At 40.6% G+C, this 45522-nt stretch carries 47 protein-coding genes and 1 pseudogene; 39 read left to right on the plus strand and 9 right to left on the minus strand.

Annotated features, from left to right (window positions below; translation table 11 throughout):
- Positions 1–591 precede the first annotated feature (591 nt).
- The 8 genes from PBF_RS21405 (at position 592) to PBF_RS21440 (ending at position 8504) form a co-directional block, all read left to right on the plus strand.
- Positions 592–1032: a YaiI/YqxD family protein gene (locus PBF_RS21405; protein ID WP_235192306.1), complete on the plus strand. Its 441-nt coding sequence runs from the start codon at positions 592–594 to the stop codon at positions 1030–1032.
- 39 nt (positions 1033–1071) lie between these two features.
- Positions 1072–2889 carry a DNA primase gene (dnaG, locus tag PBF_RS21410; protein WP_035332681.1) on the plus strand — a complete coding sequence of 606 codons (1818 nt, stop codon included), beginning with the start codon at positions 1072–1074 and terminating at the stop codon, positions 2887–2889.
- A gap of 107 nt (positions 2890–2996) precedes the next feature.
- The gene (rpoD, locus tag PBF_RS21415) at positions 2997–4121 is read left to right on the plus strand and encodes an RNA polymerase sigma factor RpoD (RefSeq protein ID WP_035332682.1); all 1125 of its coding nucleotides are present in this window, start codon (positions 2997–2999) and stop codon (positions 4119–4121) included.
- Between the two features lie 63 nt (positions 4122–4184).
- On the plus strand, positions 4185–4721 hold the full coding sequence (locus PBF_RS21420; RefSeq protein ID WP_235192307.1) for a hypothetical protein: 537 nt from the start codon (positions 4185–4187) through the stop codon (positions 4719–4721).
- Positions 4722–4824: 103 nt separating this feature from the next.
- The gene (locus PBF_RS21425) at positions 4825–5964 is read left to right on the plus strand and encodes an acyl-CoA dehydrogenase (protein WP_035332685.1); all 1140 of its coding nucleotides are present in this window, start codon (positions 4825–4827) and stop codon (positions 5962–5964) included.
- A gap of 204 nt (positions 5965–6168) precedes the next feature.
- The gene (gene cccA / locus PBF_RS21430; RefSeq protein ID WP_026583849.1) at positions 6169–6534 is read left to right on the plus strand and encodes a cytochrome c550; all 366 of its coding nucleotides are present in this window, start codon (positions 6169–6171) and stop codon (positions 6532–6534) included.
- Positions 6535–6684: 150 nt separating this feature from the next.
- Positions 6685–7392, plus strand: a complete 708-nt coding sequence (locus tag PBF_RS21435) for a tRNA (adenine(22)-N(1))-methyltransferase (protein ID WP_035332686.1) — start codon at positions 6685–6687, stop codon at positions 7390–7392.
- A complete protein-coding gene (locus PBF_RS21440; protein WP_035332687.1) occupies positions 7389–8504 on the plus strand; it encodes a Nif3-like dinuclear metal center hexameric protein in 1116 nt (371 codons plus the stop codon). Before PBF_RS21435 ends, PBF_RS21440 begins: the two co-directional genes overlap by 4 nt.
- Positions 8505–8674: 170 nt before the next feature.
- On the opposite strand, the gene PBF_RS21445 is transcribed toward PBF_RS21440, so the two are convergent.
- On the minus strand, positions 8675–9625 hold the full coding sequence (locus tag PBF_RS21445; protein ID WP_035332688.1) for a 4-hydroxy-3-methylbut-2-enyl diphosphate reductase: 951 nt from the start codon (positions 9623–9625) through the stop codon (positions 8675–8677).
- Positions 9626–9792: 167 nt separating this feature from the next.
- The gene (locus tag PBF_RS21450) at positions 9793–10272 is read right to left on the minus strand and encodes a YqfQ family protein (RefSeq protein ID WP_235192308.1); all 480 of its coding nucleotides are present in this window, start codon (positions 10270–10272) and stop codon (positions 9793–9795) included.
- A gap of 400 nt (positions 10273–10672) precedes the next feature.
- Here PBF_RS21450 and PBF_RS21455 point away from each other — a divergent pair, with 400 nt between their 5' ends.
- Together PBF_RS21455 and PBF_RS21460 are read left to right on the plus strand one after the other, a co-directional pair.
- Positions 10673–11983, plus strand: coding sequence for a DEAD/DEAH box helicase (locus tag PBF_RS21455; protein WP_035332690.1), 1311 nt, complete (start codon positions 10673–10675; stop codon positions 11981–11983).
- A gap of 24 nt (positions 11984–12007) precedes the next feature.
- Entirely contained in the window at positions 12008–12901 is an 894-nt protein-coding gene (locus PBF_RS21460) for a deoxyribonuclease IV (RefSeq protein WP_035332691.1), read from the plus strand.
- Positions 12902–12968: 67 nt separating this feature from the next.
- On the opposite strand, the gene PBF_RS21465 is transcribed toward PBF_RS21460, so the two are convergent.
- A complete protein-coding gene (locus tag PBF_RS21465; protein WP_035332728.1) occupies positions 12969–13223 on the minus strand; it encodes a DUF2624 domain-containing protein in 255 nt (84 codons plus the stop codon).
- Positions 13224–13381: 158 nt separating this feature from the next.
- On the opposite strand from PBF_RS21465, the gene PBF_RS21470 reads away from it, so the two are divergent.
- The 3 genes from PBF_RS21470 to PBF_RS21480 are packed head-to-tail and all read left to right on the plus strand — an operon-like array spanning position 13382 to position 15481.
- Positions 13382–14179: a metal ABC transporter ATP-binding protein gene (locus PBF_RS21470; protein ID WP_035332692.1), complete on the plus strand. Its 798-nt coding sequence runs from the start codon at positions 13382–13384 to the stop codon at positions 14177–14179.
- Entirely contained in the window at positions 14176–15018 is an 843-nt protein-coding gene (locus tag PBF_RS21475) for a metal ABC transporter permease (RefSeq protein WP_035332693.1), read from the plus strand. The genes PBF_RS21470 and PBF_RS21475 overlap by 4 nt, the downstream gene beginning before the upstream one ends.
- Before the next feature lie 52 nt (positions 15019–15070).
- Positions 15071–15481, plus strand: coding sequence for a Fur family transcriptional regulator (locus tag PBF_RS21480; RefSeq protein ID WP_035332694.1), 411 nt, complete (start codon positions 15071–15073; stop codon positions 15479–15481).
- Positions 15482–15508: 27 nt separating this feature from the next.
- Here PBF_RS21480 and PBF_RS21485 read toward each other — a convergent pair whose 3' ends face one another.
- Positions 15509–16093, minus strand: a complete 585-nt coding sequence (locus PBF_RS21485; protein ID WP_035332695.1) for a nucleotidase — start codon at positions 16091–16093, stop codon at positions 15509–15511.
- A 185-nt stretch (positions 16094–16278) separates the two neighbouring features.
- Here PBF_RS21485 and PBF_RS21490 point away from each other — a divergent pair, with 185 nt between their 5' ends.
- Complete coding sequence (locus tag PBF_RS21490; RefSeq protein ID WP_035332696.1) at positions 16279–16743, plus strand: DUF4190 domain-containing protein; 465 nt, start codon at positions 16279–16281, stop codon at positions 16741–16743.
- A 76-nt stretch (positions 16744–16819) separates the two neighbouring features.
- On the opposite strand, the gene ispG is transcribed toward PBF_RS21490, so the two are convergent.
- The 3 genes from ispG to PBF_RS21505 all read right to left on the minus strand — a co-directional run bounded on the left by ispG (position 16820) and on the right by PBF_RS21505 (position 19298).
- Positions 16820–17932: a flavodoxin-dependent (E)-4-hydroxy-3-methylbut-2-enyl-diphosphate synthase gene (ispG, locus tag PBF_RS21495; RefSeq protein WP_197200753.1), complete on the minus strand. Its 1113-nt coding sequence runs from the start codon at positions 17930–17932 to the stop codon at positions 16820–16822.
- Positions 17933–18049: 117 nt separating this feature from the next.
- Positions 18050–18379, minus strand: a complete 330-nt coding sequence (locus PBF_RS21500; RefSeq protein ID WP_035332699.1) for a hypothetical protein — start codon at positions 18377–18379, stop codon at positions 18050–18052.
- A gap of 148 nt (positions 18380–18527) precedes the next feature.
- Entirely contained in the window at positions 18528–19298 is a 771-nt protein-coding gene (locus PBF_RS21505) for a DUF1189 domain-containing protein (protein WP_035332701.1), read from the minus strand.
- A 267-nt stretch (positions 19299–19565) separates the two neighbouring features.
- Here PBF_RS21505 and PBF_RS21510 point away from each other — a divergent pair, with 267 nt between their 5' ends.
- The 10 genes from PBF_RS21510 (at position 19566) to phoU (ending at position 30925) form a co-directional block, all read left to right on the plus strand.
- The gene (locus tag PBF_RS21510) at positions 19566–21173 is read left to right on the plus strand and encodes a Na/Pi cotransporter family protein (RefSeq protein ID WP_206762426.1); all 1608 of its coding nucleotides are present in this window, start codon (positions 19566–19568) and stop codon (positions 21171–21173) included.
- Between the two features lie 61 nt (positions 21174–21234).
- Positions 21235–21717 carry a DUF456 domain-containing protein gene (locus PBF_RS21515; RefSeq protein ID WP_035332704.1) on the plus strand — a complete coding sequence of 161 codons (483 nt, stop codon included), beginning with the start codon at positions 21235–21237 and terminating at the stop codon, positions 21715–21717.
- A gap of 187 nt (positions 21718–21904) precedes the next feature.
- Positions 21905–22513 carry a superoxide dismutase gene (locus tag PBF_RS21520; RefSeq protein WP_035332705.1) on the plus strand — a complete coding sequence of 203 codons (609 nt, stop codon included), beginning with the start codon at positions 21905–21907 and terminating at the stop codon, positions 22511–22513.
- A 148-nt stretch (positions 22514–22661) separates the two neighbouring features.
- The gene (locus PBF_RS21525) at positions 22662–23879 is read left to right on the plus strand and encodes an MFS transporter (protein ID WP_035332706.1); all 1218 of its coding nucleotides are present in this window, start codon (positions 22662–22664) and stop codon (positions 23877–23879) included.
- Between the two features lie 129 nt (positions 23880–24008).
- A complete protein-coding gene (locus PBF_RS21530) occupies positions 24009–26186 on the plus strand; it encodes a peptidoglycan D,D-transpeptidase FtsI family protein (RefSeq protein WP_035332707.1) in 2178 nt (725 codons plus the stop codon).
- 236 nt (positions 26187–26422) lie between these two features.
- Positions 26423–27391, plus strand: coding sequence for a PstS family phosphate ABC transporter substrate-binding protein (locus PBF_RS21535; protein WP_035332708.1), 969 nt, complete (start codon positions 26423–26425; stop codon positions 27389–27391).
- 126 nt (positions 27392–27517) lie between these two features.
- The gene (pstC, locus tag PBF_RS21540) at positions 27518–28474 is read left to right on the plus strand and encodes a phosphate ABC transporter permease subunit PstC (protein WP_035332709.1); all 957 of its coding nucleotides are present in this window, start codon (positions 27518–27520) and stop codon (positions 28472–28474) included.
- Position 28475: 1 nt separating this feature from the next.
- Positions 28476–29360 (plus strand): phosphate ABC transporter permease PstA, encoded by an 885-nt coding sequence (pstA, locus tag PBF_RS21545; protein WP_035332710.1) that lies wholly within the window; start codon positions 28476–28478, stop codon positions 29358–29360.
- 17 nt (positions 29361–29377) lie between these two features.
- Complete coding sequence (gene pstB, locus PBF_RS21550) at positions 29378–30205, plus strand: phosphate ABC transporter ATP-binding protein PstB (protein ID WP_035332711.1); 828 nt, start codon at positions 29378–29380, stop codon at positions 30203–30205.
- 60 nt (positions 30206–30265) lie between these two features.
- Positions 30266–30925 (plus strand): phosphate signaling complex protein PhoU, encoded by a 660-nt coding sequence (gene phoU / locus PBF_RS21555; protein ID WP_035332712.1) that lies wholly within the window; start codon positions 30266–30268, stop codon positions 30923–30925.
- A gap of 188 nt (positions 30926–31113) precedes the next feature.
- Here phoU and PBF_RS21560 read toward each other — a convergent pair whose 3' ends face one another.
- On the minus strand, positions 31114–31596 hold the full coding sequence (locus PBF_RS21560) for an endolytic transglycosylase MltG (RefSeq protein ID WP_035332713.1): 483 nt from the start codon (positions 31594–31596) through the stop codon (positions 31114–31116).
- Entirely contained in the window at positions 31589–31981 is a 393-nt protein-coding gene (locus PBF_RS21565; RefSeq protein WP_035332714.1) for a hypothetical protein, read from the minus strand. Before PBF_RS21565 ends, PBF_RS21560 begins: the two co-directional genes overlap by 8 nt.
- Before the next feature lie 316 nt (positions 31982–32297).
- Here PBF_RS21565 and PBF_RS21570 point away from each other — a divergent pair, with 316 nt between their 5' ends.
- The 15 genes and pseudogenes from PBF_RS21570 (at position 32298) to PBF_RS21635 (ending at position 45459) form a co-directional block, all read left to right on the plus strand.
- Complete coding sequence (locus tag PBF_RS21570) at positions 32298–32930, plus strand: DUF4912 domain-containing protein (RefSeq protein WP_235192309.1); 633 nt, start codon at positions 32298–32300, stop codon at positions 32928–32930.
- A complete protein-coding gene (locus PBF_RS21575) occupies positions 32927–34162 on the plus strand; it encodes a glycosyltransferase family 4 protein (RefSeq protein ID WP_035332715.1) in 1236 nt (411 codons plus the stop codon). The genes PBF_RS21570 and PBF_RS21575 overlap by 4 nt, the downstream gene beginning before the upstream one ends.
- Positions 34163–34225: 63 nt before the next feature.
- Positions 34226–34867 carry a hypothetical protein gene (locus tag PBF_RS21580; RefSeq protein WP_035332716.1) on the plus strand — a complete coding sequence of 214 codons (642 nt, stop codon included), beginning with the start codon at positions 34226–34228 and terminating at the stop codon, positions 34865–34867.
- A gap of 77 nt (positions 34868–34944) precedes the next feature.
- A complete protein-coding gene (gene rpmG, locus PBF_RS25595) occupies positions 34945–35094 on the plus strand; it encodes a 50S ribosomal protein L33 (protein ID WP_053434400.1) in 150 nt (49 codons plus the stop codon).
- A gap of 115 nt (positions 35095–35209) precedes the next feature.
- Complete coding sequence (locus tag PBF_RS21585) at positions 35210–35785, plus strand: 5-formyltetrahydrofolate cyclo-ligase (protein WP_035332717.1); 576 nt, start codon at positions 35210–35212, stop codon at positions 35783–35785.
- Positions 35778–36528 (plus strand): annotated as a pseudogene (locus PBF_RS21590) (DUF92 domain-containing protein). The gene PBF_RS21585 and the pseudogene PBF_RS21590 overlap by 8 nt, the downstream one beginning before the upstream one ends.
- Before the next feature lie 43 nt (positions 36529–36571).
- Positions 36572–37522 carry an L-lactate dehydrogenase gene (locus tag PBF_RS21595; protein ID WP_035332718.1) on the plus strand — a complete coding sequence of 317 codons (951 nt, stop codon included), beginning with the start codon at positions 36572–36574 and terminating at the stop codon, positions 37520–37522.
- A 91-nt stretch (positions 37523–37613) separates the two neighbouring features.
- Positions 37614–37817: a hypothetical protein gene (locus PBF_RS21600; RefSeq protein WP_035332719.1), complete on the plus strand. Its 204-nt coding sequence runs from the start codon at positions 37614–37616 to the stop codon at positions 37815–37817.
- A gap of 135 nt (positions 37818–37952) precedes the next feature.
- Entirely contained in the window at positions 37953–39473 is a 1521-nt protein-coding gene (locus PBF_RS21605; RefSeq protein ID WP_035332720.1) for a rhomboid family intramembrane serine protease, read from the plus strand.
- A 135-nt stretch (positions 39474–39608) separates the two neighbouring features.
- Positions 39609–41096, plus strand: coding sequence for a spore germination protein (locus PBF_RS21610; RefSeq protein WP_430515292.1), 1488 nt, complete (start codon positions 39609–39611; stop codon positions 41094–41096).
- Between the two features lie 126 nt (positions 41097–41222).
- The gene (locus tag PBF_RS21615) at positions 41223–41435 is read left to right on the plus strand and encodes a YqgQ family protein (RefSeq protein ID WP_035332721.1); all 213 of its coding nucleotides are present in this window, start codon (positions 41223–41225) and stop codon (positions 41433–41435) included.
- Between the two features lie 6 nt (positions 41436–41441).
- Complete coding sequence (locus tag PBF_RS21620; RefSeq protein ID WP_035332722.1) at positions 41442–42404, plus strand: ROK family glucokinase; 963 nt, start codon at positions 41442–41444, stop codon at positions 42402–42404.
- 163 nt (positions 42405–42567) lie between these two features.
- Positions 42568–43755 (plus strand): M14 family metallopeptidase, encoded by a 1188-nt coding sequence (locus PBF_RS21625; RefSeq protein WP_035332724.1) that lies wholly within the window; start codon positions 42568–42570, stop codon positions 43753–43755.
- A 216-nt stretch (positions 43756–43971) separates the two neighbouring features.
- The gene (locus PBF_RS21630) at positions 43972–45120 is read left to right on the plus strand and encodes a hypothetical protein (RefSeq protein WP_235192310.1); all 1149 of its coding nucleotides are present in this window, start codon (positions 43972–43974) and stop codon (positions 45118–45120) included.
- 24 nt (positions 45121–45144) lie between these two features.
- Positions 45145–45459, plus strand: a complete 315-nt coding sequence (locus tag PBF_RS21635) for an MTH1187 family thiamine-binding protein (protein WP_035332725.1) — start codon at positions 45145–45147, stop codon at positions 45457–45459.
- The last annotated feature ends 63 nt before the right edge of the window (positions 45460–45522 follow it).

Below are 45522 nucleotides of genomic sequence, written 5' to 3' on the forward strand. Positions count from 1 at the left end.
GATAGCGTAAGCTATCCCTTCGAAATCAGTTTCTTACTCTACTTAAACTTACAGTCAGACTTTTTTAGTCATTTACTTCAAAGTAAATTTTATTTGATGAGTTGATTGGAGCGGAGGGGACTTGATCCTCGAAAATGCTGCCGCATTTTCTTCGTGCGGTATAATTCGAGGGAGCTTATTCAATGTTCTGCGGGAGGAGCTCTGTTCCTCCCCACGGAAAGCAAGTACCCCGTACTAAGCGGGTATAATCTATATATAATGCAACTATCTATAAAACACCAATTATGAACCCGGAACTAAAGCTCATTCTAAAAATCGCTTTTATAATGGAAAACCTTTAAATTAAATTATATTCTTTCCAGATAAAATAATGGCAAAATAGAGATTAATGTACTATAATAAAAAATTGTGATAAAAATGTACCCGAATAGGTTTAGAGTTCATTGCCAAGGAATAAACTATTTATTGTGGCATGTCAAGCTTTCGGCCAAGAAAAAATTCGACATATCTCACTATGCAAAAGTTATTCATGTAAAGAAGGATTATGCGGAGTGATGTAGAATTATTAGAACATTAGGCAAACCAATCATTATGGTGGATGCTGATTCCTGTCCTGTAAAAGAAGAAATTGTCGAAATAGCCAATTCTTTTACTGTGGACGCAGTATTTGTTGCTTCCTATGCCCATATGCAAAATGACTTGAATGGGGCTGTCTGGAAATTTGTTGACAGCAGTAAGGAGGCTGCAGATTTATTCATAATGAATTATGTGAAATCAGGAGATGCTGTTGTAACTCAAGATATTGGATTGGCATCAACTCTTTTGTTAAAGGGTGTTTATGTCCTTTCTCCCAGGGGAATTTTATTTGAAGAAAGTGAAATTCGAACCGCTTTGGAAATGAGGCATCTTTCAGCGAAGGCGCGAAGAAGAGGGGTTTATGGGAAAGGTCCAAAACCATTTAGACAAGAGGACCGATCCAGGTTTGTGCAGCAATTGACAAAGATTTTGTCGAATTTTGAAGGGATTCAGTAATGTTTATCGAATACCTGAGTAAGTAATGGAGTTGTTCATATGGCAGAACGGATCGCCGAGGAGAAAGTAAATGAAATTCGGCAAGCTGTAGATATTGTTGATGTCATTGGCGACTATATTCAATTAAACAAGCAGGGACGCAACTACTTTGGGCTTTGTCCTTTTCATGGCGAAAATACTCCTTCCTTTTCTGTATCACCCGAAAAGCAAATCTACCATTGCTTTGGGTGCGGAGCAGGAGGCAATGCATTTTCTTTCTTAATGGATTTAGAAGGATATTCCTTTCAGGAAGCTGCACTAAAACTCGCTGAAAAGGGAAATGTCAAGCTTGAAATTGATGCGGCATCCGCAGCATCAGGAAAATCAATGCCTGTGGATTTACAGCAGATGATGGAAGCCCATGAGCTTCTGCGTAAATTTTATCACCATCTGCTTGTAAACACAAAAGATGGTCAGCATGCATTAGAATATCTGCTCAATAGAGGATTTACAATGGAATCGATCGAGAAATTTCAAATCGGTTATTCATTGAAGTCGTGGGATTTTGTCTTCAAGTTCCTAACTAAAAGAAAGTTCCCCGAAGATGTCATGGAAAGAGCAGGACTGATCATTAAAAGGGAGAAAGATGGGAACTATTTTGACCGCTTCAGAGATAGAATTATGTTCCCGATTTTCGACCGCAGCGGAAATACGATAGCTTTTTCAGGGAGATCACTGGGGGCCGATGAGCCCAAATATTTAAATAGTCCTGAAACAGCAATCTTCAATAAAAGCAAAACTTTATATAATTTTCATTTGGCGAGACCACAGATAAAAAAATTGCAGAGAGCCGTTCTTTTTGAAGGGTTTGCAGATGTAATCGCCGCTGATCGTGCTGGTGTCGGTAATGGCGTTGGTACGATGGGCACTGCTTTAACTGAAGAACATGTTGCTTCCTTAAGAAGAAATGTTCAATCAATCACGATCTGTTACGATTCCGATAATGCCGGTATTGAAGCCGCATACCGGGCAGCAAACCTGCTAATGGAAGCAGGCTGCCAGATCAGAGTGGCACTCATGCCTGACGGCTATGATCCGGATGATTATATTAAAGAATATGGGGAAGAAAAATTTCGTCATGATGTAATCGACTCCAGCATAACCTTTATGGCATTCAAGCTTCTCTATCTCCGAAGAGGCAAAAGGCTTCAAAATGAAGGAGATAGGCTCCTTTATATCGAAGAGGTATTAAAGGAAATCAGCCGGCTTGATAAAGCAGTGGAAAGAGATCATTATCTTCGCCAGCTTGCAAATGAATTTTCACTTTCTCTGGAAGCCTTGAAAGAGCAGCAAAAACAGGTCTTTTATACGGAGAAGAGAAAAAACAGCCAGAAGGGCAAAGGTGTTTTCGAGCATCAAAAAAGGCTGCAGATACCCAAAAGGGCTGACAGTCTTAAACCCGCTTACCATACAGCGGAGAGAAGGCTGATTGCTCATATGCTCAGGAATAGTGACATAGCATTTAAAGTTCAGGATATGCTTCAGGGAAATACATTTAACATCGATGAGCACCAGGCTATTATTACCTATCTTTTAGGTTTCTACGAAAAAGGCCATACGCCTGATCCGAGCGCATTCATAAATTTTATAAATGATGAAAAGCTTAAGCGCATTGTGGTGGATATAGAAATGATGTCCATAAACGATGAAATAAGCGAACAGGAATTATCAGATTACATTAAACAGGTGTTGAATTATCAAAAGATGTTAAAAATAAAAGAAAAACTAAATGAAGAAAAGGAAGCAGAACGCCAAAAAGATTATGCTAAAGCGGCTTTAATTGCAATGGAGATTCTTCATTTGCGAAAGTCACTATAAAAAGGCTTTATGCCTTAAATAAATGTTTTGGGATTAAGCGTCGCCTAATAATGGTCCCATTTGAAGATGTATCAGAATGTGTGTGATTTTTGGAAGGAGGGGGACATATGGCTGAAAAGTCGGCCCGTTCAAAAGAGGTTGATACAGAATTGACCCTTGAACAAGCGAAAGATCAATTAGTTGAAATAGGAAAAAAGACAGGTGTCCTTGCCTATGATGATATAGCAGAAAGATTGTCTCAATTTGAACTCGATTCCCACCAGATGGATGAATTCTATGAATTCCTCGGAGATCAGGGTGTTGAGTTAGTCGGAGATAATGAAAATGAAGATCCAAATGTTCAGGAACTTGCAAAAAATGAGGAAGAATTTGATCTTAATGATTTAAGTGTTCCTCCGGGTGTGAAAATTAATGATCCTGTCCGTATGTACTTAAAAGAAATTGGACGTGTTGATTTACTCTCTGCAGAAGAAGAGATTGCACTCGCCAATCGAATTGAGGAAGGCGACGAAGAGGCGAAGAGACGTCTGGCAGAAGCGAACCTCAGATTGGTTGTAAGTATCGCTAAAAGGTATGTAGGACGCGGAATGCTGTTCCTTGACCTTATCCAGGAAGGAAATATGGGACTGATTAAAGCGGTTGAAAAATTTGACTACCGCAAAGGATTTAAGTTCAGTACGTATGCAACATGGTGGATTCGCCAGGCCATTACGAGAGCGATTGCTGACCAGGCCAGAACCATTCGTATTCCTGTCCATATGGTGGAAACCATCAATAAATTGATTCGTGTTCAGCGCCAGCTTCTTCAGGATCTTGGCCGTGAACCAACACCAGAAGAAATTGCTGAAGATATGGATTTAACTCCAGATAAAGTAAGAGAAATTCTTAAGATTGCACAGGAGCCTGTTTCATTAGAAACACCTATTGGTGAAGAGGATGACTCTCACTTAGGTGACTTTATCGAAGATCAGGATGCCACTTCTCCATCAGAGCATGCGGCATACGAGCTCCTGAAAGAACAGCTTGAAGATGTTCTGGACACACTGACTGACCGTGAAGAAAACGTTCTGCGTCTTCGGTTCGGTCTAGACGATGGACGCACCAGGACTCTGGAGGAAGTTGGAAAAGTATTTGGCGTTACCCGCGAACGTATTCGCCAAATTGAGGCCAAAGCCTTAAGAAAACTGCGCCATCCGAGCAGAAGCAAACGTTTAAAAGACTTTTTAGAATAAAAAATAATTGCCAGTGGATAGTTTACTTCTTAAAATGGAAGTAAACTATTTTTTTGACAGGATGTGCTATGGTTGGAAGAAAACAGGAAAAAAATCATTGTTAACGAACTGCTGCATTGGAAAAAGAGCCGAATGCTCCCTGATCAATATTGTGACTACCTCCTTGCTCTTTACACGGAAGGAAATCAGCCGGAGGAAGCAAAAAAACGTAAAAATAAAGTGCTGTTATATCTTGCCAACCTTATCACCCTGCTGCTGATTCCAATTTCTGCTTTATTAATTTATTTTACTGAATTGTCTATTACTTTGCAAACCGTCATTTTAATACTTTTCTTTTCTGCGTGTATTTTCTTTGTTTTTTATTTTTCTAGAAAAGTAAAAGTGATGCATGTCCCTATCATCTCAGCAGCTTTGATTTTACTGATGGGATCTGTTGGTTTTGTATCAGAGATATATCCCGATAACGAGAGAATTCTCTATGTTTCCCTAGTGATGAATTGTGTTCTTTGGCTGTATGCAGGATTAAAATGGAAGTTTCTATATTTATGGATATCAGGAGGGCTCGGATTCTTTTTAATAGTTATTTCTATATTCGTATAATAAAATATTTTAAAAAGTTTTTAAATGTTGAGAAAACTCTAACATCCCTTATATAATAGTAATGAAAGCGTATACAATTTTTGTTCTTATAAGGGGGATGTACATGAATTTTGACTTGACTGCAGAACAGAATATGATCCTTAAAACAATCAGGGAATTTGCTCAGGAAGAAGTGGCACCGGGAGCTTTGGAAAGAGATCGTACTAAGGAATTTCCAATAGAAGTATTTAAGAAAATGGCTGACCTTGGCTTGATGGGGCTTCCTTTCCCTGAAGAATATGGTGGCGCAGGTGCAGATACTGTTAGCTTTGCTATTGTAACAGAGGAGTTGAGCAGGGCTTGCGCGTCAACTGGAATCACTTATTCCGCGCATATATCACTTGGGGGAGCACCGCTTTATTTATTCGGTACGGAAGAGCAGAAGCAAAAGTATCTGGTGCCTATCTGTACAGGTGAGTCTTTTGGAGCTTTCGGGCTGACAGAGCCTAATGCAGGCTCAGATGCTGGCGGTACTAGAACAACAGCTGTCCAAAAAGATGGTGAATATATCATTAATGGTAATAAATGCTTCATTACGAATGCCAGCTATGCGAAGCATTTAGCTTTGACTGCTGTCACGGGTGAAGTGGATGGAAAAAAAGAAATCAGTGCGATTATTGTGCCAACGGATGCAGAAGGATTTACCGTTATCGATAATTATGAAAAAATGGGACTCAATGCCTCGAATACAACTGAACTTGTACTTGAAGACGTACGCGTTCCGACTGAGCACTTGCTCGGCAAAAAAGGCGAGGGCTTCAAACAGTTTTTAATTACACTGGATGGAGGGCGTATTGGTATTGGAGCAATGGCTTTGGGGATAGCGCAGGCTGCTTACGAAAAGGCACTTCAATATGCAAAAGAGCGCCAGCAGTTCGGCCGTTCTCTCTCAAACTTCCAAGCAATTCAATTTAAACTTGCAGATATGGCGATGAAAATTGAATTGGCACGAAATATGGTCTACAAGGCTGCCTGGCTGAAAGACCAGGGAAAACCATTTGCCAAAGAAGCTTCTATGTGCAAGCTCTATGCCTCTGAAATCTGTATGGAAATCGCCGACCAGGCTGTTCAGATCCACGGCGGATACGGCTATATGAAGGAATATCATGTAGAGCGGTACATGAGGGACGGTAAGCTCACAGAGATCGGTGAAGGGACCTCTGAAGTACAAAGAATGGTCATTGCGCGCCTCATCGGATGCTAAAATTATATTGTATGGTATGAATGAGATATGCAGGTGAAATAATTAGCAAAAACTCCATCCTCAAGATGGAGTTTTTGTCCATTTTATGAACAAGATTTGACAAAGTTTATAATAGGGCTTTTCCTTCTGTCTTTTTTAAAGTAAAATAGAGATTGTTTGTATACTTACTTAAACTGAATGTGCTTACATAAGGGAGGTTAAATCATGAATCGCAATCCAATCATTCCATTTGTGTTAATTATGGTTTTTGGTGTGGTAGCAATGTTCCTAGTTTCTTTTAAAGGTCTTGGCGATATGGAAGAGCTTGCAAAAGAGCAGGAAGGCGGCGGTGCTGAAACTGAAGAAACTGCAGCTGCGACCCCTGAAGAAATTTACCAGAAGAGCTGTATCGGATGTCACGGTGACCAGTATCAAGGCGGAGTTGGTCCTGCTCTAACAGGTGTAGGCGATCGTTTATCACAGGATGAGATCGCAGATATCGTAGTAAACGGTAAAGGCTCAATGCCTCCAGGATTAGTGCCTCAAGACAAAGCTGCCGAAATGGCTGAATGGTTAGCAGGCCTTAAGTAATACCTATAATGAAAGTCCTTTGCATATGTAAAGGACTTTTTTTATACTATAAGAAAGGCTATCGAAAATTGACGATAGCTTTTTTAGCTTTTCTCTCAGGAAGAGCAGGCGCTATGCGCTTTTTACAATACATAAATAAGTGGTGACAGAATGAATACAAAAAAATTATCAAATCGGCTTGAAGCTGTAACAAATTATATTCCCTCAGGCGCACGAGTAGCTGATATAGGCTCAGACCACGCGTATTTGCCATGCTATGCAGTAAAGAAAGGGATTGTCCCTTTTGCTGTTGCTGGTGAAGTGGTGGAGGGTCCTTATCAATCTGCCAAAAAACAGGTAAAAATGGAAGGGCTCGAAAATCAGATTTCCGTAAGAAAAGGAAACGGGCTTGAAGTGATTGGGCCAAATGAAGTTGACTGCATCACCATTGCAGGCATGGGAGGAGCTTTAATTGCGAGCATTCTTGAAGAGGGGAAGAGCAAGCTTGCTTCTGTAAAGAGGCTTATTCTCCAGCCAAATTTAAGTGCAATCTCGATTAGAAGCTGGCTGATTGAAAATGGCTGGGAGCTAATAGCCGAAGAAATTCTTGAAGAAGACGGAAAGATCTATGAAATCCTTGCAGCTGAAAAAGGAGAGCCATTAAAACCCTACAAGAATAAAGAACAAGGTTTGCTGATGGGCCCTTTTCTTATGGAGCAAAAATCTTCCGTATTTCAAAACAAGTGGCTCGGTGAAAAGAAGAATTGGGAGAGAATCCTTTTGCAGCTTGAAAAAGCAGCATACTCCAGTGAAACAGAGAAGAGAAAACAGGAGTTAAAGGAGAAAATCAAAATGACAGAGGAGGTACTGATGCAGTGAAAAAAATAAATGGACATGAGATTATCCAACTATTTGAACAGTTTTCCCCAAAAGGGTATGCGATGGATGGAGACAAGATTGGCCTCCAGGTTGGCAGGCTTAACACTCCTGTTGAAAATGTCATGGTTGCCCTTGATGTTCTGGAGGAAGTCGTTGATGAGGCAATTGAAAAGAAAGTGCAGCTGATCATTGCTCATCATCCTTTAATCTACAGACCTCTGCAAAAAATTCCCACTGATACTCCAGCAGGAAGAATTATTGAAAAGCTTATCAAACATGATATAGCTGTTTATGCAGCACATACGAATTTGGATATCACCAAAGGCGGGGTCAATGATATGCTGGCTGATGCACTGAAGCTTTCCAATACGGAAGTCTTATATCCCACATATGAAACTGTGTTGAAAAAGCTCGCTGTGTATGTACCTGAAGAAAATGCTGAGTCACTAAGGCAAGCGCTCGGAAACGCAGGGGCAGGTTCAATTGGAAATTACAGTCATTGTTCGTTTGCATCCCGTGGAACAGGGCAGTTTAAGCCTAATGAGGAGGCCAATCCGCATATCGGCCAGCAGGGTAAGCTCGAGACTGTGGAAGAAGTCTGCATTGAGACTATTTTTCCTGAACAAATAGAAAAGAAAGTGCTGTCTGCCATGTTCAAAAACCATCCTTATGAAGAAGTTGCCTATGATATTTATAAGCTTGAAAACAAGGGTGAAGTTCTGGGTCTGGGTAAAATTGGAGAAATTAGCGAGATGACTCTGGAGGAATTTGCAGAGCATGTAAAACAAACACTTGAAGTGGAGGGAGTCCGTGTAGTGGGCGACTTTTCGTCAAAAGTGAAGAAAGTTGCTGTTCTGGGTGGAGATGGAAACAAGTACTTTATGTCAGCAAAGATGAAGGGTGCTGATGTATATGTGACTGGAGACATGTATTACCATGTTGCGCATGACGCAATGATGATGGGCCTGAATATCGTTGATCCCGGCCATAATGTGGAAAAGGTAATGAAAAAAGGAGTCACCCAAAAATTATCTCAGATGTGTAAAGAAAAAGGATATAACGTATCCATTTTCCCTTCCGAAGTTCATACAGATCCGTTTAAATTTGTCTAATAAACAAAAGAACCGGCTTCCCTCAGGGCCGGTTCTGTTTATTAAAAGATAAGAAAGTATAAAACTTTGAAGGTCGATAACTGTCTAGCTCCAGCGCCTACCCCCTCGAGGTATGCTTGTAGGGGGTGGGCAAGGCGCTTGCGCTTTTCTTATATTCACTTCCGCTTTTCTTATAACTTTGCTGGCTTCTTTACTTTCGGAAGTATTTTATTTAACGGCACTTTCTTTTCGCGTGACCATGTGGACTCATCAGCCGGATCAAATTGTTCAAGGAAAGTAATAACTTCCTTTGTAATCGGTGTCGGGGTTGAGGCTCCTGCTGTAACGGCAACTGTTGATGCATCTTTAATCCAATTCAAATCCAGTTCAGTAATATCAGCAATGCGGTAGGCTTTTGTACCGGCAATTTCTTCTGATACCTGTGCAAGACGATTGGAGTTATTGCTCTTCGGGTCACCCACAACGATTAATACATCGGCCTGTCCAGCTTGCTCTGCTACTGCTTCCTGGCGGACCTGGGTAGCCATGCAGATTTCTTTGTGGAATTCTGCGTGCGGGTATTTTTCCTTTATCTGATCCATTACATGGACAACATCCCATTGGCTCATTGTAGTCTGATTTGTCACCAGTATTTTATCAGCCTGCATGTTAAGTTCATTTACATCCTCAACAGTCTGCACTAAATGAACTGCATGAGGAGCGACCCCAACTGCACCTTCAGGTTCTGGATGGCCTTTTTTGCCAATGTAAATGATTTGAAAACCTTCCTTTTCCTTTTCCCTGATCAGATCATGCGTTCTTGTTACATCAGGGCATGTTGCATCAAGTGTCACAAGGCCTTTTTGTTTCGCTGCTTCCCGCACTTCAGGTGAAATGCCGTGGGCTGTAAAAATGACAGTGCCTTTATCGACTTTATCTAAGATTTCTTTGCGGTCTTTTCCATCGAGTGTAACAATGCCTTCCTCTTCAAAAGCATCTGTCACATGTTTATTATGGACGATCATACCCAAAATATAGATGGGTCTCGGCAAAGTCGGATCAAGTGCAGCGTTCCTCGCAATAACCATTGCATCCACCACACCGTAACAATACCCCCGAGGAGAGATTTTTATGACGTTCATCTGTATATCCTCCCTAATTAAAAGCTTATATATGAATTGAACTGAGTTCTGTTTCTAACGGATAAACTCCGTATTGCACCTCTATTATATAAGAGATAAACCGATAATACAAAAGGAGTAATTTTCTTAAGGAAAAAGAAAAAAAGAATGCCCCGGCATCCTTTTCTTTAAATATATAATTTTGGTCTGGAGATACCTTCTGCCGATGATCGCTTGACAGCGGGCTGTTCCATCGCATGTTCCTTTTTTGTATTTTTTGGCTTCGAATTCTGTTTCTTTTTCTCAGTATTGGCTTGAGGGGATTCCACTTTAGCTTCAGAAGCTTTCTCATCAGCTTCAGGTGCATCCTTTATGCCTCTATAAAGCTTCCACATGGCAGGAAGATTCCTGACCAGCGGCCCATACTGCTGAACCATGGGTCCGAACTGCTGTGCTGTATTTAATACCTTTTGAGTGTTGGTTAAAAAGCCGTTTATGGAAGATGGATTGCTTATTGCCTGAAGGATGCCTCCGCCTGCCTGTGAGCCTCCTGCAGTTCTGGCTGCTCCCATTCCTGCTGTAGGCTGGGCATTTCCTTTTCCTAATATTTTGGAGAGCAATCCTCCTCCTCGTTTCATTCCCGGAGGACCGCTCATCATTGGCCCCATGGGAGGTCTTCCCTGCATTGGGGGCATAAAAGGATGCGGGTGCATCCCTCCTCGCATAGGGGGTCTCGAGCCTGGCATCATATTCAATGGCCTCCTTTCGCTGCACATTTCTGCTTCTTTAATAAAAAATTCATATTATAAAGTATGCGTTTATCCCATTTTGGTTTAGGCATTAATGCAGAAGGAACCAATTTATTTATAAAATCACCTAAAAAGCTCATCATAAAAATATAAATGCGGTTTGAGTGGTTATTTGCAGGAAACTTTATTATAATAACAGGATGTAAGAAAAGCTCGGAACCAGCAAGTTGTCAGTTGATACTAGTAGATCTTACTCACTAATATATATTTCGGATGGAGCCTGAACCAGGGCGAATCTGAATAATTGAGGAGTTTTTATATGAACGAAACGAAATTTGACCGATTTAATTTAAAGCCATTTATTATAGAAGCGGTTAAAGATTTTGGCTTTTATGAGCCGACAGAAATTCAGGAAAGAATGATTCCTGCCGTGCTGAAGGGCGAAAGCGCAATAGGACAATCACAGACAGGCACAGGAAAAACCCATTCATACGTGCTGCCTATCCTTCACAAAGTTGATCCTTCCCGCCAGGAGGTTCAGGCTATTATTACAGCTCCTACCAGAGAGCTTGCCAATCAGATATATCATGAAATTCTTAAGGTTACAGAGCATTGTCCGGAGGGAGAAGAAATAACTGCACGATGCTATATTGGCGGTACGGACAAGCAGAGAACCATTGAAAAGCTAAAAAAGCAGCCTCATGTGGTTGTAGGAACACCGGGAAGGATCAATGACCTTGTAAAGGAACAGGCATTGTTTGTGCATACTGCCGAAATTCTTATTGTGGATGAAGCAGATTTAATGCTTGATATGGGGTTCATTGAAGATGTTGATCAGATTGCAGCAAGGATGCCGGAGAAGCTGCAGATGCTGGTGTTCTCAGCTACAATTCCCGAGAAACTGAAGCCTTTCCTGAAAAAATACATGGAAAATCCTAAATATGTTCACGTGGAGCCTAAGCAGGCCGCAGCAGCCAATATTGAGCACTGGCTTCTGCCGTCCAAACACCGCAATAAAGTGGAGCTGGTCTATCAGGCACTGACTTCCTTAAATCCTTACTTAGCCATTGTTTTCACCAACACCAAGAAAAAAGCAGATGAAGTGGCAGACGGATTAATCAGCAAAGGTCTGAAAGTTGGACGTATCCATGGGGACCTTAACCCGCGTGAACGAAAGAAAATGATGAAGCAGATTCTCGACCTGGAGTTTCAATATATTGTGGCTACAGACCTGGCTGCCCGGGGCATTGATATACAGGGAATCAGCCATGTAATTAACTATGAACTTCCAACAGATCTTGATTTCTATATACATCGGGTTGGGCGGACAGCGCGTGCAGGTTTCTCAGGAATTGCTTTAACTGTCTATGAGATCTCCGATGAGGATGCATTGAACAGGCTTGAAAAAATGGGGATCGAATTCAGGCACAAAGATCTGCAAAAAGGTGAATGGACAGATCTGGATAATCGCAATAAGAGGAAAACAAGACAGAAACAAACAGATGACATTGATAAAAAAGCCGCTTCATTGGTGAAAAAACCGAAAAAAGTAAAACCAGGCTATAAAAAGAAAATGAAATGGGAAATGGATAAAATAAAAAAACGCGAAAGAAGAATCAAGCGTAAATAAAGAATTAAAGGGAGAGGTATTGTCATGCTGAAAATTGGATCACATGTTTCCATGAGCGGGAAAAAAATGCTTTTAGCAGCAAGTGAAGAAGCTGTTTCATATGGCTCCAATACATTTATGATCTATACAGGAGCTCCGCAAAACACAAGAAGAAAAAAAATCGAAGATCTTAACATTGAAGCCGGACTGAAGCATATGGCAGAGAACGGGATTGCTGATATTGTTGTACATGCTCCTTATATTATCAATATCGGGAATACTGTAAACCCTTCAACATTTGAATTAGGCGTTAATTTTCTTCGCTCTGAAATCGACCGCACCGAAGCGATTGGAGCTAACCAGATCGTTCTCCATCCCGGCGCCCATGTTGGGGCAGGAACGGAGGCCGGCATCAAAAAGATCGTAGAAGGCTTAAATGAAGTCTTAAACGGCGAAGAAAATGTGCAGATCGCACTTGAGACCATGGCCGGAAAAGGATCGGAGTGCGGGAGATCCTTTGAAGAGCTGGCTATGATTATAGAGGGAGTCAATTATAACAATCACTTATCTGTATGCTTTGATACTTGCCATATACATGATGCAGGATATGACATTGTGAATGATTTTGATGGGGTATTGGACGAATTCGATAAAGTTATTGGACTTGACCGCCTGAAAGTTCTCCATATTAACGACAGCAAGAATGAGCGCGGAATGCGTAAAGACCGTCATGCAAATATCGGCTTCGGCCACATCGGCTTCAGCGCGTTAAATTATATTGTCCATCATCCTCAATTAAAGGATATCCCTAAAATTCTGGAGACTCCTTATGTTGGCGAAGATAAAAATAATAAAAAAGCCCCTTATAAACATGAAATTGATATGCTGCGCAGCCAGGAATTCAATGAAAGCCTATTAGAAGCTATTACGGCTGTATAAAATAGTAAAAAGCTGTGCCTGAGCTGCACAGCTTTTTGCATGAAAATTAAGTATCATAAACTAAGTTCTATTTTGTAAATTGCAAAAATAGCCTGTTTACTTCCCTTGCAGTTTCCGGGCCGGCAATCCTGGCAATTTCCTTTATGATTTTTGTCCTTTCCCGGTCATCAAAGATGTTTACCTGTTTGCCTCTCAAATGATCTGCAATTTTTTGGGCCTGCGCTTTTGTTATCTGGATGTTGAACTGCTCTCCATATTTTAATAATTCATCTGCTGTTATATTACTTAATTTATGATTAATGATGTTTTCGAATATTTTCATTTTCATCACTCCTCCTCAGTACTGTATGAGCGAAGTATGTGAATAGTGACAATAAGTTTTAAGATTTACCATAAAAGCATGTACCTTTACTTTAAATGCAGGTTCCTGTATACTGTGTTAGTAAATCGTAATGATTCTTAATATTTTAGGTGATAAAAATGGAACAGCCAATAATTGAAATAGCTCATGTTTCTTATAGATATGAGAAAGAGAATGTTCTTGAGGATATCAATCTGACCATTAATTCAGGAGATTTCCTCGGAATTGTAGGTCCCAATGGGTCGGGTAAATCAACCCTTTTAAAGCTTATTCTGAATTTGCTAAAAGTACAGAAGGGGAGCGTCAAACTATTCGGCCAGGAAATCAGCCGATTTAAGGATTGGCAGAATATTGGATTTGTTTCTCAAAAGGCAAATTCATTTAATACAGGATTCCCGGCAACAGTCTTTGAAGTCGTTTCAAGCGGCCTTACAAAGAAGCTGGGGCTTTTTAAATTTATGGGCAAGGCCGATCAGGCAAAAGTCATGCGTGCAATTGAATCTGTTGGCATGCATGAGTATGCAGGACGTAATATTGGCGAGCTTTCAGGCGGGCAGCAGCAGCGGGTCTTCATCGCCCGGGCATTGGTAAGCGACCCGAAATTATTAATATTGGATGAACCTACAGTAGGTGTGGATGTGAAAAATGTTCAGTCCTTTTATGAAATGCTGGATGATTTAAATAAGGAGCTGGGCATTACTTTATTGCTTGTTACGCATGATATTGGGACAATTTCTGATAAAGTCACTCATGTGGCATGCCTGAATAAAAATCTGCATTTCCATGGAAATACAGCAGAATTTGAAAGCTTGAATAAAAATGAAATGTCGGAAATCTACGGACACGATGTACATGTCCTGACACATAACCATGATCACCATCATCACCACCACCACGATAAAGGAGCAGACAGATGATTTCGGGAATCCTTCAATATGAATTTTTACAAAATGCTTTTTTAACTGGAATGATCATCGGGATCATTGCTCCTCTTCTGGGTGTGTTTATTGTTGTCAGAAGGCTATCTTTAATTGCCGATGCTTTAAGCCATGTCACACTTGCAGGCATCGCTGCAAGCCTGCTGCTCGAAAAGAAATTTATCGGTCTGAGCGGTTTGAATCCTTTGTATATGGGGATGGCTTTCTCTGTAGCCGGGTCGTTGTTTATTGAAAAGCTGAGAGCTGTTTATAAGCATTATCAGGAGCTGGCTATTCCCATTATATTATCTGGCGGCATCGGGCTTGGAGTCATATTCATTTCACTCGCTGACGGATTCAATACAGATTTATTCAGTTATTTGTTTGGCAGCGTCAGTGCAGTCAGCCGGCTTGATTTATGGACTATTTTGATTATCAGTGTGCTTGTCATTGCGCTTGTGGTCCTGCTCTATAAAGAATTGTTTTTGCTGTCATTTGATGAAGAGCATGCGAAGGCATCCGGAATAGCTGCTAAAAGTGTCCACTTCATATTTATTGTGATGGTGGCCCTGGTTATAGCTGCTTCCATGAGAATAGTGGGGATTTTATTAGTTTCCTCCCTTATGACATTGCCTGTTGCTGCAAGCATCAGAATTGCAAAAGGCTTCAAGCAGACGATTTTCCTGTCCATGCTTTTTGGTGAAATATCTGTACTGGGCGGATTGACTATTTCCTACTATATTGATTTGGCCCCGGGCGGAACAATCGTCATGATTGCCGTATTAATACTGATTGCAACAATATTGCTGAAAAAACTTGCGGGCATTAGGTCGGCATAAATGTAATGACTTCTATCCGAGATGATTTAAGAGCAAAAAAGAGGTGGAAAGAATGAATGTTGATGAAGCCATGCAGCTTTTAAAGGATAAAGGCTATAAGCATACGGGGAAAAGGGAAGAGATGCTTCAGCTGTTTGCTGACAGCGATAAATATATAACGGCTAAAGATGTTCTCGAAAAAATGAAAGATAATTACCCTGGACTTAGTTTTGATACCATTTACAGAAATTTATCGTTATTCGTGGAACTGGGTATTTTTGAAATGACAGAGCTGTCAGGCGAAAAACATTTCCGCTTTACGTGCTCTCATGATCATCATCATCATCATTTTATATGCCTGGATTGCGGCAAAACGAAAGAAATTGAAGTCTGTCCCATGAAACAGGTGCAGGAAAATCTGAAGGGATATGATGTTTCAGGACATAAATTTGAAATATATGGGAAATGCCCGGAGTGTTTTTAATACAGGAACAAAAAAAGAAGCATGGAGCTATTTTTCCATGCTTCTTTTTTGCTGCAGCCAGTCTTCTGTCCATGCATTGGCTTCCTTCCAGTTTCGGACTCTAATGACGCCATTGGGAAGGGGATCCTGATTATAGGGCGTATCGAATAAAATGACAGGTATTCCGCAAGCCTCATGGATCATGACCGCATTATCATGCTTGTCTTCCAAGAATATATCCACCTCATACTTTTTTGCAGCTTCGATTTTATCATGGTTCCCGATCAGTTCGATATGATCAAACTCCAATGCGTTCTCTAAAAACCATTCCTCTGTTATTTGCTGCAGGTGAGAGCCCCTGGCACTTATAAAATACAATTCATGCTCCCGTTTCCATTTGGTCAGAACTTCTTTCGCGCCTCTCGCCAGGGGAGATTTTTTGTAGATAATGGGCTCATTTTCATAAAACCACTGTGCAAATTGTTCTTCTGAGATCGTCACTAAAGGTGTTAAATCATATTGCTTAATGTCATTTAAGGTAATATTCAAATTAAATGCTTCATTTAAATACGGGACCATGGCTTCAGGGCTGGTAACCGTTCCGTCTATATCAATGCCAAAGCGCTTCTTCATTATAATAATCTCCTTTAATGCATATATCCTTTATCTTAACAAAAGTCAGGGCCTTGCAAAAGAGTGTTGCAGGCCAGGTTTGACAGTTAAACATTAACATCTTAAAAAAGTCTATTATCGCAAACACTATAAATGCTCCATTAAGCAAATTTTTTTTAGGAACACAGCAAAGAAAGAGAGGGATAATGATGGCAGACCAAGATCGCACCAATGAAGAATATGACCTCCGTTACAGTGAGCGAATTGGTGAAGCAGATGCAGCAGATTACTCAGAAGAAGCTGCTGCAGAAATAGCGGCGCCAGGTGTCTATGGCAGATCGCTTGATCGGGATGAAGAAATCCAAAGGGATGCAGTTCAGGGAAATTATTCTGAGGAAACCTCTGCAGAAATAGCAGCGCCAGGTGTCTATAATAGATCATTGGACAGGGATGAAGAGAAGGAAACAGCTGCAGCCGGCAGAGGAGTCGGTTATGCAGCCCTGGCACTTTCCATTTTATCTTTGTTTGTGCTGCCGGTTCTTTTTGGAGCAACAGGAATTGTCCTTGGTTTTATCGCTCGAAGAAGGGGTTCAGAAAGCCTTGGCGGCTGGGCGATTGCCATAGGAGCGATTTCCATTATTGTCGGTATGTTTATCCTGCCGTTTTTTTAGAAAGTAATAAAAAAGCCTGGTTTCCAAATATAATTTGGTGCCAGGCTTTTCTGTTTAATTTATCGTGCGGTTCTTTTTATGGCTGCAAGCTTTCTGCCTGTGCTTTTTCTTCTTCCTGTTTTGCAAAATATTCTTCAGCGATTTTGTCGATTTCAATCTTAAGTTCTTCAACCATCGTTTCTTCCGGAACCTTCCTTACAATCTGGCCTTTGCGGAACAGAAGGCCTTCTCCCCGGGCTCCGGCAATGCCGATATCAGCTTCCCTGGCTTCACCAGGTCCGTTAACCGCACAGCCTAATACAGCAACCTTAATTGGTGCTTTAATTTTTTGAATATATTCTTCCACTTCATTAGCAATGCTGATTAAGTCAATCTCAATCCGTCCGCATGTTGGACAGGAGATCAGTGTAGCGGCATTGGAGGATAAGCCGAACACTTTGAGAAGCTCCCGGGCAACCTTGACTTCTTCAACCGGGTCAGCGCTCAATGAAATTCTTAACGTATTTCCAATGCCTTTGCTTAAGATTGCTCCGAGCCCAGCGGCGCTTTTCACAGTACCGGCAAAAAGTGTGCCTGATTCTGTTATACCTAAATGCAGAGGGTAGTCAAATGCTTGTGCTGCTTTTTCATAAGCCTCAATGGCCAAATTAACATCGGATGCCTTCATGGAAACGATGATGTCATGGAAATCAAGGTCTTCTAAGATTTTGATATGATGGAGGGCACTTTCAACCATGCCATCTGCTGTAGGGTATCCGTATTTCTCGAGGATCCTTTTTTCGAGAGAACCGGCATTTACCCCAATCCGGATAGGTATTCCTTTTGCTTTGGCAGCCTTGACGACTGCTTCCACTTTTTCACGTTTCCCGATATTTCCGGGATTAATGCGGATTTTATCTGCGCCGCCCTCGATAGCCTTTAGAGCCAGCTTGTAATCAAAGTGGATATCAACAACAAGCGGTATGTTAATTTGTCTTTTAATATCTGCTATGGCATTTGCAGCTCTTTCATCAGGGCAAGCAACACGTACGACCTGGCAGCCTGCTTCTTCCAGTCTTTTAATTTCGGCTACAGTTGCTTCAACATCATGTGTTTTGGTTGTGGTCATGCTCTGAATGAACAGCTCATTGCTTCCGCCAATTGTTAAAGGCCCAACTTTTACAGGCCTTGTTTTCGTGCGATGTATTATTTCACTCAATGGAGATTCGCTCCTTTTATTCTATTCATACAACAATTGAGTAGTACGCTGTTAGAGAAGGTCCACTCTATTGTATCAATGAACCGCTGATGTTGACAAGAATGATGATTAGTTGCCCTGACTATATTTTGGGAATTTATAGGTTTCACCGGATTTTATTTCTTCTGGCTGCATTCCATTGTTCAATTCTGCGAAGTCAGATACCAACTGGTCTATGCCAACCGGAATTGGCCCATCAAGGTTTAGTTCAATTATTGAAAGAACTGTCTCTCCCGGATTGACCTTTTTCTCAAAAAAGCCTGCGTCTGTTTCTGCAGATGGAATTGTGCCGGCCTCCATAGACGGGTTTTGCCCAGCTGGGAGTGTACCATGATTCAGGTCATAAAAAATTACGTAAATTACAAGGACTGAAAGCAATACTCCCGCAAGTTTTTTCATATTGGACAAACCTCCTGCAAATAGCATGTTTACCCAATATGTATGCTTGTCCTATCTTGCTTAGACCAACAAAAGATCTCTTTTTATTATTCTGCAGACACAAGAGAATTATTTTAATGCAAAATAAAAAACGCGCTGGGTGCACGTTTTATTTTGGGTTATGAGCAGGAACTTCCCTAATGGCAAGCAGAAGAATAATAAGGGAAACAAGCCAGTTAATAATTGCCCCGTTTTGCACGGTGGTTTGCAGGGCTGACATGATAGTAAAGAAAATGGCCGGCAAAGTAATGCTGTAGGCAGACATGCGCCATAACTGGCGGTATTCCAGTTTTTTGGCAAGAGTTTTTTTGATAAGAAGGCCTGCCAGTGCTAAAAAGGATATCTCAATAAATCGAATGCCCGCTGCAAAAATATAAATGACAATCCCTATTAAGGAAATAATAATCGGCATAAGGGATTCTGCAGAAGCAAGGAACTCGGAAAGATCACTTTTGGAAATTGTGCTGCCTGACAGCATCGAGTATGGATATGTCTGTTCCTGTCCTTCTGCACGTATGTAAACTTCATTTGTCAAAAAAGCAATCGTATTGCCGCTTTCGGTTAGAACTGAAGGATCAACTGCACCAGTCGAATCAACAATGATTGTAAAGTCATCCTTGCTGATGGTAACTGGTGCTTTTTCATCTGTGTAAAGCTGTCCATCTGTTATTTCAAAATTGGGTAATTGATTATCAATGGTTTCATCAATAGCATTGAAGCCATTCATGATCCCTGCCCCGGAATAAAATACGGTTGGTAATACTGACAGCAGGGTAAGGAAAAAAACATACAAAATAGTCTTGCCTATTCCCTGATGCCTGAATAAAGCAATATCTTTAGGAGAAAACAAACTTTTATAAAACTGAACAAAAATATTCATTTGCACACACCCTTTTTAAGATTCACATTCTTATTTTAGCCAAATCCCAAGGAGTTACAAGGGAAATAATCTCATAGAATAAATGCAATACTTTTTGGTATTTTGTAATAAAAATGTAATATTAGGGCCTAATGTTAAGGAATTGTAAATTTGGATCTGATTTTATTTACTTTTATCTTGAATACCTTTAATAATTGTATGGGGTTTGATGAAACATGTCGAAAAAAATATAGGGGTTGAATAATTGTGGAACTTAATGTTCAGCAAATGCTTTTTGAGTTTTTGGGGGGACTTGGTATTTTCCTTTATGGAATCAAGTTCATGGGTGATGGGCTCCAAAAATCAGCTGGTGACCGGCTGAGAGATTTATTAGATCGTTTTACGACAAATCCGCTAATGGGGGTATTGGCGGGTGTACTTGTCACCATCCTTATACAAAGCAGCTCTGCAACTACTGTAATTACAGTTGGTTTAGTATCAGCCGGGTTCATGACTTTACGCCAGGCGATAGGTGTTATCATGGGAGCTAATATAGGAACCACAGTTACTGCATTCATCATTGGGATAGATATCGGGGAGTATGCTCTGCCGATCATTGCTTTAGGCTCAATCTTATTATTTTTCTTTAAAAAGCAGAAAATAAACAATATTGGACAAATTGTTTTTGGATTTGGTGCATTATTCTATGGATTGGAATTAATGAGCGGTGGAATGAAGCCTCTTCGCGCATTGGAATCTTTCCATGACTTGACCGTCAGTATGAGTTCAAATCCAATTCTGGGTGTGGTTGTCGGAACTGTGTTTACAGTTATTGTTCAAAGTTCAAGTGCCACAATAGGTATACTCCAAGGATTGTTTTCTGAAGAGCTGATAAATTTGGATGCGGCATTGCCAGTTCTGTTTGGAGATAATATCGGTACAACCATTACTGCTGTTTTAGCTGCTATTGGAGCGTCTGTTGCTGCAAGAAGAGCTGCAGCTGTACACGTACTGTTTAACTTAATCGGAACAACCATTTTCTTGATTTTATTAAAGCCTTTTACATTCTTAGTTGAAACACTGCAGGGTAAAATGGATCTGAATCCTGAAATGACAATTGCCTTTGCACATGGAATTTTTAATACGTCTAATACAATTGTTCAGCTTCCATTTGTAGCTGTACTGGCGTGGATCGTGACCAAGCTCATTCCGGGTGAAGATGCGGTTGCTGATTATAAAGCAAAGCATTTAGATCCTATGTTTATTGAACAATCACCATCGATTGCACTTGGACAAGCTAAGGAAGAAGTGCTCCGTATGGGAACATTCTCTGTACGCGGACTTGAAGAAACGGTTCAGTATTTAAAAACAGGCAATCAAAAGCATTCCGATACCGCATACCAGTTAGAAGATGCAATCAATAACCTTGACCGTAAAATTACAGATTATTTGATTAAGCTTTCTACAAGTTCACTTTCAGCACATGAATCTGCTGAGCACACCATGCTGATGGATACGGTAAGAGATATTGAGCGTATCGGTGACCATTTCGAAAATGTAATAGAATTGATTGATTATAAACAGGCAAATAAAGTGTCCATTACTGATTCAGCCATGACAGATCTGGAGCAAATGTTTAAATTAACTGTTTCCACCGTGAAAGAAGCTATGCAGGCACTGGATCATAATGATAAAATTGCTGCAGAGCATGTTGTAAAAAAAGAAGAAGAGATTGACAAGATGGAAAGAAAGCTCCGCAAACAGCACATCCTTCGATTGAATGAAGGACTCTGCAGCGGGCAGGCCGGCATTGTGTATGTCGACATTGTCAGCAACCTGGAGCGTATCGGCGACCATGCTGTGAATATTGCTGAAGCTGTTTTAGGTGAAGAATAAGTGGTAAAATAAGCAAGGGGAAATCCCTTGCTTATTTTATTTTAATAAAGAGGTGCTGATATTGGAGATAGTTTATTGGACACTGATTATTCTGTTGTTTATTATCGCTTATGCCGGCCTGGTTTTTCCAATTATTCCAAGTGTGCTGTTTTTGCTGGGCGGTTTTATCCTTTATGGAGTCCTTTTTACTTTTGAACCGTTTAACTGGCTATTTTGGACAATTCAGGGGCTGTTTGTTCTCCTGCTGTTCGGAGCTGATTACGTAGCCAATATGATTGGCGTGAAAAAATATGGCGGTTCAAAAGCTGGAGTATGGGGAAGTACAATCGGCCTTTTAGCTGGCCCATTTGTCATACCTGTACTGGGAATCCTGATTGGCCCATTTCTTGGAGCTGTTATTGCTGAACTTGCAGTTAACAGGACAAACTTTAATGATGCATTAAAGATTGGATTCGGATCTGTAATCGGATTTGTCAGCAGTGCCGCAGCCAAAGCGGTGATCCAGGGAGTTATGATAATTTATTTTCTTTTTGTGGTTCTTTAATTAAGCACACCCTCCGGATTAAAAAATACTAATTTGGATATTGTATATATGTAGCAAAGCATTTTGTTTGAAACAAAAATCCAACTTTGGTAATCTTAATCTAAAGACCTTAGAAACATTATAAAATCTGAATTTTATAATTGTTTCGGGGGCTGACCAAAACAGATACATAGGGAGGAATTTTATTATGGCATTTGAATTACCGCAATTACCTTACGCTTATGATGCATTGGAGCCAAACATCGACAAAGAAACGATGAATATTCATCATACAAAGCATCACAATACTTATGTAACAAACCTTAACAATGCTTTAGAAGGAAACGAAGAGCTTCTTTCTAAGACTGTTGAAGAAGTAGTATCCAACCTGGATGCTGTTCCTGAAGCTGCCCGTACTGCCGTACGAAACAACGGCGGCGGTCATGCAAACCATTCTCTTTTCTGGCAGATCATTTCTCCAAATGGCGGCGGAGAGCCAACAGGTGAATTAGCAGATGCCATCAGCAGCAAATTCGGAAGCTATGACAGCTTTAAAGAAGAGTTCGCTAAGGCCGCTACAACTCGCTTTGGTTCTGGCTGGGCATGGCTTGCAGTAAACAATGGTGAACTTGAAGTAACAAGCACACCTAATCAGGATTCACCATTAATGGAAGGCAAGACTCCAATCCTTGGCCTTGACGTTTGGGAGCATGCTTACTACTTAAAATACCAAAACCGCCGTCCTGAATACATCAATTCTTTCTGGAATGTTGTTAACTGGGATGAGGTTTCTAAGCGTTACAGCGCTGCAAAATAAGAAATCAAACAGCACGGCAGATTATATCTGCCGTGTTTTTACTTTGTCATATTGAATTTGCGCTGATTCTTGTGCAAATTTCTAAATCATTGAATAACCACACTGGCTTTGTAAGAGACTACCCTTAGAACCAAAGGGGAGTTTTTTTATGAGCAGATTTAAAAAACTGATCGGTGATGTTGATTTAACAAGAGATTTAACATTGCTGCTATTTATAGGGGGGCTGTATTCTTTAAGTGCTGCCCTTTCAAACACGTTTGTAAATATCTATCTCTGGAAGCAGTCTGGTGAGTTCAGTGATCTTGCTTTATATAACCTGGCCATTGTTGTTCTGCAGCCTTTGACTTTTATTCTGGCGGGGAGATGGGCAAAGAAAATTGACCGTGTCATTGTACTGAGAATCGGTGTGATTTTTTTAGCCCTTTTTTATCTGACCGTTCTTTTTATTGGAACAAACGCCTCGAAATTTTTATTGCTTCTCGGGGCTTTGCTGGGGGTAGGTTATGGGTTCTATTGGCTTGCTTTCAATGTACTCACTTTTGAAATAACTGAGCCGGAGAATCGGGATTTCTTTAATGGTTTCCTTGGAATACTAACATCCGTTGGGGGTATGATTGGACCGATAGCAGCGGGTTTCATTATTTCAAGGATGGAAAAGTTCACCGGCTATTCCGTAATCTTCGGAATCTCCCTGACCCTTTTTTCAATAGCTGTCTTTTTAAGTTTTTTTCTTAAAAGGCGGCCGGCAGATGGAAGGTATTTATTTAGGAGAATCCTTGCAGAACGAAAAAACAGCCTGAATTGGCGCATGATTACAAATGCCCACTTTTTTCAGGGGCTCAGAGAAGGAACCTTTATATTTGTCATATCAGTTTATGTCTTTATTTCAACTGGCAGTGAACTGGCTCTTGGTACATACGGATTGGTCAACTCAAGTATATCTTTTCTAGGGTATTATCTTGTGTCAAGACTTTTAAAAAAGGAGTATCGGAAAAGAGCCATACTTACGGGCGGTATAGTACTGTATGCGGCCATATTCTTTATCGTATTTGATGTCACCTATCCAAAGCTGCTGATGTATGCAGCCACTATTGCTGTAGCATATCCACTCCTGCTTGTGCCATATATCTCATTAACCTATGATGTCATTGGCAGAGGCTGGAAAGCTGCGGAGATGAGGATTGAGTATATTGTCGTCAGGGAAATCTTTTTAAATGCAGGACGTATAGTATCGATTCTAAGCTTTTTAGCTGCGGTAACTTTTTTTCAGGAAGAAAAAAGCATCCCTATTCTCCTCTTAATAATAGGAGCCGGACATTCAGTCATTTATTTATTCGTCAGAAAAATTCAATTTCAGTCTGCATGAGAGAGGAAATCCTCTCTCTTTTTTTTACCAATAAAATTATCTTTGTCGAAAAAGGGTTCTTTATAGAATTTATTGTTATTTTCTTTTAGAATGGGACTATGAGACTTTTTTAAAGGAAGTGTGCGTAATTTGAATAGGAAGAAAAAGAAGACCCATGTTCCTTTCCGTCTGAATATGCTCTTCTTTGCTGTGTTTTTATTGTTTTCGATGCTGATCCTCCGGCTTGGGATGGTTCAGATTGTTTATGGCGATGATTATAAGCGTGAGATTGAAAGAACAGAAGATGTTACAGTCAATAGTCCTGTGCCAAGAGGTAAGATGTTTGACAGAAATGGACAGGTAATTGTCGATAATACCCCGCAAAATGCCATCACTTTTACTAATAATGGCTATAAGCAGGATGAAATGCTTGAGGTGTCAGAAAAGCTGGCTAAGCTGATAGACAAAGATACCAAAAAAGTCCAGGAACGGGATATGAAAGATTACTGGATCATGAAGAATCCTGAAAAGGCAGAAGAAAAGGTTACTAAAAAAGATAAAGAAGAACTTGAAAAGAAGTATGAGGGTAATGAAAAGGAGCTGGATAAGGCAATATATCAGCTCACTTTGGATCGGATTACAGAAGAGGAATTAAGTGAATTGACAAAAGACGATCTTGAAGTTCTTGCTATCTACAGAGAATTTACAAGCGGATATGCTTTAACACCCCAAATTGTTAAGAATAAAGAAGTAACACCTGAGGAATTTGCAGTTGTCAGCGAAAATCTGCAGATTTTACCTGGTGTTGATACGACAACCGACTGGGAAAGATATTACGCCTTTGGAGATACTTTGAAATCAGTGCTTGGAAAAGTAACGAGCTCTGATGAAGGGCTTCCGGCTGAGCAGATTGAATACTATATGGCACGTGACTACAGCCGTAATGACCGGGTAGGAAAGAGTTATATTGAGATGCAATACGAAGAAGTGCTTCACGGCCAAAAAGCAAAAGTGAAAAATATTACGGACAAAGCCGGGAATGTCCTTGAAACGATTCCCATCACAGATGGTCAAAGAGGCAAGGACCTTGTGCTGAGCATAGATATGGATCTTCAGAAGGAAGTTGAGAAAATCATTGAAGAGGAATTGCGTAAAGCCAAGGCATCTTCCGGAACTGCGTTACTGGACAGGGCATATGTAGTTCTGATGGACCCGCATACAGGAGAGGTTCTTTCAATGGCCGGCAAAAAGATTGTGAAGGATAAAGAGACAGGCCAATCTGAAATGCAGGACGATGCATTAGGCAACATCACGACTACGTACAATGTCGGTTCAGCCGTGAAGGGTGCTACAATACTTACCGGGTATAAAACGGGAGCTATTAATCCCGGAACCGTTTTTTATGACCGTCCTTTAAAAATCAAAGGAACACCTGTAAAAAAATCCTGGAGGAATTTCGGCCCTTTAAATGATATTAATGCTCTTAAATTTTCCTCCAATGTTTATATGTTCGAAACTGTCATCAAGATAGGCGGGGGAAAATATGAGTTTGAGAAGCCATTATGGATAGATAAAAAAGCTTTTAGTACTGTAAGGGAATCCTTCGCTCAATTCGGTCTTGGCGTTCGGACAGGGATTGATTTGCCGAATGAACAAACAGGCTTTAAAGGAATGAGTGCATTGCCTGGTTTCATGCTTGACCTTTCGATCGGACAGTACGATACCTATTCCAACATGCAGCTTGCCCAATATGTTTCTGTCATTGCCAATGGCGGCAATAGGATGGAGCCTCATATTGTAAAGGAAATCCGTGAACCATTAATGGAAAATAATGAACTTGGCCCTATTGTTCAGGAGATGGAGCCAAAGGTTCTTAATAGGGTCGAACTTGAAGATGGCTGGATGGACCGTGTCCAGGAAGGCTTCCGTCGGGTAATGCAGGAAAAAGGCGGTACAGGTTATTCTTACTTTGCCGGCAAAGAGTATAAACCAGCGGGTAAAACAGGTACAGCTGAGGCCTTTTATGATGGACCCGAGCGCAGTAAGTTTGGAAAAGAGCCTCCTGAGGTCATGAATCTTAGCCTTGTTGGATATGCACCATCAGAGAATCCCGAGATTGCCATGGCTGTTTTAGTCCCATGGGCCTACCAGGGAAGCGTGGACCACGGAGCGAATAAAAAAATTGGTGAACGTGTTCTGGATGCGTATTTTGATCTCAAAAAAAATCGTAAAAAAGAAGGAAAGGATAGTCAAGAACCTGTCCAAGACGTAGAAAATGTTGATGATGTGCTCGAAGGACAGGAAGAGGCTCGAGAAGAAGTTGAATAGGTTTTATGAAACTGTCTCCTGACAAATCTGGGAGGCAGTTTTTTTTCTTAAATATGCATTGTAAGACAGCCGTAATGGAAAGATAAAACTATGTTATACCTCTTATTCGACATATTTACACACGAATCGTCCATATTTACAAAAGCTTTACAATCAGTTAAAACAGCGTTAACAGTCAAGCTTTATTCTAATACTCGTAGGACAAAACAACCAATTTTCTTAGGGGGAATTCAGGAATGAAACGTCTTAAAAAAATGAGCCTTTTATTAATGCTGGCGGCTGTAATGGCATTCACTGCAGCTTGTGGAGGCGGAGATACAAATGAAGGTGCAAGCGGAAATGGCGAAAATAATGAAGAGCTGGAAGGCAGTGTAGTAATAGATGGTTCTGGAACAGTTTATCCATTTATGGCACGCATGGCTGAAAATTATATGGGAGAACAGGAGAATGTCTCTGTAGAAGTAAGCCGCTCAGGAACTTCAGCTGGCTTTAAGAAATTCCTTGCCGAAGACGGAACTGACTTTAATGATGCTTCCCGCTCAATTAAAGATGAAGAAAAGGCACAAGCTGAAGAGCTTGGAATTGATGTACAGGAAATGAAGGTTGCTTTAGACGGAATTACTATCGTAATTAACAAAGAAAATGATTGGGCTAAAGAGCTTACACAACAAGAAGTTGTTGATATCTTCCTTGCAAGTGCAGGAAAGAAAAAATGGTCAGATGTTCGACCTGATTTCCCGGATGAAGAAATTCAGACATACGGCCCAAATGAAAACCACGGCACTTACGAATTTATGTTTGAGAATATTCTCGAAGAACAGGATCTTCCTGAAAATATCAACTTGCAGCAGGACTACTCAACTTTAGTGGATCTTGTATCTAAAGATAAAAATGCCATCGGATTCTTTGGCTATGGTTACTATGACAGCAACAAAGATAAATTGACTGCAGTAAAAGTTGACTTTGGCAGCGGACCAGTTGAGCCATCATTAGATACAATCAAAGAAGACGGAGATTATGCTCCATTTACTCGCCCGGTATTCACATACTTGAATACAAATATGGCTAAAGAAAAGCCGCAAGTGCTTGATTATGCAATCTACACAATGGAAAATGCACAGGATGTTGCAGCAGAGACTGGATTTGCTCCATTATCTGATGAAGATATCCAGGCTTCTCTAGACGCTTTAAACGGATTGAAGTAAGAGGTTGAAGTATTGGGAAGATGAGAAGGCAAACTTCTCATCTTCTTGTAGTGTTAAATGTTTTTCCCTGGGGAATGTAGTTAATGAGTTCTTCCTTGGATGAGAAGGCTGAAAGGGGTTTTACACTTGGCAAAAAGCGCTGTTCAACACGATAATAGAAAGTTGAATGTACGAGAAATCATACAGCAAAAGAAAAAATCACGAAGTGTTAATAATTATACTGAAAAGTTAATTCCAAAAATTTTATTTGGTATCGCAGCAATCTCAGTTCTGACAACTATTGGAATTGTACTTACCCTAATTACGGAAACAATCGCCTTTTTCAAAGACGTTCCTTTTATAGATTTTTTTACAGGCACTGAGTTAAAGCCTTTAGGAGAAAATGCTGTCTTTGGTGTTCTTCCCTTACTGACAGGAACAATCATTTCCACACTTATCGCTATGCTTGTTGCTATTCCAGTGGGTCTGATGACAGCGATATTTTTAAGTGAATACGCATCTGAAAAAACAAGAAAGGCATTAAAGCCTCTTCTTGAAATCCTGGCAGGTATTCCTACAATAGTTTATGGATTTTTTGCTTTTACGTTTGTAACACCTTTGCTAAGATCTTTTATTCCTGGCCTTGAACCAACAAATATTTTAAGCCCCGGGATTGTAATGGGGATCATGATTATCCCAATGGTAGCTTCCCTTTCTGAGGATGCAATGAGTTCAGTTCCAAATGCAATGAGGGAAGGTGCTCTTGCACTGGGGGCAACAAAGCTTGAGGTAACCTGGAAAGTGGTAGTACCAGCAGCTATTTCGGGCATCATTGCTTCGTTTGTATTAGGAATTTCCAGAGCAATCGGGGAAACGATGATAGTAACTATTGCAAGCGGCAGTTCAAAAAACTTCACATTTGACGTTACTCAATCCATGCAGACTATGACTGCTTATATTGTGGAAGTAACAGGCGGGGAAGCAGCCGCAGGAACAACATTATATTACAGTCTTTATGCAGTTGCTATGACATTGTTTGTGTTTACGTTAATTATGAACCTTCTTGCTCAGTATATCTCTCGCAGGTTCAGGGAGGAATATTAATATGAAATATGTAGATTCAGAACAAGTGCATAAAAAAATGGGCAGCCGCCTGCTTGCCAATAACCTTGCTAAAACACTCTTCTTTATGGCCACTTTATTTGGCCTTGTCGTATTAATTGTTTTGATCTATAGGGTTCTTGCTGATGGATTAGGATGGATCAACTTGGATTTTCTGATGAACCGTTTATCGACAGATCCTGAAAGAGCCGGTATCTGGGGAGCAATAACAGGAACACTATGGCTGATGCTTGTTGTTGCACCTGTCACGATGATTTTAGGAGTAGGCACAGCCATTTATCTTGAAGAATATGCAGCAAAGGGACGCATTTCTTCATTTATTAAGACGAATATCTCTAACCTGGCGGGCGTGCCCTCTGTTGTATTTGGAATCCTTGGATTAACTGTTTTTGCAAGAGCATTGGATTTGGGTTCTGTTGTTCTGGCAGGAGGCCTTACGATGGCTCTGCTAGTTCTTCCTGTTGTAGTAGTTGCCAGCCAGGAAGCCATTCGTGCAGTTCCTCAATTTTTAAGAGAAGCTTCTTATGGTATGGGCGCGACAAAGTGGCAGACTATTAAAAATGTAGTCCTTCCTGCAGCTCTGCCGGGAATACTTACCGGTGTAATTCTTGCACTGTCACGGGCAATCGGCGAAACAGCGCCATTGGTTGTTATCGGTATTCCAGCATTGTTAATTCCCGTTCCAGATGGAATATTTGATAAATTTACGATTTTGCCGGTTCAGATTTATTATTGGACAGTTGACTCTGCCCTTGTAGCAGAATATGCAAACCTGGCAGCAGCAACAATCGTTATATTATTAATTGTTTTATTCGCGATGAACTCAATAGCCATCTTAATCCGGAACAAGTTCCAAAAAAGATATTAGCCTGGGAGGTTTCTAAAATGCCTGTAGTGACAGAAAAAACAAATCCAAATGTAAAAAAAGAAAGCAAAGCTCCAAATTCAGCAGAAAACAAAAAAGTTGTTTATAATACAAAAGATCTTAACCTTTGGTATGGTGAAGGCCATGCGTTAAAAAATATAAATTTAGCCATTAATGAAAATGAAGTAACAGCAATCATCGGACCATCAGGATGCGGTAAATCCACATATATTAAAACTCTGAACCGCATGGTTGAACTTGTGCCTTCAGTAAAAATTTCCGGCGAAATCTTATACCGGGAGCGTAATATTCTTGATAAATCATTTAAAGTGGAGGATTTAAGAACAAATGTGGGAATGGTTTTTCAAAAGCCCAATCCATTCCCAAAGTCTATTTATGAGAATGTAGCATATGGACCTAAAATTCATGGTATCCGCGATAAAAAAATCCTTGATGAGATTGTTGAGAAAAGCTTGAGGGGTGCCGCCATCTGGGACGAAGTTAAAGATCGTCTGAATCAGAATGCGTATGGACTATCCGGCGGGCAGCAGCAGCGACTTTGCATTGCACGCTGCCTTGCAATTGAACCGGATGTCATCTTAATGGATGAGCCTACATCTGCACTTGACCCTATCTCTACATTAAAAGTAGAGGAGCTGGTGCAGGAGCTTAAGGAAGAATTCAGTATCATCATCGTTACTCATAATATGCAGCAGGCCGCACGTATTTCCGATAAAACAGCTTTCTTCTTAAACGGTGAAATAATCGAGTTTGCCGATACTGATAAGATATTCTCTACCCCTTCAGATAAGCGGACTGAGGATTATATCACTGGACGATTCGGCTGATTATACTGGTTGGCTTTAACAATTTAATCATTACTTATAGGATGAAGGGGGATTACATTAATGGTAGTACGTGAGAGGTTTGAATACGATCTGCAAGAGCTTCAAAAGAAATTGATTGAAATTGGCAATTTTGCAGGAGAGGCCCTGCATAGATCAGTTGAAGCACTTGAAAATCAAAACATTGAATTAGCGCTTGAAATCATTGATGACGACAATCAGGCTGATCTTCTATATGAGGAAATAAATGATTTAGCCATTCTGTTAATTGCTAAACAGCAGCCAGTGGCTATTGACCTCCGCCGCATCATTGTGGCTATAAAGATCGCAACAGACATTGAAAGAATTGCAGACTTTGGAGTGAATATTGCGAAATCCACCATACGGATTGGGTCAGAACCGCTAATTAAGCCGATTGAACATATTAAGAAAATGTATGAAATTTCAACTGAAATGTTGCGTCTATCACTGGAAGCTTTCACTGAAGAAGATACTGCAAAAGCCAAAAAAGTTGCCGATATGGATGATCAGGTCGATGACCTCTATGGTGAAACCATTAAAGAGCTGCTGCAAATCAATCTGCAGAAACCGGAATACCTGCCGCAGATCACCCAGCTTTCATTTATTTGCCGTTATTTAGAAAGAGCAGCTGACCATGTTACGAATATTTCTGAACATATTTTTTATTTGGTTAAAGGACGTCAGTATGATTTAAATAATTAACAAGAAAAGCGGAAGTGCCTTGCCCACGAGGAACGCAGACTAAGGTCGCCACGTCCTGTGGCAACGTCTGCATGACCCGCATCCTCTAAAAAAGCTGTCGCTTTTGGTCCTGCGATGATTATGCTGACGAAGCCTTCCTTGTCTGCGGGCCTCTATACAGTAAAAAAGCTAAAAGGAATCTTATCCTTTTAGCTTTTTGTTATGATTTTAGCAATTTCTTTATAGCTCATATTTTGGGTCAGTTCAAATGTGCCCAGCTGTATTTTTTTGCTGAACCCGTATTCCTCCAGGTAATTGCCGAAGTCTGCTGCCTGATCGATAACACTTGCTTTTTCAAGCAATGCTGCGATTTCCCCGGGTGTCATGCCTCTTTCAATGGTTAGCTTATAGACTTTCTGAGACTCTTCTTCTTGCTCCGTATTTTCCTCAGCAGGTTCTTCTTTTACTTCTTTTTTCTCATCTTGGTCTTTGGCTTCCGTCTGCTGCAAGAGGGCATATTCTTCGTCTGTTAATACTGTATAGCCATTTGCCTGCAGAAGTTTTTTTGCGCTGTTTTCATCCATTATTCTCTGTTCCGATTGCTCCGGTTTATTTAAAAAGTAGGCTGTGCCAAAAGCTATGACAGCAATAAGGATGCCAAATGCAAATGCCCGGGTATTTCTTTTATTCATAGGAATGGCCCCTAAATTTCATTTCTGTTTGAATGGTCCTTACTTCTTCAGGAGAGAGCGATGATTGTCTTGCAATTTGTTCTACTGACAGCCCTTGCCTGGTCAGCAGCATCACCTGATTTTTTATAATTTCATGAACTTCCCTTTTTTCAGCAGAATGAATAGAAGATTCTGCAGGAACGTGCTGAATAAAGGGTTCATCCGCCACCAGCAGTTCTTCTTCCAATACTTTTAATTTCTTTTTAATCTGATACATTTCCTGAATTTGCTGCATGGACATTTGGTCCATTTCATCGCGCAGCTCTTTATAAGGATCTCTCAAGAACACTGAAAGAATTAATAGTCCTATAGATATTATCAATAATGACAGCAAGATTGATTCCAATAAAAGTCACCTCTAATTCATTGCACAGAAGTATTTTACCATCAAAATTGACAAATTTCGATATATAATCCATAAACAGGTGAAATTTAAAGATTCTTGTTGACTAAGCTCTGTCGAATAAGAAGCTCAGCTAGCGATAAAAAAATTTTTTTCTATTTAAAATCGGGAAGGAATGTGCATTCGCAAGAAGCGACAATTTCCGTTCATTGTAGGTTATCCATATCAGTGATAACATTGAGTTATATAAATAGTCATAAAATTTTGCATTTTGTCATATAGTATCCTTTTTATGAAAATAATTGCAAGAGGTGCCGTCATGATAGATGAAATTATTAAGCTTCGCCGCAGGGGGCTTTCATTTCGTAAAATTGCCAGTGAGCTTGATACAACAGTAGGAAAAGTACAGTACCAGTGGACCAAACTTATCCAAAATAAAGGGAAACGCGACAGCGGGGAGTCTTTAGGGAATTTAATTGCTGAAGAAAATCCCGTGCAAAATCAAACGAAAGATCATTTGATATTAACACGCTCAGCAGATGATAAGGTAAAAGTATCCTGGAGATTACCTATTCAGAAAGAGAAGCTGCTATCACTATACTTGAACGAGCCTGCCTCTTCCTTGAGAAAATCTTTAAGAATCTATAATGTTACCGGGGTTATTTTTGATGGAGCCAATGGAGTCTGTGATCATGAAGTTATCCTGTCCGATCAATCTGAATGGACCTTTAAAGGGCTCAAACCCGGAAAGGTGTATTGTGTAGAGCTGGGCATTAAAATAACAGATACTCATTTCTTCCCATTATTGCGCTCAGAAGCACTGCATACTTCTGAGGAATTACCCTGCCATTCACACGGAAAATATGAATCTGAGGTTCAGCCTGAATGGACTGTGAATGTGAGTACATACACCTATTATGAATCAGTGAGTGAAGGAGAAGGTAAAGAATGATGGACGCGGTAACTTCAGAACTAAATAATAATAGTTTCATTAACGATAAACCTAAAATCCTTCTTCTTACCTGGGAGTATCCTCCCCATGTGGTAGGCGGTTTATCAAGGCATGTGTACGGACTTGCCGGAGGATTAAAACAGGATTATGAGGTTCATATACTGACTGCTAATCCCGGCACTCTTTCCAGCTATGAACGTATAAACGGTATCAATATACACCGGGTTAAGCCGCTAAATGAAAAAGATCCTAACTTTCTGCACTGGATTTTGGGATTGAATTTGGCAATGGAGCAAAAAGCTGCTGAACTGTCATCCTTTCACCACTTTGAAATCATTCATGCACATGATTGGCTTGTAGGTGCATGCGGCCTGTCCTTAAAGGAGAGCTTGCACTGCCCTTTAATTACGACTATACATGCAACAGAGTATGGAAGGAATAATGGGATATACACAGAATTGCAGAAATTTATCCATACAAAAGAAGAGCAGCTGATTCATGGATCAGATCAAGTTATTGTCTGCAGTGAATATATGAAGGAAGAAGTACTTCACCAATTTTCAATAGCCAGTGAAAAAATATCTGTTATCGCAAACGGAATCAGCAAAGAAACACTTCTTGACGATCCTGAAAGCTTATTAGAAGGACTTCCGATAAAAAAAGGCGGAAGGCTGATATTCTCCATTGGACGGATGGTGAGGGAGAAAGGATTTGATACCTTAATCGAGGCAGCGGCTATTGTAAAAGAAAAGTATCAGAATGCTTATTTAATCGTTGCCGGCAAAGGTCCTATGCTTGAAGCACACAGAAAACAAGCAAAAGAACTGAAAGTGGATGATGTCATACATTTTCCAGGATATATAAATGACATGCAAAGATTAGCTCTCTTTCAGAAGTGCGAAATCGCTGTTTTTCCAAGTTACTATGAGCCATTTGGCATTGTGGCCCTCGAAGCAATGATTACCGGAAAGCCGGCGATAGTATCCAATACAGGCGGGTTAAAGGGAATCGTTAAACATGAATATTCCGGGCTGTTCATGGCCCCTGGAGATCCTCACAGCTTTGCAGAACAGGCTTCCGCTCTCCTTGAGAACCCTAAAACCGCCGATACAATTGGCAAACAAGGTCAAAAGGTCGCAGAAAGCCTATTCAGCTGGAGACGCATTGCTGATGAAACAAAAAGAGTTTTTCAAGAAACCCGGATCAGCCAGAAGCTGGAAGACCTGGTATGATGTATTTTATTTTACCTGCCATTGAAATGCAGTTAAAAAAATTATAGAAAAAGGTGCATAAAGATGAATACATTAAATTGGATTCAATCTGATGTTTATGAAGAAATGGAGAAAGCGCCGATCGGGAAATTGAGAATGATTCCCGGATTATGGATAGACGGGAAAACTTACTGGTTGGAAAATGTCAGTAAAGAAATGTTTCCTGATGAACATATTTCTGTTCAAATTAAAACAGAAAATATCCACTCCAAAATTTCCTATTTTAGATGCTATATTACGAACCATGCGGACGAGCCCAGAACGATTAAGCTTTTATTGCAGCACAGACATGAGTTTTCCTCCCGTGAACACCTTTCATTTATTTCACCTGCAGAAAATGTCATCTTTCATATGGCTGATTCCAGGCTGTTTTTGGTTAACGGCCAGCTAAACGGCAAAAAAATGGAAGAGTGTACGATACAGCCATACTGGAACATTTTCAGTGACCAAATTTGGAACTGCAAAAAGAAAGGAACATTAAAATACCACCCTATGGCAAAGGGCAATGCAATAAGCATCTTCGCACTTAATGCAGTATTTAATGGCAGAGGAACAGCAGAAGGGGAGTCATGGATTATCAACGGAAACAGCAAATCAGAAACGTTACAGTATAACAGCCTGCTCATAGACAGGATTAAAGAGGATACTTTTAAAAAAACGTACTAGCATTTCGATTTAAAAAATGATATTATAGAAAAGTCGTATGAACGAACTAGTTTGAACATAGTTTGGAGGGAAATTACATGCGTGTAAACATTACGTTAGCTTGCACAGAATGTGGAGATCGTAACTATATTTCTAAAAAAAATAAACGAAATAATCCAGATCGTCTTGAGCTTAAAAAATATTGCCCAAGAGACAAGCGTTCGACTGCACATCGCGAAACAAAATAAGCGGTAGGATCATTCCTACTGCTTTTTTTGTTGACTTTTTTTATGGGAATCCTTCCCTTTTCTGGATAAATCATTGAGAGCTTTGCAAAAGTAATCTTCTGTTGGAGGTTTTAATATGGACATCGATAAAAAGGCCATTAGAAAGCAAATGCTGAATCGAATGAAGGAATTAAGCAAGCCTGAGTATGAACAGCTATCCTATCAAATTGCCTGCAGGTTTTATAGAAGCCCTTTATGGATAGGGGCTAAAACGATAGGAATAACGGTTTCAAAGGCGCCTGAGACTGACACATGGCAGATTATCAGAAGAGCTTGGGATGAAGGGAAAAGGGTGGCTGTCCCGAAATGCATGCCCCAATCAAAGCAAATGGTGTTTCGTGAATTGAAAAGCTTCATGGATTTGGAGTCTGTATATTATGGATTATGGGAGCCAATTCCGAAAAAAACGGATGAAGTCCCCAGTGAAGAAATAGATACTTTAGTTGTTCCCGGACTGGCATACAGGAAAAACGGCTTCCGGCTTGGGTTTGGTGGAGGCTATTATGATCGTTTTCTTGAGCATTATAAAGGAAGAACGGTTTCACTGGCTTTTGAAATGCAGGTCATATCCGGCTTTCCGGTGGAAAACCATGATAAGCCGGTGGAAATGATTATTACTGATCAGCAGGTGTGGGCACCCGGCAATGCTTGAGTCTATTGCTATTATTATTTTTATATTGATCACTTCGCTGGCCGGATATTATTTCCGATTACTGACCTTTTCAGGCAGTATAGCGGCATTCATTGTGGGTGCGGCAGCAGGCTGTGGATTTGGTTTTTATGGCCTTCTTGTCCTTGGGTTCTTTTTTGCAAGTTCAAGCTTCTGGTCAAAATTTAAAAGCCATAAAAAAAAGGAATTCGAACATAAGCATGCAAAAGGATCGAGAAGGGATTGCCAGCATATTTTTTCTGCTGAATCCATCACAGGCTTGGCTGATAATGTTTCTTATCGGTCTGGCTGCAGCAAACTCGGATACATGGGCATCAGAAATTGGCTCATTAAGTCAAAAACCCCCTATTTCTTTGAAGACCTGGAGGACAATAGAAACGGGTACTTCCGGTGCTGTAAGCTCTCTGGGCACAATTGCAGCTTTGTCAGGTTCTTTTACAATTGCCTTTCTATCAAATGTGCTGTTTCACATTAATTTTTATGAGGTTTTGCTAATTGGAGCTTTTGGGTTTGCGGGGAATTTGATTGATTCTTTTTTGGGTGCTTTTTTTCAAGCTGAATACAATTGCCCGGTATGCAGTTCGAACGTGGAAACAGCCGAACATTGCGGGCAGCCGTCCATTTTGATAAAAGGGTGGCATTTTGCAGATAATGATTTTGTTAATTTTATTTCAGGTTTAGCTTCTGCCTCGGTGGGAATGCTTCTATATATCTTATTGGCATAAAGGGACTTTACTGTTCTCTACAATAAAGTAAAGGGGAGTTATTATGAAAAGTCGGGTAAACAGAGTGGTGCTGATCGGAACTGGCTTCGTTGGATCAAGCTATGCGTTTGCACTTTTAAATCAAGGTGTTACAGAAGAACTGGTGCTGATTGATTTAAATAAGGATAAATCTGAAGGAGATGCCATGGACTTGAATCACGGCATGCCCTTTGCCCCTTCCCCAACATCGATCTGGTTTGGAGATTATTCCGATTGCAAAGATGCGGATTTGGTTGTCATTACTGCTGGAGCGAATCAAAAACCCGGGGAGACACGCCTGGACCTTGTGGAAAAGAACTCCAAAATCTTCAAAGGAATAGTTGATCATGTCATGAAAAGCGGTTTTGATGGCATTTTTCTGGTTGCTACAAATCCAGTGGATATTCTAACGTATGCTGTCTGGAAGTACTCCGGGCTTCCAAAAGAAAGAGTAATCGGATCTGGTACGATATTGGATACGGCCAGATTCAGGTTTCTGCTGGGAGAATACTTCAAAGTCGATACGAGAAATGTTCATGCTTATATTATAGGTGAACACGGAGATACTGAATTGCCTGTATGGAGCCATGCTGATATTGCAGGGAAAAGCATTGAAGACTGGATGGAGAAGGAGGAGAACTATAAGCAGGAAGATCTTAATGGGTTATTCCTTAAAGTCAGAGATGCAGCTTATCATATTATAGAGCGAAAAGGCGCGACTTATTACGGAATAGCAATGGGTCTGGTCAGGCTGACGAAAGCCATCCTGCAGAATGAGAATTCTGTCCTTACGGTGTCAGCTTACTTAGATGGGGAATATGGTCATGAGGATGTTTATATTGGTGTGCCTGCTATAGTTAATAGAAATGGCATTCGTGATATTGTTGAACTTCACTTAAGCACCGAAGAGGGGAATCAGTTTACTCACTCTGTTAATGTTCTCAAGAAAACGATGGAACCAGTATTGAAGGATTAGTCAGCTTGAATCAAAGGTGAAATTTATTTTACTTTATAGAATGGATAAAAATTATTCCCTCTTCTCACAATAAAGAAGAGGAGGGAATACAATGTCTCGATTACTATCTATTTTTATGATCGGGCTTGGTACTTATTTTGCCTATCATAACCGTTATCGGTTGATTAATGTTATTTTCGGGAATGTCTTTTTGCGGAAGCTGCTGGTTACTTCGGTCATGAGTTTTCCGCTTGTCCGCGACAGGATGATGAGCTCTGTTTTCTCTTCCGGGCCACCGGAAGGTCGGCAATCATGAAGTAAAAAGACCGTAAAAGGTCTTTTTATTTTGCCGATATCGTTAGGTGCTTTTTCTTTTACAAAAGGTTTCTTTTTTGCCTATAGTTAAATAAAGTATAGTAATTATTGCAACATATAGAGAGTGGGGGAAGAATTGGCTGTTCAAGAGGATTTTGTATTTTGGAAACTTGCGGATTATTTCATTTCTGACCAGGGGTACAGAATGATTCAGTTATCCGGAGATCAGGATGAATTATGGCTTGAAAGGATGGAGGATAAATCCATAAAGGCAATCAGGCTCTTAAAATATAATCTTGACTGGAGCAATTGGATGCAGCGGGATATTGAAGTGACTGCTCAAAAAGCTGAGTCGGTCAGGAAGCAGCTTGGAAAAAGGGAAATGCCGGTTTTAAATATCTATGTTTCTGCGTACCTCCCTGTTGATGACTTTGAATTCCGCATCAAGGACCCCTTCATGCCTGAAAATGGGAAAGCCTCTGTCCAAACCATTATCATTGAGTCCGGCAAACCGGAAAGCTTAAATGCGGTCGAAGAAATTTTCGAAAAGCCGTTAACCCTTCCGTCCCGAAATTATTCGGAAATGGAAGCCGATGCCCTGAAGCATGCTGCTCTTTCTAAAGCGGTAAAAACAGCAAAAAAAGAAAAGGAAATGTTCAATTTTGGAAAACCTTTTTTTACGTATATATTTATGGTTATTCAAGTTGCTGTTTTTTTAATCTTGGAAGCAATGGGCGGCAGCACAGATACATCGACGCTAATTAAATATGGGGCTAAATTTAATCCATTAATTCTTGATGGAGAATGGTGGAGGTTTTTAACCCCGATTGTCCTTCATATTGGTCTTCTGCATTTATTAATGAATACACTTGCCTTATTTTATCTTGGATCGGCAGTGGAACGCGTTTATGGAAATATAAGATTCTTATTTATCTATTTGGCTGCTGGTTTTGGCGGTACATTAGCCAGTTTTATTTTTAGTCCTGCACTTTCTGCAGGGGCCAGCGGAGCAATTTTTGGCTGCTTTGGAGCACTTTTATATTTTGGGCTCATTCATCCAAGCCTTTTCTTCCGGACCATGGGAATTAATATACTTGTTGTATTAGGAATCAACCTTGCATTTGGATTTACCATCCCGGGAATTGATAACGCTGGACATATAGGAGGGCTGATTGGCGGATTTCTTGCTACTGGCATCGTGCATTTTCCAAAGAAGAAAAGGCCATTGCTTCAGCTGCTGTTTTTAGCTGGATCATTTTGTCTGGCTGCAGGCTTGCTGAAATATGGATTCAATGAACCGGGAAGACTTTTAAATGAACAATCTGCTATGGTAATGGCCCAGGAGCATATCAACGGTGAAGAGTTTGAAAAGGCTCGTCTAATGCTTGCTGATTTTATTGAAAAAGGGAATGCTTCACCAGAAGTCTATTTTCTATTATCTTATGCTGAAATAAAAGAGGGGAGATTAAAAGAAGCAGAAGAGCATCTACTTCATGTAATTAAGGAAGATGCTTCTTTCCATGAAGCACATTATAATCTTGCATTGATCTATTTAGAAGAAAAGCAAGCGGAAAAAGCAAGGAATCATGCAAAAAAGGCAGCCGAACTTCAGCCGGATCAGGAGGAGTATCAAAAGCTTTTAAATCAAATAGAATGATGCTGACAGAATTTTCAGCTTACTTCCTGGGAAATAACAGCTGAATTTCCCTGTGAATTTTCATGAATCATGCCATTCATTGGTATGATTTTTTTTTTGCATGTCAATGATGTTGAATAGTATGCAAGGAAAAGAATGGAACAGAATGCTGAGGTGGGGATTTTGGAGAAAGCGAGAAGAGAACCTGTAAAGGTTTCTCTAAAAGATAATATTGAGTATCTTAGAGATGCTCTTGGAGTTGACAAAAGCTTTGATGTGATTCAGCTTGATGTTGAATATGCCGAAAGGGAAATGGCTTTATATCTGGTAGACGGCTTTGTAAAAGATGACATTCTGCACTATCTGATGAAGATGCTTGCCGGCCTGGATGCAGCCCAGCTGGAAGGAGATACACTTTCCAGACTTATCAAAACGTATATACCATACGTTGAGGTTGAAACAACTGATGATCTGGATAAAGTGGTGGATATGGTGCTGGCAGGACCGACTGCTCTAGTCGTGGATGGTATCGATGAAGTAATTCTCATTGATGCCCGCACATATCCGGTAAGAGGCCCTCAAGAGCCTGATATTGAACGTGTTGTCCGCGGTTCAAGGGATGGGTTTGTAGAAACACTTGTTTTTAACACAGCTTTAACGAGGAGAAGAATTAGGGATAGGACACTGCGCATGGAATATATGCAGGTGGGCAGGCGTTCCAAGACAGATGTTGTTGTCAGTTATATTGAAGACATTGCAGATCCGGATATGGTGAAGAAAATAAAGGAGTCAATCTCTAAAATTGATACTGATGGATTGCCGATGGCCGAAAAATCAATAGAGGAATTTATTTCAGGCCGTCATTGGAATCCATATCCCATGGTAAGGTATACCGAAAGGCCTGATACGGCAGCAACCCATCTTTATGAAGGCCACGTCTGCATCATTGTGGACGGTTCGCCAAGTGTTATCATAACACCGACAACCTTCTGGCATCACCTGCAGCATGCTGAGGAGTACAGGAATAAACCACTTGTAGGCGCTTATTTGCGATTTGTCAGATTTTTAGCTGTATGGGCTTCCATTTTCCTTTTGCCATTATGGTACTTATTTGCGATAGAGCCGCAGCTGCTTCCTGATGCGTTATCCTATATCGGGCCCAATGAAACGGGAGAGCTGCCATTAGTAGTTCAGTTCCTGATGATAGAGCTTGGGCTCGATATGCTGAGGATGGCTGCGATCCATACTCCTTCCGCCCTGGCCACTGCATTGGGACTGGTGGCTGCCCTGATGATTGGTCAGGTAGCAGTTGAAGTGGGATTGTTTATTAATGAAGTCATTCTTTATTTAGCAATAGCGGCAATTGGAACATTTTCAACCCCAAGCTATGAAATGAGCCTGGCAAACAGGCTGATAAGAATCGGCCTGTTGATATCAACCAGTATTTTCCATACGTACGGCTATGTAGTTGGCATCCTGCTGATGATAATCATGCTAGCCAGAATGAAGTCTTTTGGAGTGCCCTATTTATGGCCATTCATCCCTTTCAATCTGAGAGCATTCAGGGATGTATTGCTAAGATCACCAATACCATTGAAAAACAGGCGGCCGCGTTTCCTGCATCCAAAGGATCCGGACCGCTGATCGAAATTCCTTCCTGCCTGGAAGGGATTTTTTATATATTCTAGGGGCTTCTCTATCTTGAGAAGGGGGGGATTTTAGATTATACTTTAATGTGGTATAAACTTATCAATAAAGCAGAGGTACAGAATGAAAACCATTTATGATATACAGCAGTTTCTTAAGAAATATGGGACTATCATCTACATAGGGGATCGGGAAGCTGATTTGGAGCTCATGGCTGCTGAATTAAAAGAGCTATATGATTCCCAGCTCATTGATGTAAAAGACTATCAGAGCAGCATCTTAATCCTGCGGACGGAAATTCAGAATCTTAAAGAGAATAATAGAAAGAAAAGGTGATGGAGTTTGGCAGAAAAATGGCTGGTTGGGGTAGATTTAGGCGGAACAACAACAAAGCTTGCTTTTATCAACTACTATGGGGAAATAATTCATAAATGGGAAATTCCCACGGATAATAGTGAAGAAGGAAAAAATATTACAATAAATATAGCTAAAGCCATCGATCATAGATTGGAGGAATTGGATTTAAGCAAGGATAAAATTATCGGGATTGGCATGGGGGCTCCAGGTCCTGTAAATCTGGCAACAGGTGTTGTTTATAACACTGTTAATTTAGGCTGGAAAGATAATTACCCTCTGAAGGATCTGCTTGAAGTGGAAACGTCACTTCCAGTCATCATTGATAATGATGCTAACTGTGCTGCTCTTGGGGAAATGTGGAAGGGTGCCGGAAATGGCGCTAAAGATCTGGTATGTGTAACACTCGGCACTGGTGTCGGCGGAGGTGTAATTGCCAATGGAGATATTGTGCAGGGAGTCAGCGGGGCTGCGGGTGAAATAGGCCACATTACGTCCATTCCTGTTGGCGGGGCTCAGTGCAATTGCGGCAAAACGGGCTGCCTTGAAACAATTGCATCTGCTACAGGGATTGTCCGGCAGGCTCTTGAAAACCTGGAGTCCGGCGGAGAAGGGGCTCTATCTCAATTGTACAAAGAGAAAGGGTTTATTACTGCAAAAGATGTTTTCGATTCGGCAAGGAATGGGGATGAAACATCGCTTTTAGTAGTCAATAATACAGCTATGCACCTTGGATTGGCATTGGCAAATATTGCGAATACGTTAAATCCGGAGAAAATAGTATTGGGCGGTGGAGTTTCCAGAGCAGGAGATATACTGCTTAAGCCGGTTATTGCAAATTTTATTAAATTTGCGTTTCCAAGAGTGAAGGAGTCAACAGTCATTGATATTGCGACATTGGGCAATGATGCCGGAGTAATTGGTGCAGCCTGGCTGGCGAAAAACAAGTGAATGGAGAAAAAGTACCTGATGTGCAGGTGCTTTTTCTTTTTCTCAAAAAGTGAAAGTCTTCACGCAAAGGAGATCTCTCATCAGCTGCTCATTTTTACAAAGCTAAACAGTCATCTTTTTTTCTTTTTCTCATAAGATTGAAATGATGGAAAGGGGGAGAAAGATGAAAGTCAAAGTCCGCTCAGGAGATTCCTTATGGTATTACAGTCAGCTCTTTATGATGCCAGTCAATCTCATTGCTGATGCTAATCCCGGGATTAATCCTGCATCACTAAAGATAGGCAGGGAAATTAATATTCCCGGCTTTATATTACAAAATTATACGGTTAAATCAGGTGACACCTTTTGGAAGCTGAGTTCTTCCCGAAACCTCTCAGTGGATGCTCTTCTCCTGGTTAATCAATCCCTTAATCCGAACAGTCTGATCCCTGGTACGGCAATAAAACTGCCGAGGCGCGTCATTTCCCCAATTGTATCAGGCAGGAGAAATTATGATTATAAAGCATTAACAGCCGATGTCTCCATGCTGGCAGATATTTATCCGTTTATAAAAGTAAATACCATTGGCCAAAGTGTTCTTGGAAAGCCAATCCAGGAAATACGATTAGGCAAAGGGAATAAGAATGTGCATTTCAATGCATCCTTTCATGCGAATGAATGGATTACGACGCCTATATTAATGGCTTTGCTTAACAGCTTCCTATTATCCATTACAAATGTCCGGCCGATAAGAGGAATTTCGACAATGCCATTGTATAATTCTGTTGACCTTTCCATTGTTCCAATGGTGAACCCTGATGGGGTTGACCTGGTATTGATTGGGCCACCACCAGAAGTCAGAGAGGAAGTTATCAAAATAAATAGTGGCAGCACCGATTTCACAGGCTGGAAGGCTAATATTAGAGGGGTTGATTTAAATAATCAGTTTCCTGCCAAATGGGACTTTGAGAAACAAAGAAGTGAAAAAAGTGCTCCGGCACCAAGAGATTATCTTGGCGAAGCCCCATTAACGGAACCGGAAGCCATAGCTATGGCGGAATTGGCAAGAGATAATCAATTCGATCGGATGCTGGCCTTCCATACACAAGGTGCAGAGTTTTATTGGGGTTATGAGGGAATGGAGCCGCCGGAATCGGAGGTAATCGCGCAAGAGTTCGAGCGTGTCAGCGGTTATAGGGCAGTCCAGTACATTGACAGCTTTGCGGGTTATAAGGATTGGTTTATACAGGATTTCCGGATGCCGGGATTTACAATTGAATTGGGAAGAGGCATTAATCCGCTGCCCCTGTCACAGTATGATGATATTTATGAAGAGGTGCTTGGCATTTTCCTTGCATCGCTTTATATGTGAAAAAATCAGCTTTCTGTATTGTATTTTAATCGAGCAGACATTAAAATTACTATCATACTACCTTTACTAAGCCAATAGTTCTATGGAAACCGGCCGCTTTTCCAAACTGAAGACGGAAAAACGGCTTTTTCCTATTAAACTTATTAATTCTATTATTATTGAAACATTTTCATGCAATTTACGTACTTATATTTAGGGAGAAAAGGAGGTGCGGACTTGATAAACATTGCAAATCAAAGGAAGTTTCTTTTTTTATCTTTTATTCTGCTGGTTTCTTTATTTTTAATAACCGGCTGTGTACAGCCTGAGAAAACTGAGATGGAGCAAAATAAGGATCAGGAAAAAGAAGCCTCTGAGCCTTCCGCACCACCTGATGAAGCCGGAAACAAGAGCATTAAGACTATTCGGATTAAAGAAGGGGAATTTCAGGGAGCAAATGGCTGGCTCAGCGATGATCAAATTGTTTACACTGTAAATGATGGAGCAGCTTCCAGGGTTTTTGCTTATAGCCTGTTTTCAGGTGACCAGGAGCTTCTCTACGAAAGTTCACACCCGATTGCGTCCGTAACAGTAAGCCCAGGGGGAAAATACATTCTGATTCGGTCATCACCCGGCACTTACGAAGCAGCCTTAACGGTTATAAAATCAAACGGAAAAGTTGTCTGGGAGGAAAATATTACTGGCTTTGATTTTGCTGTTGAGTGGAACCCTTATCATGAAGAGTCTATATTTATTGCTTCATTTACTGAAGACTGGGATTTTACACCCTACCATATTGATATTGCAAAAGGTACATTCGCAGAAATAAATTTAAGAGAGCCTTTTGTTAAATGGGGGGATTCAAATCATCTTTATTTTCTTGATTGGGATAGTGAAAACCCGTCACTTTTCGCACCGCTTGTTAAGCAATCAATTGATGGAAATAATGAAACCCTGGTTGAGGAAGACATTTTTCAATTCGATGCTGCCAGGGACAGGCTAATGACCATTACTGTGCCGGCAAATCAATCAGACCAGGCGCTGTATACTTTTATGGATAATCATTTCAAAAAGCTATCTTCATTTTCGGTACCTCATTTGACAAGGTTTTCAGATTGGCTGGTGCCGTATTATGACTGGACTCCCGGAGGAATCATTACTTTTCAGCCATTGTATAGCGCTGAGAGTGATTTGTATGCAGGGGGATTTCAGCTTATATCCGTTGACAGTGAAACCGGCGATAAGGAATTGCTTTTCGAAGATATGGAAAATGCGCCGCTCAGCTGTTCACCCGATGGGAAAGCCTGTTTAACAGGTTTCTATCTTGAAGAACTGATAATGACCGACAGAAAAGAGGTTATTCGGTTAGTTGAACATAACGAGTAATCAAGAAGGTAAAGGAGCAGAGATATGGCAATTGCAGATGTTACAGTCATTCCAATTGGAACAGGAACACCAAGTGTCAGCAGCTATGTGGCAGACATTCAGCGTGTATTAAAAAAATACGAGGAAAGCGGCAAAATCCGATTTCAGCTGACACCCATGAATACCATTATTGAAGGGGAGCTTCCTGATTTGTTTGAGGTCATCCAGGCAATGCATGAAGTCCCTTTTGAAAAAGGCTTAATGAGAGTGGCGACAAATATCCGCATTGATGACAGAAGAGATGTTAAGAGGAAAATGGAAGAAAAGGTCCAAAGAGTTGAAAGTAAGCTAAATGGCTAAAAATAAAAGGGCTCCCGCCTTGAACTATACCCCGGATAGCGGACACTGATAAAAAAGTGCCCC

Origin of the sequence: Cytobacillus firmus DS1, assembly GCF_000565285.1 — a bacterium.
GTDB classification, from domain to species: domain Bacteria; phylum Bacillota; class Bacilli; order Bacillales; family Cytobacillaceae; genus Cytobacillus; species Cytobacillus firmus_A.

What these genes read in the sequence shown, in the direction of transcription:
- PBF_RS21480 (WP_035332694.1), top strand. Translation starts at nt 15,071, where the DNA reads ATGAATGTTGATGAAGCCATGCAGCTTTTAAAGGATAAAGGCTATAAG.
- PBF_RS21405 (WP_235192306.1), top strand. Translation starts at nt 592, where the DNA reads ATGGTGGATGCTGATTCCTGTCCTGTAAAAGAAGAAATTGTCGAAATA.
- PBF_RS21450 (WP_235192308.1), bottom strand. Translation starts at nt 10,272, where the DNA reads ATGGGGCCAATGATGAGCGGTCCTCCGGGAATGAAACGAGGAGGAGGA.
- PBF_RS21570 (WP_235192309.1), top strand. Translation starts at nt 32,298, where the DNA reads ATGATAGATGAAATTATTAAGCTTCGCCGCAGGGGGCTTTCATTTCGT.
- PBF_RS21505 (WP_035332701.1), bottom strand. Translation starts at nt 19,298, where the DNA reads ATGAATATTTTTGTTCAGTTTTATAAAAGTTTGTTTTCTCCTAAAGAT.
- pstA (WP_035332710.1), top strand. Translation starts at nt 28,476, where the DNA reads ATGAAATATGTAGATTCAGAACAAGTGCATAAAAAAATGGGCAGCCGC.
- PBF_RS21595 (WP_035332718.1), top strand. Translation starts at nt 36,572, where the DNA reads ATGAAAAGTCGGGTAAACAGAGTGGTGCTGATCGGAACTGGCTTCGTT.
- PBF_RS21600 (WP_035332719.1), top strand. Translation starts at nt 37,614, where the DNA reads ATGTCTCGATTACTATCTATTTTTATGATCGGGCTTGGTACTTATTTT.
- PBF_RS21485 (WP_035332695.1), bottom strand. Translation starts at nt 16,093, where the DNA reads ATGAAGAAGCGCTTTGGCATTGATATAGACGGAACGGTTACCAGCCCT.
- PBF_RS21560 (WP_035332713.1), bottom strand. Translation starts at nt 31,596, where the DNA reads ATGAATAAAAGAAATACCCGGGCATTTGCATTTGGCATCCTTATTGCT.
- PBF_RS21425 (WP_035332685.1), top strand. Translation starts at nt 4,825, where the DNA reads ATGAATTTTGACTTGACTGCAGAACAGAATATGATCCTTAAAACAATC.
- dnaG (WP_035332681.1), top strand. Translation starts at nt 1,072, where the DNA reads ATGGCAGAACGGATCGCCGAGGAGAAAGTAAATGAAATTCGGCAAGCT.
- PBF_RS21510 (WP_206762426.1), top strand. Translation starts at nt 19,566, where the DNA reads ATGCTTTTTGAGTTTTTGGGGGGACTTGGTATTTTCCTTTATGGAATC.
- rpmG (WP_053434400.1), top strand. Translation starts at nt 34,945, where the DNA reads ATGCGTGTAAACATTACGTTAGCTTGCACAGAATGTGGAGATCGTAAC.
- phoU (WP_035332712.1), top strand. Translation starts at nt 30,266, where the DNA reads ATGGTAGTACGTGAGAGGTTTGAATACGATCTGCAAGAGCTTCAAAAG.
- cccA (WP_026583849.1), top strand. Translation starts at nt 6,169, where the DNA reads ATGAATCGCAATCCAATCATTCCATTTGTGTTAATTATGGTTTTTGGT.
- PBF_RS21615 (WP_035332721.1), top strand. Translation starts at nt 41,223, where the DNA reads ATGAAAACCATTTATGATATACAGCAGTTTCTTAAGAAATATGGGACT.
- PBF_RS21455 (WP_035332690.1), top strand. Translation starts at nt 10,673, where the DNA reads ATGAACGAAACGAAATTTGACCGATTTAATTTAAAGCCATTTATTATA.
- PBF_RS21585 (WP_035332717.1), top strand. Translation starts at nt 35,210, where the DNA reads ATGGACATCGATAAAAAGGCCATTAGAAAGCAAATGCTGAATCGAATG.
- PBF_RS21470 (WP_035332692.1), top strand. Translation starts at nt 13,382, where the DNA reads ATGGAACAGCCAATAATTGAAATAGCTCATGTTTCTTATAGATATGAG.
- PBF_RS21500 (WP_035332699.1), bottom strand. Translation starts at nt 18,379, where the DNA reads ATGAAAAAACTTGCGGGAGTATTGCTTTCAGTCCTTGTAATTTACGTA.
- PBF_RS21535 (WP_035332708.1), top strand. Translation starts at nt 26,423, where the DNA reads ATGAAACGTCTTAAAAAAATGAGCCTTTTATTAATGCTGGCGGCTGTA.
- rpoD (WP_035332682.1), top strand. Translation starts at nt 2,997, where the DNA reads ATGGCTGAAAAGTCGGCCCGTTCAAAAGAGGTTGATACAGAATTGACC.
- PBF_RS21580 (WP_035332716.1), top strand. Translation starts at nt 34,226, where the DNA reads ATGAATACATTAAATTGGATTCAATCTGATGTTTATGAAGAAATGGAG.
- pstB (WP_035332711.1), top strand. Translation starts at nt 29,378, where the DNA reads ATGCCTGTAGTGACAGAAAAAACAAATCCAAATGTAAAAAAAGAAAGC.
- PBF_RS21525 (WP_035332706.1), top strand. Translation starts at nt 22,662, where the DNA reads ATGAGCAGATTTAAAAAACTGATCGGTGATGTTGATTTAACAAGAGAT.
- PBF_RS21625 (WP_035332724.1), top strand. Translation starts at nt 42,568, where the DNA reads ATGAAAGTCAAAGTCCGCTCAGGAGATTCCTTATGGTATTACAGTCAG.
- PBF_RS21435 (WP_035332686.1), top strand. Translation starts at nt 6,685, where the DNA reads ATGAATACAAAAAAATTATCAAATCGGCTTGAAGCTGTAACAAATTAT.
- PBF_RS21475 (WP_035332693.1), top strand. Translation starts at nt 14,176, where the DNA reads ATGATTTCGGGAATCCTTCAATATGAATTTTTACAAAATGCTTTTTTA.
- PBF_RS21465 (WP_035332728.1), bottom strand. Translation starts at nt 13,223, where the DNA reads ATGAAAATATTCGAAAACATCATTAATCATAAATTAAGTAATATAACA.
- PBF_RS21610 (WP_430515292.1), top strand. Translation starts at nt 39,609, where the DNA reads ATGGAACAGAATGCTGAGGTGGGGATTTTGGAGAAAGCGAGAAGAGAA.
- PBF_RS21635 (WP_035332725.1), top strand. Translation starts at nt 45,145, where the DNA reads ATGGCAATTGCAGATGTTACAGTCATTCCAATTGGAACAGGAACACCA.
- PBF_RS21520 (WP_035332705.1), top strand. Translation starts at nt 21,905, where the DNA reads ATGGCATTTGAATTACCGCAATTACCTTACGCTTATGATGCATTGGAG.
- PBF_RS21575 (WP_035332715.1), top strand. Translation starts at nt 32,927, where the DNA reads ATGATGGACGCGGTAACTTCAGAACTAAATAATAATAGTTTCATTAAC.
- PBF_RS21445 (WP_035332688.1), bottom strand. Translation starts at nt 9,625, where the DNA reads ATGAACGTCATAAAAATCTCTCCTCGGGGGTATTGTTACGGTGTGGTG.
- PBF_RS21460 (WP_035332691.1), top strand. Translation starts at nt 12,008, where the DNA reads ATGCTGAAAATTGGATCACATGTTTCCATGAGCGGGAAAAAAATGCTT.
- PBF_RS21490 (WP_035332696.1), top strand. Translation starts at nt 16,279, where the DNA reads ATGATGGCAGACCAAGATCGCACCAATGAAGAATATGACCTCCGTTAC.